General features: G+C 66.1%; 57 protein-coding genes (1 of these 57 cut by a window edge). 25 read left to right on the plus strand and 32 right to left on the minus strand.

The genetic code is table 11. The features are described 5' to 3' along the window. The coding region (locus tag ACFQU0_RS09335; RefSeq protein ID WP_382200063.1) for a hypothetical protein at positions 1–286 on the plus strand (286 nt) is incomplete at its 5' end. Next, entirely contained in the window at positions 283–1,146 is an 864-nt protein-coding gene (locus ACFQU0_RS09340; protein ID WP_382200065.1) for a hypothetical protein, read from the plus strand. The genes ACFQU0_RS09335 and ACFQU0_RS09340, both read left to right, overlap by 4 nt. Positions 1,147–1,246: 100 nt before the next feature. Here ACFQU0_RS09340 and ACFQU0_RS09345 read toward each other — a convergent pair whose 3' ends face one another. From ACFQU0_RS09345 to hemC, 4 genes are read right to left on the minus strand one after another with little or no spacing between them, the layout of a single operon-like run. Next, complete coding sequence (locus ACFQU0_RS09345) at positions 1,247–2,545, minus strand: heme biosynthesis HemY N-terminal domain-containing protein (RefSeq protein ID WP_382200067.1); 1,299 nt, start codon at positions 2,543–2,545, stop codon at positions 1,247–1,249. Between the two features lie 13 nt (positions 2,546–2,558). After that, positions 2,559–3,671: a uroporphyrinogen-III C-methyltransferase gene (locus tag ACFQU0_RS09350; RefSeq protein WP_382200069.1), complete on the minus strand. Its 1,113-nt coding sequence runs from the start codon at positions 3,669–3,671 to the stop codon at positions 2,559–2,561. Between the two features lie 33 nt (positions 3,672–3,704). Beyond that, positions 3,705–4,469: a uroporphyrinogen-III synthase gene (locus ACFQU0_RS09355; RefSeq protein ID WP_382200071.1), complete on the minus strand. Its 765-nt coding sequence runs from the start codon at positions 4,467–4,469 to the stop codon at positions 3,705–3,707. Between the two features lie 15 nt (positions 4,470–4,484). Next, positions 4,485–5,435, minus strand: a complete 951-nt coding sequence (gene hemC / locus ACFQU0_RS09360) for a hydroxymethylbilane synthase (protein WP_382200073.1) — start codon at positions 5,433–5,435, stop codon at positions 4,485–4,487. Positions 5,436–5,537: 102 nt separating this feature from the next. Between hemC and ppc the strand changes: the two genes are divergently transcribed. After that, the gene (ppc, locus tag ACFQU0_RS09365; protein ID WP_382200075.1) at positions 5,538–8,327 is read left to right on the plus strand and encodes a phosphoenolpyruvate carboxylase; all 2,790 of its coding nucleotides are present in this window, start codon (positions 5,538–5,540) and stop codon (positions 8,325–8,327) included. Between the two features lie 16 nt (positions 8,328–8,343). Here ppc and ACFQU0_RS09370 read toward each other — a convergent pair whose 3' ends face one another. Together ACFQU0_RS09370 and ACFQU0_RS09375 are read right to left on the minus strand one after the other, a co-directional pair. Beyond that, entirely contained in the window at positions 8,344–9,093 is a 750-nt protein-coding gene (locus ACFQU0_RS09370) for a LytR/AlgR family response regulator transcription factor (RefSeq protein WP_382200077.1), read from the minus strand. 45 nt (positions 9,094–9,138) lie between these two features. Further along, the gene (locus ACFQU0_RS09375; protein ID WP_382200079.1) at positions 9,139–10,194 is read right to left on the minus strand and encodes a sensor histidine kinase; all 1,056 of its coding nucleotides are present in this window, start codon (positions 10,192–10,194) and stop codon (positions 9,139–9,141) included. Positions 10,195–10,263: 69 nt separating this feature from the next. On the opposite strand from ACFQU0_RS09375, the gene argH reads away from it, so the two are divergent. The 3 genes from argH (at position 10,264) to ACFQU0_RS09390 (ending at position 13,539) form a co-directional block, all read left to right on the plus strand. After that, positions 10,264–11,715, plus strand: a complete 1,452-nt coding sequence (gene argH / locus ACFQU0_RS09380) for an argininosuccinate lyase (protein WP_382200081.1) — start codon at positions 10,264–10,266, stop codon at positions 11,713–11,715. 54 nt (positions 11,716–11,769) lie between these two features. After that, the gene (locus tag ACFQU0_RS09385; protein WP_382200083.1) at positions 11,770–12,258 is read left to right on the plus strand and encodes a hemerythrin domain-containing protein; all 489 of its coding nucleotides are present in this window, start codon (positions 11,770–11,772) and stop codon (positions 12,256–12,258) included. Positions 12,259–12,381: 123 nt separating this feature from the next. Continuing rightward, on the plus strand, positions 12,382–13,539 hold the full coding sequence (locus tag ACFQU0_RS09390; RefSeq protein WP_382200085.1) for an alpha-hydroxy acid oxidase: 1,158 nt from the start codon (positions 12,382–12,384) through the stop codon (positions 13,537–13,539). Between the two features lie 72 nt (positions 13,540–13,611). On the opposite strand, the gene ACFQU0_RS09395 is transcribed toward ACFQU0_RS09390, so the two are convergent. The 3 genes from ACFQU0_RS09395 to xseA form a co-directional block, all read right to left on the minus strand. Continuing rightward, positions 13,612–15,849 (minus strand): NADP-dependent isocitrate dehydrogenase, encoded by a 2,238-nt coding sequence (locus tag ACFQU0_RS09395; RefSeq protein ID WP_382200087.1) that lies wholly within the window; start codon positions 15,847–15,849, stop codon positions 13,612–13,614. Between the two features lie 253 nt (positions 15,850–16,102). After that, positions 16,103–16,684: a Fe-Mn family superoxide dismutase gene (locus ACFQU0_RS09400; RefSeq protein WP_382200089.1), complete on the minus strand. Its 582-nt coding sequence runs from the start codon at positions 16,682–16,684 to the stop codon at positions 16,103–16,105. A 61-nt stretch (positions 16,685–16,745) separates the two neighbouring features. Continuing rightward, positions 16,746–18,053 (minus strand): exodeoxyribonuclease VII large subunit, encoded by a 1,308-nt coding sequence (gene xseA, locus ACFQU0_RS09405; protein WP_382200091.1) that lies wholly within the window; start codon positions 18,051–18,053, stop codon positions 16,746–16,748. Between the two features lie 341 nt (positions 18,054–18,394). On the opposite strand from xseA, the gene ACFQU0_RS09410 reads away from it, so the two are divergent. The 6 genes from ACFQU0_RS09410 to adk all read left to right on the plus strand — a co-directional run bounded on the left by ACFQU0_RS09410 (position 18,395) and on the right by adk (position 22,263). After that, positions 18,395–19,036 (plus strand): MotA/TolQ/ExbB proton channel family protein, encoded by a 642-nt coding sequence (locus tag ACFQU0_RS09410; RefSeq protein WP_382200093.1) that lies wholly within the window; start codon positions 18,395–18,397, stop codon positions 19,034–19,036. Further along, positions 19,033–19,464: an ExbD/TolR family protein gene (locus tag ACFQU0_RS09415; protein WP_382200095.1), complete on the plus strand. Its 432-nt coding sequence runs from the start codon at positions 19,033–19,035 to the stop codon at positions 19,462–19,464. The genes ACFQU0_RS09410 and ACFQU0_RS09415 overlap by 4 nt, the downstream gene beginning before the upstream one ends. A 13-nt stretch (positions 19,465–19,477) precedes the next feature. After that, on the plus strand, positions 19,478–20,524 hold the full coding sequence (lpxK, locus tag ACFQU0_RS09420; RefSeq protein ID WP_382200097.1) for a tetraacyldisaccharide 4'-kinase: 1,047 nt from the start codon (positions 19,478–19,480) through the stop codon (positions 20,522–20,524). Beyond that, positions 20,505–20,687 carry a Trm112 family protein gene (locus tag ACFQU0_RS09425; RefSeq protein WP_382200099.1) on the plus strand — a complete coding sequence of 61 codons (183 nt, stop codon included), beginning with the start codon at positions 20,505–20,507 and terminating at the stop codon, positions 20,685–20,687. The genes lpxK and ACFQU0_RS09425 overlap by 20 nt, the downstream gene beginning before the upstream one ends. After that, positions 20,684–21,457, plus strand: coding sequence for a 3-deoxy-manno-octulosonate cytidylyltransferase (gene kdsB, locus ACFQU0_RS09430; RefSeq protein ID WP_382200101.1), 774 nt, complete (start codon positions 20,684–20,686; stop codon positions 21,455–21,457). Before ACFQU0_RS09425 ends, kdsB begins: the two co-directional genes overlap by 4 nt. Before the next feature lie 149 nt (positions 21,458–21,606). After that, on the plus strand, positions 21,607–22,263 hold the full coding sequence (adk, locus tag ACFQU0_RS09435; RefSeq protein WP_382200103.1) for an adenylate kinase: 657 nt from the start codon (positions 21,607–21,609) through the stop codon (positions 22,261–22,263). A 42-nt stretch (positions 22,264–22,305) separates the two neighbouring features. Here the strand turns inward: adk and ACFQU0_RS09440 are convergent, their stop codons facing one another. The 4 genes from ACFQU0_RS09440 to ACFQU0_RS09455 form a co-directional block, all read right to left on the minus strand. Next, positions 22,306–22,785, minus strand: a complete 480-nt coding sequence (locus ACFQU0_RS09440) for a DUF6152 family protein (RefSeq protein ID WP_382200105.1) — start codon at positions 22,783–22,785, stop codon at positions 22,306–22,308. Between the two features lie 14 nt (positions 22,786–22,799). After that, positions 22,800–23,219: a hypothetical protein gene (locus ACFQU0_RS09445; RefSeq protein ID WP_382200107.1), complete on the minus strand. Its 420-nt coding sequence runs from the start codon at positions 23,217–23,219 to the stop codon at positions 22,800–22,802. 3 nt (positions 23,220–23,222) lie between these two features. Next, positions 23,223–24,239 carry an asparaginase gene (locus ACFQU0_RS09450; protein ID WP_382200109.1) on the minus strand — a complete coding sequence of 339 codons (1,017 nt, stop codon included), beginning with the start codon at positions 24,237–24,239 and terminating at the stop codon, positions 23,223–23,225. A 77-nt stretch (positions 24,240–24,316) separates the two neighbouring features. Then, complete coding sequence (locus ACFQU0_RS09455; protein WP_382200111.1) at positions 24,317–25,120, minus strand: substrate-binding periplasmic protein; 804 nt, start codon at positions 25,118–25,120, stop codon at positions 24,317–24,319. 128 nt (positions 25,121–25,248) lie between these two features. Between ACFQU0_RS09455 and ACFQU0_RS09460 the strand changes: the two genes are divergently transcribed. The 3 genes from ACFQU0_RS09460 (at position 25,249) to ACFQU0_RS09470 (ending at position 26,782) form a co-directional block, all read left to right on the plus strand. Further along, positions 25,249–25,842: an IMPACT family protein gene (locus tag ACFQU0_RS09460; RefSeq protein ID WP_382200113.1), complete on the plus strand. Its 594-nt coding sequence runs from the start codon at positions 25,249–25,251 to the stop codon at positions 25,840–25,842. 109 nt (positions 25,843–25,951) lie between these two features. Then, on the plus strand, positions 25,952–26,488 hold the full coding sequence (locus tag ACFQU0_RS09465; RefSeq protein ID WP_382200115.1) for a bactofilin family protein: 537 nt from the start codon (positions 25,952–25,954) through the stop codon (positions 26,486–26,488). Positions 26,489–26,590: 102 nt separating this feature from the next. Then, complete coding sequence (locus ACFQU0_RS09470) at positions 26,591–26,782, plus strand: hypothetical protein (RefSeq protein ID WP_382200117.1); 192 nt, start codon at positions 26,591–26,593, stop codon at positions 26,780–26,782. Here the strand turns inward: ACFQU0_RS09470 and ACFQU0_RS09475 are convergent. Next, positions 26,759–27,922, minus strand: coding sequence for an acyl-CoA dehydrogenase family protein (locus ACFQU0_RS09475; protein WP_382200119.1), 1,164 nt, complete (start codon positions 27,920–27,922; stop codon positions 26,759–26,761). The two genes, ACFQU0_RS09470 and ACFQU0_RS09475, sit on opposite strands and share 24 nt — an antisense overlap. 103 nt (positions 27,923–28,025) lie before the next feature. On the opposite strand from ACFQU0_RS09475, the gene ACFQU0_RS09480 reads away from it, so the two are divergent. Beyond that, a complete protein-coding gene (locus ACFQU0_RS09480; RefSeq protein ID WP_382200121.1) occupies positions 28,026–28,412 on the plus strand; it encodes a DUF488 domain-containing protein in 387 nt (128 codons plus the stop codon). A gap of 16 nt (positions 28,413–28,428) precedes the next feature. Here ACFQU0_RS09480 and ACFQU0_RS09485 read toward each other — a convergent pair whose 3' ends face one another. Continuing rightward, positions 28,429–30,438, minus strand: coding sequence for a S9 family peptidase (locus ACFQU0_RS09485; RefSeq protein ID WP_382200123.1), 2,010 nt, complete (start codon positions 30,436–30,438; stop codon positions 28,429–28,431). 125 nt (positions 30,439–30,563) lie between these two features. On the opposite strand from ACFQU0_RS09485, the gene ACFQU0_RS09490 reads away from it, so the two are divergent. From ACFQU0_RS09490 to ACFQU0_RS09515, 6 genes are read left to right on the plus strand one after another with little or no spacing between them, the layout of a single operon-like run. Then, positions 30,564–31,769: an acetyl-CoA C-acetyltransferase gene (locus tag ACFQU0_RS09490; RefSeq protein ID WP_382200125.1), complete on the plus strand. Its 1,206-nt coding sequence runs from the start codon at positions 30,564–30,566 to the stop codon at positions 31,767–31,769. Between the two features lie 20 nt (positions 31,770–31,789). Further along, on the plus strand, positions 31,790–33,937 hold the full coding sequence (locus tag ACFQU0_RS09495; RefSeq protein ID WP_382200127.1) for a 3-hydroxyacyl-CoA dehydrogenase NAD-binding domain-containing protein: 2,148 nt from the start codon (positions 31,790–31,792) through the stop codon (positions 33,935–33,937). A 2-nt stretch (positions 33,938–33,939) separates the two neighbouring features. Further along, positions 33,940–34,683, plus strand: a complete 744-nt coding sequence (fabG, locus tag ACFQU0_RS09500; protein WP_382200129.1) for a 3-oxoacyl-ACP reductase FabG — start codon at positions 33,940–33,942, stop codon at positions 34,681–34,683. A gap of 51 nt (positions 34,684–34,734) precedes the next feature. Continuing rightward, positions 34,735–36,063 (plus strand): HD-GYP domain-containing protein, encoded by a 1,329-nt coding sequence (locus ACFQU0_RS09505; protein WP_382200131.1) that lies wholly within the window; start codon positions 34,735–34,737, stop codon positions 36,061–36,063. Then, complete coding sequence (locus ACFQU0_RS09510) at positions 36,056–36,664, plus strand: chromate transporter (protein WP_382200133.1); 609 nt, start codon at positions 36,056–36,058, stop codon at positions 36,662–36,664. The genes ACFQU0_RS09505 and ACFQU0_RS09510 overlap by 8 nt, the downstream gene beginning before the upstream one ends. Then, positions 36,661–37,257, plus strand: a complete 597-nt coding sequence (locus ACFQU0_RS09515) for a chromate transporter (protein ID WP_382200135.1) — start codon at positions 36,661–36,663, stop codon at positions 37,255–37,257. The genes ACFQU0_RS09510 and ACFQU0_RS09515 overlap by 4 nt, the downstream gene beginning before the upstream one ends. 35 nt (positions 37,258–37,292) lie before the next feature. On the opposite strand, the gene rlmB is transcribed toward ACFQU0_RS09515, so the two are convergent. Then, positions 37,293–38,036, minus strand: coding sequence for a 23S rRNA (guanosine(2251)-2'-O)-methyltransferase RlmB (gene rlmB, locus ACFQU0_RS09520; protein ID WP_382200137.1), 744 nt, complete (start codon positions 38,034–38,036; stop codon positions 37,293–37,295). 178 nt (positions 38,037–38,214) lie between these two features. Here rlmB and ACFQU0_RS09525 point away from each other — a divergent pair, with 178 nt between their 5' ends. Then, positions 38,215–39,273 (plus strand): GGDEF domain-containing protein, encoded by a 1,059-nt coding sequence (locus ACFQU0_RS09525; RefSeq protein ID WP_382200139.1) that lies wholly within the window; start codon positions 38,215–38,217, stop codon positions 39,271–39,273. 96 nt (positions 39,274–39,369) lie between these two features. Here ACFQU0_RS09525 and ACFQU0_RS09530 read toward each other — a convergent pair whose 3' ends face one another. Then, on the minus strand, positions 39,370–40,050 hold the full coding sequence (locus tag ACFQU0_RS09530) for an ABC transporter ATP-binding protein (protein WP_382200432.1): 681 nt from the start codon (positions 40,048–40,050) through the stop codon (positions 39,370–39,372). Between the two features lie 76 nt (positions 40,051–40,126). Here ACFQU0_RS09530 and ACFQU0_RS09535 point away from each other — a divergent pair, with 76 nt between their 5' ends. Together ACFQU0_RS09535 and mnmH are read left to right on the plus strand one after the other, a co-directional pair. Then, positions 40,127–40,768 (plus strand): arylesterase, encoded by a 642-nt coding sequence (locus ACFQU0_RS09535; RefSeq protein ID WP_382200141.1) that lies wholly within the window; start codon positions 40,127–40,129, stop codon positions 40,766–40,768. Next, a complete protein-coding gene (mnmH, locus tag ACFQU0_RS09540; protein WP_382200143.1) occupies positions 40,769–41,830 on the plus strand; it encodes a tRNA 2-selenouridine(34) synthase MnmH in 1,062 nt (353 codons plus the stop codon). 6 nt (positions 41,831–41,836) lie between these two features. Here mnmH and ACFQU0_RS09545 read toward each other — a convergent pair whose 3' ends face one another. The 15 genes from ACFQU0_RS09545 to ispG all read right to left on the minus strand — a co-directional run. Further along, entirely contained in the window at positions 41,837–42,022 is a 186-nt protein-coding gene (locus ACFQU0_RS09545) for a hypothetical protein (RefSeq protein ID WP_382200145.1), read from the minus strand. A 38-nt stretch (positions 42,023–42,060) separates the two neighbouring features. Beyond that, positions 42,061–43,254, minus strand: coding sequence for a PLP-dependent transferase (locus ACFQU0_RS09550; RefSeq protein WP_382200147.1), 1,194 nt, complete (start codon positions 43,252–43,254; stop codon positions 42,061–42,063). 7 nt (positions 43,255–43,261) lie between these two features. Then, positions 43,262–43,786 (minus strand): phosphoribosyltransferase, encoded by a 525-nt coding sequence (locus ACFQU0_RS09555; protein ID WP_382200149.1) that lies wholly within the window; start codon positions 43,784–43,786, stop codon positions 43,262–43,264. 31 nt (positions 43,787–43,817) lie between these two features. Continuing rightward, positions 43,818–45,146, minus strand: a complete 1,329-nt coding sequence (locus ACFQU0_RS09560; protein WP_382200434.1) for an adenylosuccinate synthase — start codon at positions 45,144–45,146, stop codon at positions 43,818–43,820. Positions 45,147–45,183: 37 nt separating this feature from the next. Beyond that, positions 45,184–46,353, minus strand: coding sequence for an ATP phosphoribosyltransferase regulatory subunit (locus tag ACFQU0_RS09565; protein WP_382200151.1), 1,170 nt, complete (start codon positions 46,351–46,353; stop codon positions 45,184–45,186). 61 nt (positions 46,354–46,414) lie between these two features. After that, positions 46,415–46,606: a DUF2065 domain-containing protein gene (locus ACFQU0_RS09570; RefSeq protein ID WP_382200153.1), complete on the minus strand. Its 192-nt coding sequence runs from the start codon at positions 46,604–46,606 to the stop codon at positions 46,415–46,417. Positions 46,607–46,613: 7 nt separating this feature from the next. After that, positions 46,614–47,510 carry a protease modulator HflC gene (hflC, locus tag ACFQU0_RS09575; protein ID WP_382200155.1) on the minus strand — a complete coding sequence of 299 codons (897 nt, stop codon included), beginning with the start codon at positions 47,508–47,510 and terminating at the stop codon, positions 46,614–46,616. A gap of 36 nt (positions 47,511–47,546) precedes the next feature. Then, positions 47,547–48,905 carry an FtsH protease activity modulator HflK gene (gene hflK, locus ACFQU0_RS09580; protein ID WP_382200157.1) on the minus strand — a complete coding sequence of 453 codons (1,359 nt, stop codon included), beginning with the start codon at positions 48,903–48,905 and terminating at the stop codon, positions 47,547–47,549. A 99-nt stretch (positions 48,906–49,004) separates the two neighbouring features. Continuing rightward, positions 49,005–50,156, minus strand: coding sequence for a GTPase HflX (gene hflX / locus ACFQU0_RS09585; RefSeq protein ID WP_382200436.1), 1,152 nt, complete (start codon positions 50,154–50,156; stop codon positions 49,005–49,007). 94 nt (positions 50,157–50,250) lie between these two features. Further along, on the minus strand, positions 50,251–50,502 hold the full coding sequence (gene hfq, locus ACFQU0_RS09590; protein ID WP_417451843.1) for an RNA chaperone Hfq: 252 nt from the start codon (positions 50,500–50,502) through the stop codon (positions 50,251–50,253). Positions 50,503–50,581: 79 nt separating this feature from the next. Further along, a complete protein-coding gene (gene der, locus ACFQU0_RS09595) occupies positions 50,582–51,919 on the minus strand; it encodes a ribosome biogenesis GTPase Der (RefSeq protein WP_382200161.1) in 1,338 nt (445 codons plus the stop codon). A 47-nt stretch (positions 51,920–51,966) separates the two neighbouring features. After that, a complete protein-coding gene (gene bamB, locus ACFQU0_RS09600; protein WP_382200437.1) occupies positions 51,967–53,115 on the minus strand; it encodes an outer membrane protein assembly factor BamB in 1,149 nt (382 codons plus the stop codon). After that, complete coding sequence (locus ACFQU0_RS09605) at positions 53,115–53,789, minus strand: YfgM family protein (protein WP_382200163.1); 675 nt, start codon at positions 53,787–53,789, stop codon at positions 53,115–53,117. Before ACFQU0_RS09605 ends, bamB begins: the two co-directional genes overlap by 1 nt. 51 nt (positions 53,790–53,840) lie before the next feature. Beyond that, positions 53,841–55,130 carry a histidine--tRNA ligase gene (hisS, locus tag ACFQU0_RS09610; protein ID WP_382200165.1) on the minus strand — a complete coding sequence of 430 codons (1,290 nt, stop codon included), beginning with the start codon at positions 55,128–55,130 and terminating at the stop codon, positions 53,841–53,843. An 8-nt stretch (positions 55,131–55,138) separates the two neighbouring features. Continuing rightward, on the minus strand, positions 55,139–55,837 hold the 3' portion of the coding sequence (gene ispG / locus ACFQU0_RS09615) for a flavodoxin-dependent (E)-4-hydroxy-3-methylbut-2-enyl-diphosphate synthase (protein ID WP_382200167.1). It continues 558 nt past the right edge of the window; 699 of the gene's 1,257 nt are visible here — the last part of the coding sequence; the start codon falls outside the window, past its right edge — the gene reads right to left on this strand; its stop codon occupies positions 55,139–55,141.

Below are 55,837 nucleotides of genomic sequence, written 5' to 3' on the forward strand. Positions count from 1 at the left end.
GGCCGCCGTGACGGTGGCCGTGGTGGCCGTGGCGGTCAGCGCGATGCGGGACGAGACGGCGGCCGCGAAGGTGGCCGTGACGGTGCACGAGAAGGTGGTCGAGGCGGCCGTGGCCCGCGCCCCGAAGGCAGCGAGCGCGGCAACGCCGAAGGCCGTCGCAGCGAAGGCCGCGGTGAAGAACGTGGGGCACGCGGCAACCGAGGTGGCCGTGGCGGCCAACGTGACGGCCAGCGCGAAGGTGCCCGCGAACAACAGGAACTGGGCGCTGTGGCCCAGGCGACCGTGAACGACAACGTCGCGATCGAAGCAGCGGTGGACAGCACCAGCGATGCACCGCGCCGCGAGCGCAGCGAACGTGGTGGTGAACGTGGCGAAGGCGCCCGCCGCGAGCGTGGTGGCCGCCGCAACGAACGCCGCCCCGCCGACGACACCGCCGAAGGCAATGCACAAGTGGCCAGCGACAACAGCGCCGCCACCGATGGCGCCGCTGCCGATGCCCCACAAGACGGCCAGGAACCGGCTCGCAATGGTGGTCAGCGCCGCAGCCGCGACCGCTACGGCCGCGAACGCCGTGGCCGAGGTGACAGCGCCGACGCAAGCCAGGGCGACAGCCCGGTTGCCTCCACCGAGGTGGCCAGCGAAGGCGCCGACACTGCATCGCCGGCTGCCCCGGCTGTGGACATCGACGCACCGGTGCGGAGCTACTTCACCCGGACCCAGGCGGCCGAACCGGTGTCGGTCGCGTCGGATGAGGTGGCGGCTGAACAGCCCACCGACACCGCGCCCCAGACCGAAGCCCCCGCGCACCAACCGCGACCCGCGCCTGTCGAGAAAACCGTCGCAACGCCTGCCGTGGCGCCAGTGGCCGAAGCGGGCCTGCCCAAGGTGCAGCCGTTCACACTCGAAATCGACGCACTGGCCAGCATCGCCCAAGCTTCTGGGCTGGTGTGGGTGCATTCCGATGGCAACAAGGTGCAGCAAGCACAGGCCGCCATCGCTGCCGAGCCCAAGCCCATCCACGTGCCGCGCGAGCCCAAGTCCGTGGTGGCCATGGACGACGGCCCGCTGGTTCTGGTAGAAACCCGCCGCGACCTGCGCAACATGGTGTTGCCGTTTGAACAGCAGCCAACGCAGAGCGCACACTGACGCAAGCCCTGAGCCTGAAGACAGGCTTGGCCCATAAAAAAACCCGCCAATACGGCGGGTTTTTTTATGGGCGGTTCCGGGTGTTGATGTCGAGAGACGATTAAACGGTTTGAGCGGCTTTTCTCCAGGCCACCTGCGCTGCCGTGGCGTCGCCCCGCTCCTCGGCCAACAGCGCCAGGCCACACCACGTCTGGCGCAACAGCTCGGCGTCGACCAAGCCGGTGCTGGCCTGAGACAACAGCTGTGCCGCTTTGCCCCACAGCTGACGCTGCAGGCAGACGTGCCCGCCCAGGTACTGCAGGAACGGATCGTTGGGCAGTTGGCGCTGCATCTGCTCGATGCGTGCGAGCCAGCCGGTGTCGTTCACATCCATGCGACGTGCGAGCACCTTGACCAAGCGGGCGCGCCAGTGGGCATCCAGCGCCGCGTATTGAGACCACACGCCCAGCACCATGTCCCGCGCCACGAGAGCCGCTTCATCGGCCCCGCCGTCAGGTGAGCCCCCATCCCGCCCCTGGGAGGCAGCAAGGGCATGCAGGCGTTCTGCCGCCGCGATCGCGAGTTCCGGCATGGCCTGTTCGGTCGGGTCCAGCTGACGCCAGATGGCCTGCAGCTGCGGCAGGTCGCGCGCGCCTTTGAACGCATCGAGCACCAACCCCCGCAACACGGCGGGTGCGGCGTCGCTGGAGAAGGCCCGGTGTTTGGCCAGCACACGGGCCATCTCAAGCGCGGCCGTCGCATCACGCTGCATGCGCGCCACACGCAAGCGCAGGCGCAGCGCCACAATGCGGCGCGCCGCGCCTTGTGGCAGTTCGCCCAGCCACGCGGCAGCGGCGTTGGCATCGCGGTCTTCCACCGCCCAGCGGGCCGCGCGCAACAGCGCACCTTCGCGGGTTTCGTTGCCCTGGCGCACCAGACCCGGCGCGATCGCCAAACGCTGGTGGTGGTCGCGGGTGTCGCGGTTCTGCAAAGCGTGGGCACTTTCAGCCACCAGCAGGTGCGCCAGCGCCGTCAACTGGCCGTGCCGGGGCAGGTCGTGGTCGGGCAACTGTTTCAGGTGATCCAAGGCCTCTTGGGCAGCGGTCTGGGCGCGCACAAAACGCCCGGCAAGCTGGTTGGACAAGGCGTCCATGACGCCCGACATCGCGGCGCGCTCAAGCTGCCGCGCGCGCCAGCGCCGGGCCCGCCCGGGCATGGCGGCCAGGCTGCTGGCGCCGCGCCAGCTCAGGTGCAGCAACACAAACACGGCCGCCACGCCAAACAGCACCAGGTTGAAGGACAGGTCGATGCGGTAGGGGGGCCAGAACACCGTCACACTGGCGTGGTTCTGCCCCACCAGCAAGGCCAGCGCCACGGCCACCGCCGCCCATGCCAGGAACCAGAACACATGACGGAACATCGGCGTGCCTCTCTCAGCGGCCGCCGGCCGCCGTGGCCAGAGCGGCCAGCGTCTCGGTCGGTCGAGGCAGGTCGGTCGAAGTCATCTCCGACTGCACCTGCGCCAGGGCCTTGAGCACGTGGCGCGTGGGCGCCGCCTCTTCGTCAAAGTAGCGTCGCACGGCGGCGGAAGCGGTCAGCACATCGGCCTGGGCCTGCGGAATCTGACGCGCCAGCAGCGCCAGACGGGCATTGAGCAGCTGCATTTTGAGGTTTTGCCGCAGCATGAAGGCTTGTTCGGGCGCCAGCAACAGGGCCTCTGGCTGATCGATGCGGGTGACCCGCAGCAGGTCGCTGGCTTCTTCTCGCACATCGGCCCACACACGGGTCCACAGCACTTCAGCGGTATGGCGCACGCGCGCCCACCAACCTGGGTCCATGGCAGGTTCCGCCGGCAGATCTGCCACCTCGCGCCGCGCCGCGCCAGCCGGTGGCACAGGCCGCCCGAGCGCACCCACCGCGTTTGCCATGGGCAATTCGTCCACCACCTTGATCAACTCATCCAGGCGGTTGGCCAAGGCCGGAATGTCGGTCAAGGCCGCGCCCTTGATGCGCTCGATGTCACGTGCAATGGCCCGCTGCACCGGGTTGAGGCGGGGTTGCACGGCCCGCGAAATGCGGTTGTCGGCCGACTGCAATGCCGAGATGAGCAGTTGCGCGCTGCCGGTGAGCTGGGCCTGCTGCTGGGCCAGTTTGAGGGTGGATTCCAGCTCCTGCACCAGGTGGTCGTCGCGCGATCGGGACACGCTGACCATCAGCTCTTCCAGCTGGCTGCGCTGCAGACTCACTTCGGAGAGCCGCACTTCGGCCACGCTCAGGCGCGCCTGCAATTCCTGGAACTGTGATTCGGTTTCGGTGGCCACCGAGCGGGCGTCCTTGGCGTCGCTGGCACTTTCCGCACTCTGGCGGGCCAGTTCCTTCTGGGTCTGCTCCAGCTTTTGCCACAGGATGCCGGACATCAACAAGGCCACCAGTGCCACCACCAGGGTCAGCATGAGCAAGGCGCCGCCTGCACCGGCACTGGCGCGTGGCGCAGGAGGTCGCTCGTCGGCAACCTGGGGGCTTGAAGTGGGCGATTCGGCACTCATGTCAGGCCGATTCTAGGCGCCCTGCGGACCCGATCAGGCAGGGGACAGCGCCTCAACAACGCTTTGCACCGTGGGGCGAACGGTACACACCCGAACAAAGCCCGCTTTTTCCAGCGCCAGCGCGATGCGCGGGTGGGTGGCCATGGCCGGCGTGTGGCGCCAATCCTGCGCAGGCAGCAGCGTTTGCAGGTGCCCGACCGCTTCGCCGCTGCTGAACAGCCAGACGCTGCCATCCTCTGCCGCCAACGCCGCTTCGGCAGCCTCTTCGGCACGCCAGACGGGGCAGCGCCGTTCGTAGACCGGCAGGGCCACCACCTCGGCGCCGGCCGCCGCACATTGCTGCAACAACCACTCTCTGCCGGAAGATGCGGCCGCCACACCCTGGCTGCGCCCGCGCACCAGCAGCACACGTTTGCCCGGCCCCATTTGGGGTGCGACCACAGCCCACAGGGCCTCGGAATCGAATTGGGGCGCATCAACCGCCGGCTCGTCGATGAGATGGGCCGGCACGCCGCCGGCACGCAGCGCCTGCGCGGTGCCCGGCCCGGGGGCCCAGCAGCGCAAGTCGGTTGGCCAGCGGGCCACCACCGCCGGCAGAAAAAATCGCACCGCGTTGCCACTGACCCACATCACGGCATCAAAGCCTGCCAGCGGCGGCATCGCCACGTCAGGCATACCCGCCACATCGATCAAGGGCAGCATCAAGGTCATGAACCCGTGCTGCTCCAAAGCAGTCTGCCAAGGCCCAGCTTCATCGGCCGGGCGTGTGACGACGACGCGTTGGGCTGGCGGCTTCACCGGGCGGCGCCCGTTTCAGCCCGCGCCACCGGCGCGCAAGGCCGCAGCCACCCGGGTGCCCAATGCCTCGGCCGCAGCCAGATCAGCCAGGTCGCTCAGCACCAGGCTGTCCTGCGCACGCACCAGCGGTCCGCCTTGCGCCACGTCGCCCCAGGCGGCACGCAAGAACAAGTTGCCATCGGTCAGCACCGCGTGGGCGGCCAGTGGCATGGAGCAACTGCCGCCCATGGCACGCGACACCGCACGTTCGGCCGCCACCGCAGCCCAACTGCGGGCGTGGCACAGCGGCGCCAGCGCGGCGCGCAGCTCGGGGCGGCCCGAACGGATTTCGATGCCCAGCGCACCCTGCCCGGCCGCAGGCAACATGGTTTCGGGTTCGAACACGTGGCGGATGCGATCGCCCAGGCCCAGGCGCTTCAAGCCAGCGGCGGCCAACACGATGGCGTGGTACTGGCCTTCGTCGAGCTTGCGCAGCCGGGTGTCGAGGTTGCCACGCAGGGGTTCGATGCGCACGTCGCTGCGGCCCAGCGCGCGCAAGGCGTCCTGCAGCAGCACCTGGCGGCGCAGGCTGGAGGTGCCCACCACCGCACCCGGTGGCAAATCGGCCAGGCCGGCGCAGTGGGGCGACACCCAGGCGTCGCGTGGGTCTTCGCGCTCCATCACGGCCGCCAGCTCAAAACCAGGCGGCAACTCCATGGGCACGTCCTTGAGCGAATGCACGGCCAGGTCGGCGCGGCCATCTTCCAAAGCGGTTTCCAGTTCTTTGACGAACAAGCCCTTGCCACCCACTTTGCTTAGCGTGCGGTCCAGAATTTGATCGCCCAGCGTGGTCATGCCCAGCAAGGTCACGCTGTGGCCCTGGGCTTGCAGGCAGGCTTTGACGTGTTCGGCCTGCCACAACGCCAACCGGCTTTCGCGGGTGGCAATGGTCAGGGACAGGGGGGTGGAGGCGGGGAAGGAAGCCATGCAGAACGCCAACTTGGCGGTAACTCGGTGGTAACGGACGGGGTCGCGCGGATGCTAGCATGGCGCCCGCCCGAGCCCCCTGCCCCAACGCCCTGCGACACCATGAAGCCCACCGCCTCGACCGCCCGCCGCCCCGACAAGGACCAACCCCTGCTCGACGACATCCGCCTGCTGGGCCGCATGTTGGGCGATGTGATCCGCGAACAGGAGGGCAAGGCCGCTTTTGAACTCATCGAGAGCATCCGGCAAATGTCGGTGGCCTTCCACCGCGACGCCGACGCGGCCGCCCAGCAAGCCCTCAAACGCCTGCTCAAAAGCTTGAGCGGCGACCAGGCGGTCAGCGTGATCCGCGCCTTCACCTATTTCAGCCACCTGGTCAACCTGGCCGAAGACCGCCACCACGTGCGCCGCCGCGCCGTGCACGAACGCGCCGGCAGCCACCAGGAAGGCAGCCTGGCCATGACGCTGCAGCGCCTGGCCGCCGCCGGCATCGCCAACCACACCATCGCGGCCGAGTTGGCGCAGTGCCATGTGTCGCCCGTGCTCACGGCCCACCCCACCGAGGTGCAGCGCAAAAGCATCCTCGACGCCGAGCGTGGCATTGCGCAGTTGCTGGCTCAGCGCGAAGAGGCCGCACCGCTGGCGCGCGCCGACATCGAACTGCAAATGCGCGCCCGCGTGGCCCAGCTCTGGCAGACGCGGCTGCTGCGTTTCACCAAGCTCACGGTGAGCGACGAAATCGAGAACGCGCTGAGTTACTACGAAAGCACCTTCTTGCGCCAGATCCCGCGCCTGTACCGCGAGCTGGAGCAGCGCCTGGACGTGTCCACGCCGCTGGCCCCGTTCCTGCGCATGGGCCAGTGGATTGGCGGCGACCGCGATGGCAACCCCTTCGTGACGGCCAGCACGCTGCGCCTGGCCTTGTCGCGCCAGGCCGAGATGGTGCTGCGCCACCACCTCACCGAGGTGCACCTGCTGGGCGGCGAGCTGTCCATGTCGGCCATGCTCACCAGCGTGACGCCCGCGATGGCGGCCTTGGCCGAGCGCTCGCCCGACACCAACGAGCACCGGCAGGACGAGCCCTACCGGCGCGCGCTCACCGGCATCTACGCCCGCCTGGCCGCCACCTTGCGCGAGCTTTCTGGCGGCGAAGCGGCACGCCACGCCGTTGCCCCCCAAAACCCCTACACCAGTGCCGACGAGTTTCTGGCCGACCTGCGCACCATCGACGACTCGCTGTGTGCCCACCACGGCAGCGCGTTGGCCCAGCACCGCCTGCGCCCCTTGATCCGCACGGTCGAGGTGTTTGGCTTTCACCTCGCCACGGTGGACCTGCGCCAAAGTTCGGACCAGCACGAAATGGTGGTGACCGAGCTGCTCCAACACGCCCGCCTCTGCGCCGACTACAGCGCGCTGGATGAAAACGAACGCCAGGCCCTGCTGTTGCAATGCCTGCAAGACGCCCGTCCACTGCGTGTGCCCGGTGCCAACTACAGCGCCCATGCGCAAAGCGAGCTGGCCATCTTCGAGGCCGCGCGCGAGGGCCGTGCCCGGTACGGCGCGCAGGCGCTGCGCCACTACATCATCAGCCACACCGAAACCGTGAGCGACCTGCTGGAGGTGTTGCTGCTACAAAAAGAATGTGGGCTGATGCATGGCCTGCTGGGCGAGGACGCACGCGCCGACCTCATCGTCGTGCCCCTGTTCGAGACCATCCCCGACCTGGGGCAGAGCGATCACATCATGCGCGACTTCTACGCCCTGCCCGGCGTGTTGGCCATGGTGCAGAACGGCGGGGCACACCAATACCACGAACAGGACGTGATGCTGGGCTACTCCGACAGCAACAAGGACGGTGGCATCTTCACCAGCAACTGGTCGTTGTACCGCGCCGAAGTCGCGCTGGTCGCCCTGTTTGACCAACTCGGCAAGGCCGACAAACCGATCCGGCTTCGGATGTTCCACGGCCGTGGCGGCACGGTGGGGCGTGGTGGTGGCCCCAGCTACCAGGCCATCCTGGCGCAGCCCCCTGGCACCGTGCGTGGGCAAATTCGCCTGACCGAACAGGGCGAGGTGATCGCCTCCAAATACGCCAACCCCGACATCGGCCGGCGCAACCTGGAAACCCTGGTGGCCGCCACGCTGGAAGCCACGCTGTTGCCGCCCGCCCAGACCGCGCCCAAGACCTTTCTGGAAGCTGCCGCGCAACTGTCAGACACCAGCATGGGTGCCTACCGCGCGCTGGTCTATGGCACGCCCGGGTTCGCCGACTATTTCTTCAGCGCCACGCCCATCCGTGAGATCGCGGAGCTGCAGATTGGCTCGCGTCCGGCCTCACGCAAGGCCACACAGCGCATCGAAGACCTGCGGGCGATTCCGTGGGGCTTCAGCTGGGGCCAGTGCCGCCTGACACTGCCGGGCTGGTACGGTTTTGGTTCGGCGGTGGAGGCCTTTGTGAAGGCCGGCGGCGCGGGCGATGTGAAAAAGCGCGAGGCCTTGCTGCAGCGCATGTGCCGGCAGTGGCCGTTTTTCCGCACCCTGCTGTCCAACATGGACATGGTGTTGGCCAAGAGCGACCTGGCCCTGGCCTCGCGCTACGCCGAGCTGGTGGACAACACGCGACTGCGCAAAAAGGTGTTCAGCGCCATCGAGGCCGAGTGGCAGCGCACCGCAAAAGCGCTGGCACTCATCACCGGCGAGAAGCAGCGCCTGTCCAACAACGCCGCGCTGCAGCGCTCCATGCGCCACCGCTTCCCCTACATCGATCCGCTGCACCACCTGCAGGTGGAGCTGATCCGCCGGCACCGCCAGGGCGAAGGGGACGAACGCGTCAAGCGCGGCATCCACCTGTCCATCAACGGCATCGCGGCCGGGTTGCGCAACACGGGCTGAGCCGCGCGCGAGTGAGTCAGTGTGCGGTCTGCTGCAGCACTTCGCGCAGCGACGCGAGCTGGCGTCGCGACACGCGCAGACGCTCGTCCACACCGTGTAACGCCACCTCCCAGCCGTCGGCCTCGGCGCCGCCGCCGTGGTGGCGCTCCAGCGCACGCAGGCAGGGCCGTGCCACCAGGGCGTTGCGGTGCACGCGCACAAAACGCTCGGGGTAACGCGTTTCCAGGTCGCTGAGTGAGCCGTCGTAGATGTGGCTGCGCTCGCGCGTGCGCACGGTCACGTACTTGAGTTCGGCCTTGAGATAGACGACGTCGGTCACCGGCACACGCTCCACGCGGCCCCTGTCCTGGATCAGCAGGTGGTCCGCCGCCTCGCTGCCAGTGGCCAGGCGGGTGGCGTGCCAGCGTTGCGCTTTGTCGAGGGCCTGCTGGAGCCGGTCGCGGCGCACCGGCTTGGTGAGGTAGTCCAGCGCTTCCAGATCGAAGGCCTCCAGTGCGTGCTCGGCATGCGCGGTGACGAACACAATGGCCGGAGGCAGGGGCAAGGCCTTGATCGCCTGCGCCAGACGCAAGCCGTCCATGCCGGGCATGTGGATGTCGAGCAGAACCACATCGCACCGGGTGGTGCCCAGCGTGTCCAGCGCCTGCTGCGCATGCGCCGCCTCGCCCACCCACTCGGTGACCGGCTCGTCGCAGTCAGACAGCAGATCGCGCAGGCGCATGCGGGCCAGCGGCTCGTCGTCCACCACCAATACCTTCAGCGACATGAGTAGCTCCTTTGCATGCCCTTCCTCCCCTTCCTACTTTTCATCTCAGGCCGGCAGCTCCAGCCGCACCCGGAAGACCCCATCACGCAGGCTGTGACGAAACTGCCCCTCGACATCATGCAGCAAAGCCAGGCGTTCGCGCACATTGGCCAGCGCCAAACCATGACCGGGTGCACCACTGCCCGCCGGCACGGTGTTGGACACTTTGATCACCACCACCGCGCCACGGCGTTGTGTGCTGATGTGCAATTGGGCCCCCTCCGGGCTCGGCTCCACACCGTGTTTGACCGCATTCTCCACCAGCGGCTGCAGGATCAGCGGCGGCAACCGGGCGGCATCGGCCAGGGGATCAATGTCCCACACCACCCTCAGTCGCTCACCAAAACGCACCTGCTCGATGGCCAAATAACGCCGCGCCAAGTCAATTTCCTGAGCCAGTGGCACCGCTTGCCCCTGGTCGGTGAGGGCGTGGCGGAACAGTTCACTCAGGTCTTCCAGCAAAGCTTCAGCCTGTTTGGGTTCTGCACGCACCAGGGCGATGGCGCTGTTGAGCGTGTTGAACAAAAAGTGGGGCCGTATGCGCGACTGCAACTCGACCAGCCGCGCCTGCGTACCGGCCGGCATCGTGGCCTTGGCCCGCCAAACCAGGCCAGCCAGCAGCACCAACGCCATCAAACCACCGCCTGCGGCACTGCCCACCCAAGGCACCACCAGCAGCAGCCCGGACCACGCCAACAAGCCACATCCGGCCAAACCCGCCAGGGCGCCCAGGACGCCAGCCACCAGCCACTGGGCGGTCATGGGCCAGCTTGAAAACAGCCGCCGCCCCCCACAAGCCATCAACAACCACAACAAGGTGGCAGGCAGGGTGCCCGCCGTCAACAGCGCGGTGGACATCAACCAGGCTTGCGGCGCAGGCGCCACAAACATCACGCCCACGGCTGTGACCGCCTGCACAAACAGCACCGCGCGCAGCACCACACCGAGTTGGCAGACGTCCCATGCCAGTGGGCGTGCCGGTGCACCGTGGTCTGGAACCGCCGCTGCCACCCCCGGTCGTGGCAGGTCGGCGAAGGTCGATAAAATTTGCGAATCGTTCATCCGGGCCCAAACAGGTCATTTCAGAGGACGCGCGCCGCCCGCAGCTTGCGCGCAACCCCAGCACACACCATGTCTTCCAACCAACTCGACACCAAATCCCAAGCCTGGTCGGCCCTATTCTCCGAGCCGATGAGCGACTTGGTCAAGCGCTACACCGCCAGCGTGTTCTTTGACAAACGCCTGTGGCTGGCCGACATCACGGGCAGCCTGGCGCACGCCGAAATGCTGGCCGCTCAGGGCATCATCGCTGCAGCCGACCGCGAGGCCATCGAGCGTGGCATGGCGCAGATCCGCCAGGAAATCGAGTCGGGCAGCTTTGAATGGAAGCTGGACCTCGAGGACGTGCACCTCAACATTGAAGCCCGCCTGACCCAGCTGGTGGGTGATGCCGGCAAACGCCTGCACACCGGCCGCAGCCGCAACGACCAGGTGGCCACCGATGTGCGCCTGTGGCTGCGCGGCGAGATCGACCTCATCACCACACTGCTGGACGACCTGCAAAAAGCCTTGGTGGATGTGGCGGAACAGAACGTGGACGTCATCCTGCCCGGTTTCACCCACCTGCAGGTGGCGCAACCAGTGAGTTTTGCCCACCACCTGCTGGCCTATGTGGAGATGTTTGCGCGCGACGCCGAGCGCCTGGGCGACGTGCGCCGCCGCACCAACCGCCTGCCCCTGGGCAGCGCCGCGCTGGCCGGCACCACCTACCCGCTGGACCGCGAAAGGGTGGCGCGCACCCTGGGCATGGTCGACGAGCAAGGCGTGGCACAGGTGTGCCAGAACAGCCTGGACGCGGTGAGCGACCGCGACTTCGCCATCGAGTTCAGTGCCGCCGCCTCGCTGATCATGGTGCACATCAGCCGCTTCAGCGAAGAGCTGATTGTCTGGATGAGCCAGAACTTCGGCTTCATCAAAATCGCCGACCGCTTCACTACCGGCTCGTCGATCATGCCGCAGAAGAAAAACCCCGATGTGCCCGAACTCGCACGCGGCAAGACCGGCCGGGTGGTGGGCCACCTGATGGGCCTGATCACGCTCATGAAGGGCCAGCCCCTGGCCTACAACAAGGACAACCAGGAAGACAAGGAGCCGCTGTTCGACACGGTGGACACCTTGAAGGACACGCTGCGCATTTTTGCCGAGATGGTGGGTGGCCAGGTGAACCCGGCCACCGGCGCCAAGGAAGGTGGCATCACCGTGAACGCCGTCGCCATGGAAGAAGCCGCCAAACGTGGCTACGCCACCGCCACCGATCTGGCCGACTACCTGGTGAAAAAGGGCCTGCCCTTCCGCGATGCCCACGAAACCGTGGCGCACGCTGTCAAGGCCGCCACCAGCCATGCCTGCGATCTGTCGGAACTGCCCCTGGCGGTGCTGCAGGGTTTCCATCCCAGCATCGAAAAAGACGTGTACGACTGCCTGAGCCTGCAAGGCTCGCTGCACGCACGCAACACCCTGGGTGGCACGGCGCCCACGCAGGTGCGCCAACAGCTGGCACGGCACCGGGCGCGCCTGGGCTGAGTTTTTGACCTGCATCAACGCCAGGCGCCGTGTCTGGCACTACCCTCCAGCGCCATGAGCACCGCTACCGCATCACCCTCACTCACCTGGTCCACCGAACTGCACACCGGTGACGGCCGCATGGACGACACCCATGCCGAGTTCGTCGAGCAGCTCAATACCCTGCTCGCCACCCCGGCCGACCAGCAACTGCCGCTGTACCGCGCCTTTCTGGCGCACACACAAGACCACTTCGACCAGGAAGACCGCTGGATGGTGGCCACCGGCTTCACCGCCGACAACTGCCACGCGGGCCAACACGCGAGCATCCTGGAAACCATGCGCGCCGTGGAGGAGCACTTCCTCAAAGGCGACCAAGAGATCATCACCCGCCTTGCAGAAGCATTGGCCGAGTGGTTCCCTCAGCACGCCGCCAGCATGGACGCCGGCCTGGCCATGCACCTGCGCAACGTGCAGTTCGACAGCCGCACCGAAACCCTGGCCGACCCCAGCGCCATCCGCCCCGCCACCATGAGCGGATGTGGCAGCGTGAGCTGCAGTTAAGCCACTTGCCATCGGGCAGGCGGACCCGAGCCAATTTTTTTCACGGCCCGGTTGCCGGCTTTCACACCCGGCCCAGGGCGCGCTCCGCTACCATTCGCGCCACACCCAAGAGGAGACCCGCGAATGACCGTCATCACCAACATCGAAGACCTGCGCGTGCTGGCCGAGAAGCGCGTGCCGCGCATGTTCTACGACTACGCCGACTCGGGCAGCTGGACCGAGGGCACCTACCGTGCCAACGAAGGTGACTTCCAGCCCATCAAGCTGCGCCAGCGGGTGGCGGTGAACATGGAGAACCGCAGCACGGCGGTGAAGATGGTGGGTGTGGACGCCAAGATGCCCGTGTCCATCGCACCTGTGGGCCTCACGGGCATGCAGCACGCCGACGGTGAAATCCACGCAGCGCGAGCGGCCGAGAAGTTTGGCATCCCGTTCACCCTGTCCACCATGAGCATCTGCTCCATCGAGGACATCGCCAGCCACACGTCGTCGCCCTTCTGGTTCCAGCTCTACATGATGCGCGACCGCGACGCGATGGCGCGCATGATCCAGCGCTGCAAGGACGTCAAGTGCTCGGCCCTGGTGCTGACGCTCGACTTGCAGGTGATTGGCCAGCGCCACAAAGATTTGAAGAACGGCCTCACCGCCCCACCCCGCCCCACCATCGCCAACATCATCAACCTGATGACCAAGCCCCGCTGGTGCTTAGGGATGGCCGGCACGCGCCGCCACACCTTCGGCAACCTGGTCGGCCATGTGAAGGGCGTGAGCGACATGAACTCGCTGGCTTCGTGGACCAACGAGCAGTTCGACCCGCGCCTGAGCTGGGCCGATGTGGAATGGGTGAAGCAGCAGTGGGGCGGCAAGCTCATCCTCAAGGGCATCATGGAGGTGGAGGACGCGGTGCTGGCGGCCCAGCACGGTGCCGATGCCATCGTGGTGAGCAACCACGGCGGGCGCCAGTTGGACGGTGCGCCCAGCAGCATCCACGCCCTGCCCGCCATCGTGGACGCCGTGGGCGACAAGCTCGAAGTGTGGATGGATGGCGGCATCCGCAGCGGACAGGACGTGCTCAAGGCCTGGGCCCTGGGCGCACGCGGCACCATGATCGGTCGTGCCATGGTCTATGGCCTCGGCGCCATGGGCGAAGCCGGCGTGACCAAGGCGCTGCAGATCATCCACAAGGAGTTAGACGTGAGCATGGCCTTCTGTGGCCACACGCAGCTGCAGAACGTGGACAAGTCCATCCTGGTGCCCGGCACCTACCCTGTGCCACGCTGACCTCCAACGGCCCATAAAAAAACCCGCAGGTCCTGAAGACCTGCGGGTTTTTTGTTGTCATCCTGAAAAGGTTCAGGCCTTCACGCTGGCCAGTGCGGCGTTGAAGGTGGCGCTGGGGCGCATCACCGCGTCCAGCTTGCTGAAGTCGGGCTTGTAGTAGCCGCCAATGTCCACCGGTTTGCCCTGCACAGCCGCCAGTTCGGCCACGATGGTCTGCTCGTTGTCGGTCAGGGCCTTGGCCAGGGGCGCAAACTGGGCGGCCAGGGCCGCGTCTTCGGTCTGCTCGGCCAGGGCCTGGGCCCAATACATGGCCAGGTAGAACTGGCTGCCCCGGTTGTCGAGCTGGCCGGTCTTGGGGCTGGGGTTTTTGTTGTTGTCCAGCAGTTTGCCGGTGGCGGCGTCCAGCGTCTTGGCCAGGATTTTGGCCTTGTTGTTGCCAGTCTTGAGACCCAGGTCTTCCAGGCTCACGGCCAGGGCCAGGAACTCGCCCAGCGAGTCCCAGCGCAGGTGGTTTTCTTCCACCAGCTGCTGCACGTGTTTGGGCGCCGAGCCGCCGGCACCGGTTTCGTACATGCCACCGCCGGCCATCAGGGGCACGATGGACAACATCTTGGCCGAGGTGCCCAGCTCCATGATGGGGAACAGGTCGGTCAGGTAGTCGCGCAGGATGTTGCCGGTGGCGCTGATGGTGTCCAAGCCGCGAATGACACGCTCCAGCGTGTAGCGCATGGCACGCACCTGGCTCATGATCTGGATGTCCAGCCCAGCCGTGTTGTGCTCGTGCAGGTACATCTTGACCTTGGTGATGAGCTGCGCCTCGTGGGGGCGGTACTGGTCGAGCCAGAACACCACCGGCATGCCGGAGTTGCGGGCGCGGTTGACGGCCAGCTTGACCCAGTCGCGGATGGCGGCGTCCTTGACCTGGCACATGCGCCAGATGTCGCCGGTCTCCACCTCCTGGCTCAGCAGCACCTCACCGGTGTTGATGTCGGTGATGTTGGCCACGCCGTCTTCGGGGATCTCGAAGGTCTTGTCGTGCGAACCGTATTCCTCGGCCTGCTGGGCCATCAAGCCGACGTTGGGCACCGTGCCCATGGTCTTGGGGTCGAAGGCGCCGTGCCACTTGCAGAAGTTGATCATCTCCTGGTAGATGCGGGCGAAGGTCGATTCGGGCATCACGGCCTTGACGTCCTTGAGGCGGCCATCGGCGCCCCACATCTTGCCGCCGTTGCGGATCATGGCAGGCATCGAAGCGTCCACGATCACGTCGTTGGGCGAGTGGAAGTTGGTGATGCCCTTGGCCGAATCGACCATGGCCAGCTCGGGACGGCCTTCGTGGCAAGCGTGCAGGTCGCGTTTGATTTCGTCCTGTTTGCTTTGTGGCAGCGTGGCGATCTTGTTGTACAGATCGACCATGCCGTTGTTGACGTTGACGCCCAGCTCTTTGAACAACTCGCCGTGTTTCTCGAACGCGGCCTTGTAGAAGATGCGCACGCAGTGACCAAACACGATGGGGTGCGAGACCTTCATCATGGTGGCCTTGACGTGCAGCGAGAACATCACGCCCGTCTTGTGCGCGTCTTCGATTTCCTTTTCATAGAAGTCCAGCAAGGCCTTCTTGCTCATGAACATCGAGTCGATGACCTCGCGGTCCAGCAGCGACACCTTTGGCTTGAGCACGATGCTCTTGCCACTTTTGGTGATCAACTCCATCTTCACGTCGCGCGCGCGGTCCAGGGTCATGGACTTTTCGCCGTGGTAAAAGTCGCCGGCGTGCATGTGAGACACGTGCGAACGCGACGCCTGGCTCCACTCGGCCATGCTGTGCGGGTTCTTGCGCGCGTATTCCTTCACCGCCTTGGGTGCGCGGCGATCGGAGTTGCCTTCGCGCAGCACCGGGTTGACCGCCGAGCCGATGCACTTGTTGTAGCGCGCCCGGATGTCTTTTTCCTTGTCGTCCTTCGGGTTCTCGGGGTAATCGGGAATGGCGTAGCCCTTGGCCTGCAACTCCTTGATGGCGGCCAACAGCTGCGACACCGACGCGCTGATGTTGGGCAGCTTGATGATGTTGGCGTGGGGCTTGAGTGTGAGCTTGCCCAGCTCGGCCAGGTTGTCGGGCGCACGCTGCTCTTCGCTCAGGAACTCAGGGAACTGACCGAGCACGCGGCCGGCCACCGAGATGTCGCTGGTCTCCACGTTCACGCCGGCGGGCGCGGCAAAGGTGCGGATGACCGGGAGGAAGGCGCTGGTCGCCAGCAGCGGCGCTTCGTCGGTCAGGGTGTAGATGATGGTGGATTGCTGGGAACTCATCTCGGTTGTCCTGATGTGGTTGTGAGAAAAAAACCACCGGCCCAGGGGGCGGCCGGTCCAAACGTCTGACAGTGCACGATTTTGCTTTCTGCGCTCTGACCTGCCACCGGTTTTTCCCCTGATTTTCCCGCCATGCAAAATTCCTTCTCAAAATTTGGCGGATTTTTGACCCAGCGCAGGACCGGCCGCCCGCGCCAGGCACAAAAAAGCCCGGTGCTGGGCCGGGCTCTTGGGTTGTCACGGTGGACAGTGGTCAGGCGAAATTGGCCTCGGCAAACGACCAGTTGACCAGCTTGTCGAGGAAGGTCTCGACAAACTTCGGACGCATGTTGCGGTAGTCGATGTAGTAGGCGTGTTCCCACACGTCCACGGTCAACAGGGCCTTGTCGGCGGTGGTCAGCGGGGTGCCAGCGGCGCCGGTGTTGACGATGTCCACCGAGCCATCGGCCTTCTTGACCAGCCAGGTCCAGCCCGAACCGAAGTTGCCCACGGCGCTCTTGACGAAGGCTTCCTTGAAGGCGGCGTAGCTGCCCCACTTGGCGTTGATGGCAGCGGCCAGCGCGCCGGTGGGTTCACCACCGCCAGCGGGCTTCATGCAGTTCCAGAAGAAGGTGTGGTTCCAGATCTGGGCGGCGTTGTTGTAGATGCCACCGCTGGACGTCTTGACAATCTCTTCCAGGGTCTTGCTCTCGAACTCGGTGCCCTTTTGCAGGTTGTTCAGGTTGACCACATAGGCGTTGTGGTGCTTGCCGTGGTGGAACTCCAGGGTTTCCTGGGAGTAGTGCGGGGCCAGAGCGTCAATCGCGTAGGGCAGCGCGGGCAGGGTGTGTTCCATCAGGTGATCCTCTCGTGTTGTGGTGGTCAGAAAAACCGCATTGTAGGCAGAGCTGATGACCTCAGTGCCTTGCGGTCAATCGCTCGACCTTCAGACCAAGCTCACCGTCTGCCAGCACCGCACGCACCGCCTGCCCGGGTTGCGCCTGGGCCACCTGGGTGATGGCGTGGCCGGCCTCATCGGTCAGCCAGGCGTAGCCCCGCTGCAAGACCAGGGCGGGGTCGAGCAGCGCCAGGGACTGGCCTGCGTGGTCCAGGCGCTGCCGGCTGCCCTGCAGGTGCCTGGTCACGCTCGGGGGCAGTCGTTCGGCCAGACGCTGGAGGCCCAGGCGCCGGCGCTCCAGCCCCAATTGCACCGCGTGCCCCAAGCTGGCTTGCAAGGCCTGCAGCTGGCGTTGGCCCTGCGTCAGGCGGCCGGAAGGGCGGCCCAGGCGCGCGCCCAGGCGGTCGAGCTGTTGCGCCCGCAGGTCCAGTCCGTCGTGCGCGGCGCGCTGCAGGCGCTCGTCCAGCCAGTCGAGTGTGGCCAGCAAATCGGCTCGCGCCGGTGCACACAACTCGGCGGCAGCGGTGGGCGTGGGCGCCCGCAGATCGGCCGCGAAGTCGCACAGGGTGAAATCGGTTTCGTGGCCGACACCACACACCACCGGCATGGGCGCACGGGTCAGGGTGCGCACCACGGCCGGGTCGTTGAAGGCCCACAGGTCTTCCAGCGAACCACCACCGCGCACCAGCAACAGCACGGCCGGCGCGCCGGTGGCGCGGTGCTGCGCAAACGCCGCATCAAGCGCCGCACACAACTCGCCCGGTGCCTGAACACCCTGCACCGAAGCAGGGAACAGCGTCACCGGCAGGTGGGGCACCCGCCGGGCCAAGGCCGTGGCCACATCGCGCAGTGCCGCCGCCCCCAGCGAGGTGACCACGCCGATGGACGTGGGCAGCGGTGGCAAGGGGCGTTTGCGGGCCGGATCAAAACAACCTTCGGCCTCCAGCTGGGCCTTGAGCCTCAGGAACTGCTCGAACAAGGCGCCCTGGCCGGCCCGACGCAAGCTCTCGACGATGAACTGCAGGTCGCCACGTGGGCCGTACACGTCCAGCCGGCCCTGCACCTCCACCAGATCGCCCTCCACGGGGCTGAAGTCCAAGCCTTGGGCCGCGCGGCGGAACATGGCGCAGCGGATCTGCCCCTGGGCGTCTTTCAGCGAAAAGTAGCAATGGCCGCTGGCCGCGCGCGCGAAGCCGGAAATTTCTCCCCGCACGGCGGCCGGGTTGAAGCGGGCCTGCAAGGTGTCCGCAATGGCACGCACAAGCGCGCCAACCGCCCAGACACGTGCGGCTGCAGCGGTGTTTTCCGCGCGAAAGCCTTCAACCATGCGGCCTCCGGGGCCAAAGCTGTCCACACATGGCGCAGTTGCTGCGATGCGGACTGCCGCACCACAGCGGCGCAGGGCATGCATCCCAAGATGTTGATTTCAAAGCGTTTTCCACTGCCAACAAAACGTTCAATGTGATTGAGACCGCACAAAATCAGGGCTGGCGGGCGGCCGGGGCTCAGTTCTTCACAAAGTTATCCACAGAAACAGTGGATGAAGGGAAGGGGTGGCAAAGGCCAGAAGGGCTTCACCGCAGCGGAGCCGGCATCCCTTCGGCGAGGGGCATGGGGTGGGCCATAATCGCTGACATTCCTGCTTGCCCGCACTCTCTGGAGCCCGCATTGCTGAACATCATACAAGCCGCCGGCTGGCCCATCTGGCCCCTGATCGCCTGCTCCGTGTTGGGCCTGGCACTGGTCATTGAACGGTTCCTCTCGCTCAAAACCGCCAAGATTGCACCCGCCAAATTGCTGGACGAAGCCATCATGGTGTCGCGCAACGGCCTGCCGGGCGCTGAGGTGGTGAACCAGCTGGAACAGAACTCGCTGTTGGGCGAGGTGTTGGCCAGCGGCTTTCGCGCCATGCAGGGCAACCCGCGCCTGAGCGAGGACGACCTGCGCGCCTTCGTGGAAAGCGCCGGTCGCCAGGCCGCTGCCAAGTTGCAGCGCTATCTCGGGGCATTGGCCACCATCGCGTCGGCCGCGCCGCTGCTGGGTTTGCTGGGCACGGTGATCGGCATGATCGAGATTTTCGGCTCGCAGGGGGCAGATGGTGGCCTGGTGCCCGGCGGTGGCAACCCCGCGCAATTGGCGCACGGCATCTCGATCGCGCTCTACAACACCGCCTTCGGCCTCATCGTGGCCATCCCGGCGCTGATCTTCTGGCGTTACTTCCGCGCCCGGGTGGACGCCTACCTGCTGCAGTTCGAACTGTCGGCCGAAGCCCTGGTGAGGCACCTGCTGGGGCTGCGGAGGTCGGCATGAACTTCCGGAACCAGAACCGCCACGGCAGCGATGAGCCCGAGATCAACCTGATCCCTTTCATCGACGTGCTGCTGGTGGTGCTGATTTTTCTGATGCTGACCACCACCTACAGCAAGTTCACCGAGTTGCAGGTGCGCTTGCCGGTGGCCGACACCGAAACACCACGCCAGCAACCGCGCGAGATTGTGGTGGCCGTGGGGCGCGACGGCCGCTACGCGGTGGACCGCCAAGGGCTGGAGAACGGCAGCGTCGAATCCCTGGCCGCGGCCCTGGCCACGGCGGCCAATGGGCGCAACGACACCGTGGTCATCGTCAGCGCCGACGCGGCCGCCAGCCACCAGTCGGTCATCAATGTGATGGATGCCGCGCGGCGCAGCGGCCTGGCGCAAATCACCTTCGCCACCCAGGGCACGGCCGCCGGCCGCTGAAGCCCCCGGTCACGTGAGCGCCGCCACCGAAAGCGCGTTGCGCCAAGCCTGGCTGGCGCGTGGCCCATTGGCCCGGTGGCTGTATCTGCCCAGCCTGCTCTACCGCAGCTTGGTGGCCGTTCGCCGGTGGCTGTACGCCACGGGCTGGAAGCAGGCCACCCGCCTGCCGGTGTCCGTGGTGGTGGTGGGCAACGTGGTGGTGGGGGGCGCGGGCAAAACGCCCACCACCATCGCCACCGTGCGCCATCTGATCGCCCAAGGTTGGCACCCCGGCGTGGTGTCGCGTGGCCATGGGCGGCACGGCACCCAGGCCATGGCCGTGCGCCCGGACAGCCAGGCCAGCGCCTGTGGCGACGAGCCGCTGCTGATCCAGCGCGCGACCGGCGTGCCGGTGTTCGTGGACCGGCACCGGGACAAAGCCGCCCAGGCCTTGCTGCTGGCACACCCCACCGTCGATGTGATCGTCTGCGACGACGGTTTGCAGCACCTCGCCCTGGCACGCGACCTGGAGATCGTGGTGTTTGACGACCGAGGCGTGGGCAACGGCTGGTGCCTGCCGGCCGGCCTGTTGCGTGAGCCTTGGCCGCGCCATAGCGGCGTGCCATGCCTCGTGCTGCACCAGCAGCGGCGCCCCGCCCAGCCTTTTTGCCCCGGCTTCGTGGCCCACCGCGCGCTGTCGAACGACGCAGTGGACGCATCGGGCGCCAGCACACCGCTGGCAGATATCGCCGCCAACCAGGCACCGGTGATCGCGCTCGCCGGCATCGCACGGCCGGAGGTGTTTTTCGACATGCTCGCCGAGGCGGGCTTGCAACTGGCCGATACATGGCCCCTGCCTGACCACGCCGACCTCGCCACCCTGTGGCCAGCCCTGCAAGCGCAGTGCCCAACGGGTGCCACCGTGTTGTGCACGGAAAAGGACGCCGTCAAACTGTGGCCCCTGCTGGACAAGACAGCACCGCGCGTGTTGGCCGTGCCGCTGGTGCTGACCCCGGAGCCGGCGTTTTTTGACGCTTTGGACGCCCAGCTATCATCCCGCCATGGACCCCAAACTCCTTGAACTGCTGGTGTGCCCCGTGACCAAGGGCCCACTCACCTTCGACCGCGACCAACAGGAGCTGGTCTCGCGCAGCGCACGCCTGGCCTACCCGGTGCGCGACGGCACCCCTATCCTGCTGGAAAACGAAGCCCGCCCCCTGAGCGACGAGGAGCTGGCGGCGTGAGTTTCACGGTGCTGATCCCGGCCCGCCTGGCCTCCACCCGCCTGCCCAACAAACCGCTGGCCGATATCGCCGGCCTGCCCATGGTGGTGCACGTGGCGCGCCGCGCGGCGCGCTCGCAGGCCAGCCAGGTGGTGGTGGCCACCGACAGCCCCGCCGTGCTCGATGCCTGCACCCAACACGGCGTGCGCGCACTGTTGACCCGCGCCGACCACCCCAGCGGCAGCGACCGCCTGGCCGAGGCGTGCGATCTACTGGGCCTGCCGGACGACGCCACCGTGGTCAATGTGCAGGGTGACGAGCCGCTGATGGACCCGGCCTTGATCGACGCCGTGGCCGCCGCCCTGGCCCAGCGCGCCGACTGTGTGATGTCCACCGCCGCCCATGCCCTGCACAGCACGGCCGACTTCACCAACCCCAACGTGGTGAAGGTGGTGCTCGACCGCCTGGGCACCGCCTTGTACTTCAGCCGCGCACCCCTGCCCTGGTGGCGCGACGGCATGACCAGCGCCTGGACGGACGGCGTGGCTGCCCTGCCCTCGCCAGCCCCCTTGCGCCACGTGGGCATCTACGGCTACCGCGCGGGTTTTCTGCGCCAGTTTCCCCGGCTGGAGCCGGCCCCCATCGAACAGCTGGAGTCGCTGGAACAGTTGCGCGTGTTGTGGCATGGCCACCGCATCGCCGTGCATGTGAGCGACACCGTGCCCGGCCCCGGCGTGGACACGCCCGAGGATCTGGAACGTGTGCGCCAGCTGATCGGCCCCCGCGCCTGAAGCCGGCCTACCCCACCTGGGCGCTGTAAGCGGCCCGCAGGCAAGCCCATGCTATCCTCGAAAAGTTGACCTTTCGGAAGCTTTTCCGAGGGATTCAGGCCGGCTGGAGACGCCTGCCGCGATTTTTGAAACTTGCACAAAGGAACGCGATGAGACTGATACTGCTGGGAGCACCGGGCGCGGGCAAAGGCACACAAGCCACTTTCATCTGCCAGAAGTACGGCATCCCCCAGATTTCCACCGGCGACATGCTGCGCGCCGCCGTCAAGGCTGGCACGCCACTGGGCCTGCAAGCCAAAGCCGTGATGGACTCGGGCGCCCTGGTGAGCGACGACATCATCATCGGCCTGGTCAAGGAACGCATCGCCCAGCCCGACTGCGCCCAGGGTTTCCTTTTCGACGGTTTCCCCCGCACCATTCCCCAGGCCGACGCCATGAAGGACGCCGGCGTCAAGCTCGACTACGTGCTCGAAATCGATGTGCCTTTCGACGCCATCATCGAGCGCATGAGCGGCCGCCGTTCACACCCCGCATCGGGCCGCACCTACCACGTCAAGTTCAATCCGCCCAAGGTGGCTGGCCAGGACGACGTGACCGGCGAGCCACTGATCCAGCGCGACGACGACAAGGAAGAAACGGTCAAGAAGCGTCTGGAAGTCTATGACGCCCAGACCCGCCCCTTGGTGGATTACTACAGCCAGTGGGCCGCCAAGGATGGGGCGAGCGCGCCGAAGTACCGCAAGATCAGCGGCACCGGCTCGGTGGAAGACATCACGGCGCGCGCCTTCGAGGCCCTGGCACGCTGAGGCTGTCGCACCGCCAAACAAACCGGCCCCGCGCCGGTTTTTTTACGCCGGACTGGAGCGCATGCCGTAGGTCTTGCCGTTCAAGAACAGGTACTCGACGCGCAACACCGGATCGCCTTTTTCGCCCGTGAAGGTGAAGCCGACCAACGCCAGCTCGGTGCCCACCCCCATTTCAGGCACCTGCCACTGCCCCACGCGGGACAGGGGCGCCAGCTCGATTTCCCACCGGCGGTCACGGCGGGTGGGCAACACCGTCTTGGCCAGCAGGCCCCGGCCATCCACCTGGGCCGACTGCGCGGGCACCGGGCGCTGCGCCAGGTCGGCGGGCAGCGCCAGCGGGGTTTGGAGTTCCAGCATCAGTTCCACATGGGGGTTGCGCCACTTGACTTCGACCGCGCGCCCGGCCAGGTAAATCGGGCGCTCCTGATCGAAGCTGCTCCAGCCGTGGTGCGCCCACGCCATGGGCACGCTGCCCACCAACCCCAGCGCACCGGTGGTGCGCAACACGTCGCGTCTGAGCATGAGGTTCTCCTTCGTCATGTGTAGCCAATCCAGCGGCCGCAGGTGAGCACCAGCAGCCAGATGATTGTGGACAGCGCCATCAGCGCGCGGGCCGTGCCGTCCAGCTTCTGCAGCGATCCGCGACCGTGGAACCAGGCGGCGTTGCAAGCGGCCAGCGTGATCAACAGCATCTTGGCTGTGAACACGCGGTTGGCCAACAGTTCCCCGGGCATGGTGCCAAACATGGTCAGGCCCGATGCGGCCGCCAGCACAAAGCCCACACCGGCCAAGGTCAAACTCAGGCGCGCCAGTGGCTCGGCGGGCAAAGTCGCGCCCAGACCGAACACGCGCAACTCCAGCAGCACGAGGTTGCCCAGCAACAGGGCAATACCCACGATATGGACCACTTCCAGCATCGGGTAGGCCCAGGGGTGGGCGGCAAGGCTGGCCAACATGCCTCAGCCCATCAGGTCGAGCACGAGGCTCAGGCGGGCCTTGACCGGCGACAAGCCCCCGGTGTCGGGCCAGGCGTCATGGGGGCCGGGCACCACCTGCCCGTAGGCACAGCGGGTGCCTCGCCGCACCACCACACCGGCGGCCTGCGCCTGCACCAGCGCGTCCTGCAGGTCGGTGTGCAGTGTGCCGTTGCCGGTGCCGGCCACCACCAGTCCCCGCAAGGGGGCGCCGGTGTCCGACGCGGCCAGCAGAGCGCGTATCAACGCGCCGTCGGCCCCGGCATGGCTGGTGACCAACTCGACGCGGGGCCAGGCGCCGTTGGCGAGCAATGGCACCAGCGCACGGCTGGGCGCGGCGGGCTCGGGCCAGGCTTGCCACACGCGCAGGCGCCCTTCCTCCACACAGCCCAGCGGGCCGGCGTCGCCCGAGTCGAAGGCGTTCAGCCGGTAGGTGTGCACCTTTTGCACGTGGCGGGCCTGGTGCACCTGACCGGCACACACCGCCACCACGCCACGCGCGCCGGGTGCCACGGCCACACACAGGGCGTCCATCAGGTTCTGCGGGCCGTCGGCCACCAGCGCCGTGGCGGGGCGCATGGCGCAGGCCAGCACCACCGGTTTGGCGGGCGACAACACGGCCTGCAGCAGCCACGCAGTTTCCTCCAGCGTGTCGGTGCCGTGGGTGACCACCACCCCGGCCACGTCCGGCCGAGCCAGGTGGTGGGCCACGCGTTCAAGCAAGGCACGCCATACCGCCGGCCCCATGTCTTTGCTGTCGATCTGGGCCACCTGCTCGGCCTCCAAGGCCCATCCGGCCAGTGCGGGCAAGCGACCCGCCATGTCGGACACGCCCGCCAACAAATCGGCCACGCTCACCTCACCGGCGGTGTAGCCCACGTTGTCACCCGCCGCCCGGGCGCGCCCGGCGATGGTGCCGCCGGTGCCCAACACCACCAGCCGCTGCGCGGGCACATGGCGGGCCGTCGGTTCGAGGGAGGCAGATGGGGTTGGGATGGGCATGTTGTCTCCGGCAATTGGCGGCGCCACCGTGGCCCGCCCGAGGCCGCACTGTAAAACACACGCACCGTGTGTTGCCGTCAACGCCCGCCACACCCCCGTGCGAAGGTGATGCCGTGGGTGATGGCTTGGTAGCGGCCGCTGGCCTTGAGCTGGCGCAGGGCGTCCGAGGTGCGTTCGGCCAGTTCGCGCCCACGTTCGGTGGGGGCAAAGGCAACGTAAACGTCCTGACGCGACACCGGGGCCATGCCGTCGTATTGCACAGCAGCGCCCAAACCCAGCGCCTGCGCGACCTTGATGCCGGTCTTCTCGTCGAGCACAAACGCATCAATGCGGCCGGCCGCCAACTTGCGCAGGTTGAGTTCGTCGGAAGCGGCGACCTCCAGCGTGAATCCGGTGGCGGCCATGACCTCGCGCGAATACGGGTAGCCGTGGGTAATGCCCACCACCTTGCCACGCAAATCGGCCAGGCTGCGCAACATAGGCGTTCCCCGGGCAGTGAACACAAAGTCCTCTTTGCAGTCGATGGATTCGGAGGTCCGCACCATGGCTTGGTGGGTCTCAAACAAGCTGTCGAGGGCCGGGAACACCGCATCGTGCTTCGAAGTCATCAGACCGCGCAGCGCACGCGGCGGCGGCATGACCTCGATGTGAAAGTGCTGGAAACCCGCGGTGGCAGCCACCTCGCGCATCAGCTCGACAAACAAACCCTCTCGGGCATTTTCCACATGGACGGGGATCGGGTAGGTGGCGAATTCGATGCGCGGTCCCCTCACCGGTGACACACCTTCCACTGGCGAGCCCGCCCAACCGCTGCCGGCCAGCAGCCAGGCCAGCAACCCAACGCCCACACGTCCCACCTTGGTGGGTGTTGGAACTCTCATGGCACTCCCTGAACAACGTGGCGAGGCGGCCCGCAATGTCCGCCCCGCACCTGCCTGCACAATACCAAGCCGCCACAGGCTTGGCAACGGCGCAGGGTGATTCAACCAGGTCGTACACTCGGCGCCCCATGGCACAGACATTGGCCTCCGCCGTTCACCACGAGCTTGTCATCAAGAAGAGCCGGTTCATTGCCTGCGTGCAGCCGATGGATGACCGCACGGGCGCGCAGGCCGCTGTGGCAGCGCTGCGTTCGCAACACCCAGGCGCGGCCCACGTGTGCTGGGCCCTGCTGGCGGGCGGCCAGTCGGCGGCGGTGGACGACGGCGAGCCCAGCGGCACGGCCGGGCGCCCCATGCTGGAGGTGTTGCGTCACCAGGATTTGGAAGGTGTGCTGGCCACGGTGGTGCGCTACTTTGGTGGCGTCAAGCTGGGTGCCGGGGGTTTGGTGCGCGCTTACACCGACGCCGTGGCGCAGGCCCTGCTGGGCGCCCACAAGCTGCCGCTGCAACGCACGCGAACCCTGGCCTGTTGTGTGCCCTACGCGCTCGAAGGCCTGGTGCGGCGCGAGCTGGACGCGGCCGGCGCGGGCCTGCTGGCCGTCGAACATGCGGCGGTCGTGACGCTGCACTTCAAACTGCCTGAAGTCGCTGCGGCGGCGCTGCAACACCGCCTCAACGAGGCAGGGCAAGGGCACCTGGCCTGGCTGCGCACACCCGAGTGACCACACCCGCGAGACCATTGCTTACGCGTCTTGCCGCCGTGCATCACATGTAAGTGAGTGGCACGCCTAGCATGAAGGCCTCCCTATTCCGACACAGGATCCCTTCCCCATGGCATTGCAATCCCCTTTCTTCGGCAAACGCGAAACGGAGACGCCTGCGGCTCGCACCATCCCCCCGACACAGGCCGGACGCATCGGCCCCCTGACCGCAACACCACCCACGCCCGCAGCCACTGTGGCGCCGCCTGAGACACCCGCGGCTGTACCCACCAAAGACAAAGACGCACGGCCCGGCGCCGACAGTCTGCTCAAGGTCGGCCCGCTGATCCACCTCAAAGGGGTGGAAATCACCGATTGCGACACCTTGTTTGTGGAAGGCACGGTGGAAGCCACCATGGACTCGCGTGTGATGGAGATCGCACCGCCCGGGCGCTTCAAAGGCGCGGCCGAGATCGACATCGCCGAAATTCACGGCCATTTCGAAGGCACGCTCACGGTGCGCGATCGGCTTGTGATCCACCCCACTGGCCGCGTCACCGGCACGGTGCGTTACGGCAAGATCAGCATCGCCGAAGGGGGGCAGCTCAGTGGTGACGTGGGCTTGCTCGCAACACCCAGCAGCCGCGCAGGCAGCACCGCAACTTGAAACGATTGCTTACCCGGTTTGCGCAAGCGCCGCGCACGTAACAGGGCCACCGCCCTAGCATGAAACCCTCGCAACCACACTGCCCCACCAGGCAGAAACGCCATGCAACACCCGTCCACCTACGCTGGCCCACGCTTCACGACACAACGCGCGCGACGCGCCATTTCGCCGATCAACGCGGCCCAGCGTGCAGGCTATGGACTCGATGCTGTGCCGGCGGCTCCGCCCACGGCACCCACCGCCAAAACGGTTGGGGCACAACCCGAGGGCTCAACGACCACCCAGGCCCATTGAGCGGGTGATCACCTCTTTCATGATCTCGTTGGTGCCGCCGTAAATGCGCTGCACGCGCGCGTCGGCATAGGCCCGCGTGATGGGGTATTCCCACATGTAGCCGTAGCCGCCGTGCAGCTGCACGCATTCGTCCATGACCTTGCACTGCAGGTCCGAGCACCAGTACTTGGCCATGCTGGCGGTGGCGGTATCGAGCTGATCGACCGCCACCAGCTCGCAGCACTTGTCCACAAACACCCGCGCCACCTGCACCTCGGTCTGCAACTCGGCCAGGGTGTAGCGGGTGTTCTGGTACGCGGCCACCGGCTGGCCAAACACCTTGCGGTCCTTCACATAGGTCACGGTCCAGTCGATGGCGGCCTGCGCGGCGGCCACCGCACCAATCGCAATTTGCAGGCGCTCCCAGGGCAATTGCTCCATCAGGCAGATGAAACCCTTGCCTTCAAAGGCCGCGCCGCCCAACAGGTTCTCGGCCGGCACCTTCACGTTGTCGAAAAACAGTTCCGAGGTGTCCTGCGCCTTCATGCCCAGCTTCTTGAGGCGCTTTCCCTTCTCAAAGCCCGGCATGCCGCGCTCAATGAGGAACAGGCTGGTGCCCTTGGCGCCGGCTGCCGGATCGGTCTTGGCGACCACGATCACCAGATCGGCGTGCCAGCCGTTGGTGATGAAGGTCTTGCTGCCGTTAAGCAAGTAGCTGCCATCGGGCTGCTTGATGGCAGTGGTTTTCACACCCTGCAGGTCGCTGCCGGCGGCCGGCTCACTCATGGCGATGGCGCCCACCATCTCGCCACTGGCGAGTTGTGGCAGGTACTTCTGCTTCTGAGCTTCGGTGCCGTAGTGCAGGATGTAGGGTGCCACGATCTCGCTGTGCAACCCAAAGCCAATGCCGCTGAAGCCACCGGCACTCAACACCTCCATCTGTACCACCGAGTACAGCTTGTCGGCATCGGCACCGCCGTAGGCTTCGGGCAGGGTCATGCACAAGAAGCCGTTCTGACCCGCCTTGCGCCACACCTCGCGGTCCACGTAGCCCTGCTCCTCCCAAGCCTCGTGGTGCGGAGCAACCTCCTTGTCGCAAAAGCGCTGGAAGCTGTCGCGGAAAGCCTGGTGGTCGGCGGTGAACAAGGTGCGTTCGATCATGTGGAATCTCCAGAAATCATTTTGGCAAGCAGATGCTCGGCAAAACTATAACCGGCCCGACCCGGTTTGCGGCACACTGCAACACAAACCCCAGGAGGAGCCCATGGCTTTGCGCATCGTTCAATTGGGCAGCCCACGCCTGCCTGACGAGGGCACCCGCATCGGCACGGTGCGCCGCCCGCCGCGCGGCGTGCCCAAGTCGGAATTCGCCAGCGGCAACTGGTACGACGTGTGGTACCCCAACCTCGCGCCCAGCGTGGACACCATGAAACTGGGTCAGACGGCCGACACCGAAGCGCAATGGACGGCCTTTGCCAAACGCTACCGCGCCGAGATGAAGACACCCGAGAACGCGCACAGCATTGCGCTGCTGGCCCGCTTGTCTCAAGACACCGACCTCTCGGTGGGCTGCTACTGCGACAACGCGTCGCGCTGCCACCGCTCGGTGTTGCGCGAGCTGTTGCGCGAGGCCGGGGCGGACCTCGCCTAAGTGCCCCTGAGCGGCCTCACTGCCCGCGCGGCATCAGCTCGTAAAAATCAAAACCCGCGCTGCGCCCGCCCAGGCAGGTGGCCAGGGTGTCTTCCACCTTGCGCCACAGGGCCAGGCGGTTGCGCCACTTGCTGATGCTGTGGCCCTCGTCGGGGAACAGCAGGTACTCGACCGGGTGGCCCCGCTGGCGCAGCGACGCGACCACGTCGTCCGAGTCCTGGCGCAACACGCGGATGTCATTGGCACCGTGCACCACCAGCAGCGGCGCACTGATCTGGTCGAGGTAGGACACCGGCGAGTTGCGCTGCATCTCGGCGCGTTGCGCGGGGTCGGCCGGGTCGCCAAAGAAGCGGCTCGAAAGGTGGCGGTTGCGCCAGAACGGGGGCCAATTCTCGATCGTGCGCGGCCAGTCGGCCACGCCCACCACGTTGATGCCACAGCGGTAGTCGTGCCGCTTTTGCGCGAGCTGGGCCAGCACAGAGAAGCCGCCGAAGCTGCCCCCCATCACCGCCAGCCGTTTCGGATCGGCCACGCCTTGGTCGATGGCCCATTGCACGCCTTCTGCAATGTCCTGTTGCAGGCGGCCGTTGTATTCCATGGCGCCGGCCCACATGTGATCGCGCCCGTAACCGGCCGAACCACGGTAGTTGAGTTGCAAGACCGCGTAGCCTCGGTTGGCCAACATCTGACGCCCGTTGAAGATGGCGGGCGCCCAGGTGTCGCGCGCCCAGGGGCCACCATGGATGTCCACCACCAGCGGCACCGGCCCGCTCACGCCACGCGGGCGCGTGAGGTAGCCGTGGATGCGGCGGCCATCGGAGGCGGTGAAGGCCATGGGCGTGACCGCCGAAAGCACCTGTGCTTCTTCCGGAAAGTGGGTGTCGAGGCGGCTGACCAGACCCGTCTCGCGGTCCCACAGCAGCTCGGCGGCATCGAACTCGCCCAGGCTGCGCAGCAGCACACGGCGCGCCGCATCGTCGCGCCCTTGAAGGCGGGTGAAGACAGGTGCCGCAGGCAAGGCGCCTTGGGCCACGGCACGCGCCACCACGGCGTCCATCTGGGCCTTCCAGCCGGCATCGAAAAAGTGCATCTGCGGGTGGTCAGGCTCGACCGCATAGCCCACGGGCGCACCGGATGCACTGGCAAACGAAGCAGACGCCACGTCCACCACCGGGTGCTCGGCCAGCACCCGCTCGGCGCCGCTGGCCATGTCCACCTCCACCAGCGCGGCCTTGTCGCGGCCCAGGTTGGACAAAGCCCACAGCTTGCCTGTTGCCGGGTCCACGCGCAGCACCCGAAACGAATCAAAACCACCCCAGGTCTTGAGCGATTGCCAGCCGCCGGCCCCATTGCGCAACTCCAGCGCTGCACCCGAGCCGTCGTCTTTGCCCAGCTGGCGAATGCGTCCCACCGTGCGTGCATCGGTGCCCACCAGCCAGTCCAGCACAGCGCCATCGCTGCGGGCCACCTCGGTCACCTGACGTGTGGCCGCATCGGCTTCGTAGAGGTCAAAGGTGCTGCGGTCGCGCTCGTTGCTGGCGAAGAAGAAACGTGCGCTGCCGGCCGGGCCACGCGACACCACCCAGGCGCGCACGCCTCGGGCGGGCGTGAGTTGCCATTCACGCCCCTCCGCTGCCTGGGCGTCGAGCACGCGCAGCTGCGTGTTCTCGTCGCCCCGTTCGTCCTTGCTGAACACCACATGCCGGCTGTCGGGCAGCCAGTTGTAGTAACCACCGCGTCGGCCTTGGTTGCCAATGGCAAAGGTGCGCACCGCGCGCGCATCGTCCACCGGTCGCACCGCCAGGCCGTTGTCGGTGCCCACGGTTTGCGACCACAAAAGGCGCTGGCCATCGGGCGACAGCACAAACCCACCGGTGCGCTCGATGTTGGCCACAAAACGCCGCATGGGCAGCAGCGGCGCCAGCGACTGCGTGGTCTGGGCGGACACCAGCGTTGACTGCGTGGGAGCGGTGGCGCACCCGGCCAACAGTGTGACCAACATGGCCCCCAACAAAATCCCCTTCATGCCCGCCTCCTGTGTGATGTTTTTGACACCACAGCATAGCCGCACAGGTTGTCACAATTTATACAGAGCAATCGCTCGGCAAAACTATACTGTTGGCTTCACATCCCACACCGCCGGAGACCCCCATGACCGAAGCCTATGTGTTCGACGCCATCCGCACCCCACGCGGCAAGGGCAAAAAGGACGGCAGCCTGCACGAAGTCAAGCCCATCAACCTGCTGACCGGCGTGCTCACCGAGCTGCAACGCCGCAACGGCTTTGACACCGCACGGGTGGACGATGTGGTGATGGGCGTGGTGTCGCCGGTGGGTGAGCAGGGCTCGGTGATTGCCAAAACCGCCGCGCTCAAGGCGGGCTGGGACTGGACCTGCTCGGGTGTGCAGCTCAACCGCTTCTGCGCCTCCGGCCTGGAGGCCGTGAACATGGCGGCACAAAAGGTGCGCAGCGGCTGGGAAGACCTGGTGGTGGCGGGCGGCGTGGAGAGCATGAGCCGCGTGCCGATTGGCTCGGACGGTGGTGCCTGGGCGCAAGACCCCGAAACCAACAGCCAGACCGACTTTGTGCCGCAGGGCATTGGCGCCGACCTCATCGCCACGCTCGAGGGCTTCACGCGCGCCGACGTGGACGCTTACGCCGCCGAATCACAACGCCGCGCGGCAGCGGCGCGCGAGGCGGGCTACTTTGCGCGCTCGGTGGTGCCGGTGAAAGACTTTCTGGGCCAGACCATTCTGGACCACGACGAGTTCATCAAACCGCGCACCACAGTCGAATCGCTGGCCGGCCTCAAGCCCGCGTTTGAACAACTCGGCGCCATGGGCTTCGATGCGGTGGCCATTGGCCGCTACCCACAGGTGGAGCGCATCCACCACGTGCACCACGCCGGCAATTCGTCGGGCATTGTGGATGGTGCGACCGCCATGCTGATCGGCTCGGACGCCGCCGCCAAGGCCCACGGCCTGACGCCGCGTGCGCGTATCGTGGCCGCCGCCGTTTCGGGCGCCGACCCCACCATCATGCTGACCGGCCCCACGCCAGCCGCACGCAAGGCGCTGGCCAAGGCCGGGCTCACAGTCGACCAGATCGACCTGTTCGAAGTGAATGAAGCCTTCGCCGCCGTGCCCATGAAGTTCATGAAGGACATGGGCGTGCCACACGACAAGGTCAACGTCAACGGCGGTGCCATCGCCATGGGCCACCCGCTGGGCGCCACCGGCGCCATGATTTTGGGCACGCTGATCGACGAGTTGCAACGCAGAAACCTGCGCTACGGCCTCGCCACCTTGTGTGTGGGCGGCGGCATGGGCATCGCCACCATCGTTGAACGCATCTGAACGAAAGCGGATACCTCACCATGATCACAAACACCATCCGCTACGAGCTGCAAGACGGCATTGCAACGATCACCTTCGACGAGCAGGGCTCGCCGGTCAACACCATGTGCCGGCAGTGGCAGCAAGACCTGCAGGCGGTCACCGCACAGGTGCTGCAAGACAAAGACCAGATCTCGGGCATCGTGCTCGCATCGGTCAAGAGCAGCTTTTTTGCCGGTGCCGACCTCAAGGCCACGATGCGCCTGACGGCTGCCGATGCACCCGCCGTGTTCAATGAAATCGAGACCATGAAACGCGCCTTCCGCGCGATCGAAACCCTGGGCAAACCGGTGGTGAGCTGCATCAACGGCGCGGCCCTGGGCGGTGGCTGGGAGGTGGCACTCATCGGCCACCACCGCATTGCCGTCAACGACAACAAAGTCCAACTCGGCCTGCCCGAGATCACCCTGGGCCTGATGCCTGGCGCCACTGGTATCACCAAGATGGTTCGGCTGCTGGGGCTGATGGGCGCGCAGCCCTACATTTTGGAAAGCCAGTTGTTCAACCCGGCCCAAGCCCACGCACTGGGCTTGGTGCACGAACTGGTGGACAGCCCAGCCGCCCTGCGCCCCGCCGCCCTGGCCTGGATCGCCGCCCACCCCAGCGCGCAGCACCCCTGGGACGACAAAGCCTACAAGCTGCCGGGCGGCACACCGGCCAACCCCAAGATCGCGGGCGCATTGACCGTGGCGCCGGCCATGCTCAAACAAAAAACGCGTGGCCTGTACCCGGCGCCCGAATACGCGTTGGCCGCCATGGCCGAAGGGGCGTCGGTCGATTACGACACCGCCCTGCGCGTCGAAAGCCGCTACCTCGCCAAGCTCATGACAACGCCGGTGGCGCGCAACATGATCAACACCTTCTTCTTCAACATGAACGCCATAAAGAGCGGTCAGTCGAGGCCGAAGGACGTGCCGCGCTACAAGCCGCAGAAGGTGGGCCTGCTGGGCGCGGGCATGATGGGCGCCGGCATTGCCTACGCCCAGGCCAGCCGGGGCATCACCACGGTGCTCAAAGATGTGTCGCTTGAGAAGGCCGAGGCGGGCAAGACCTACAGCGTCAAGGTGACACAACCGCGCGTGGACAAAGGCCGCATGAACCCGCACGACCAGGCTGCGCTGCTGGCCCGCATCACGCCCACAGCCAACGCGACCGACCTGGCCGGCTGCGACCTCATCATCGAAGCCGTGTTCGAAGACCGCGCGCTCAAGGCCCGGGTGACACAGGAGGCCGAGCCACAACTGGCCGCTAGCGGCTTCTTCGCCAGCAACACCTCCACCCTGCCCATCAGCGGTCTGGCCACGGCCAGCGCGCGGCCGGAGAAGTTCATCGGCATCCACTTCTTCAGCCCGGTGGACAAGATGAAGCTGGTCGAGATCATCCGCGGTGCCAAAACCGACGACGAGACCGTGGCGCGTGCGTTTGACTACGTGCAGGCGCTGGGCAAGATCCCCATCGTTGTGAACGACGCGCGCGGCTTTTACACCAGCCGCACCTTCGGCACTTTCGTGATGGAAGGCGCGGCCATGCTGGGCGAAGGCATCCCTGCCGCCGTCATCGAAAACGCGGGTGTCCAGGCGGGCATGCCGGTGGGCCCGCTGGCGGTGCTCGACGAAACCGCGCTGTCCTTGAGCGTGCACGTGCTGGACCAGACCCGCGCCGACCTGGCCGCCGAAGGCAAGACCTACACGGCCACGCCGGGCGAGCTGCTGGTGGAAACCATGGTGAAGGAGCTGCACCGCAAGGGCCGCGCGGCCGGTGGCGGCTTTTACGACTACCCGGCCGGGCAGAAAAAAACGCTGTGGCCGGAACTGAAAACCCGGTTCGAAAAGCCCGGCGCCACCTGGGACATGTTGACCCTGAAAGACCGCTTGCTCTACCGGCAAGCGGTGGAAACCGCGCGCTGCCTCGCCGAAGGCGTGCTCACCACCGTGCACGACGCCAACATCGGCTCCATCTTCGGCATCGGCTTCCCGGCTTGGACGGGCGGCGCCATGCAGTTCATCTACGGCACCGGCATCGACGCGTTTGAAAAACGCTGCGCCGAGCTGGCCGCACAATGCGGCCCGGGCTTTGTCCTGACCGATGCCGTCAAAGCCACCCTCCGACAACACCAACCCCGTTACTGAACATGCCCCGTCTGCAAGGAAAAGTCTCCCTCATCACCGGCGCCGCCCAAGGCATTGGCCTGGCCACCGCGCTCAAATTTGCCCAGGAAGGCGCCACTGTTGTCGTCTGCGACATCAAACAGGCCGGCGTGGATGCGGCCGTGGCCCAGTGCCAGGCAGTGGGGGCCACCGCCGTGGGCTTTGTGCTGGACGTGACCCAGCGCGAGATGGTGGACGCCGTGGTGGCACAGGTGAAGGACCGCTTTGGCCGCATCGACGTGCTGGTCAACAACGCCGGCATCACACAGGATGCGCGGCTGCAGAAGATGACGCTGGAGCAGTTTGACCGCGTGATCGACGTCAACCTGCGCGGCGTTTTCCACTGCACGCAGGCCGTTGCAGACACCATGGTGGCCCACGGCAGTGGCGTCATCCTCAACGCCAGCTCGGTGGTGGGCATCTACGGCAACTTTGGCCAGACCAACTACGCGGCCACCAAGTTCGGTGTCATTGGCTTCACCAAAACCTGGAGCCGCGAGCTGGGCCCCAAGGGCGTGCGTGTCAATGCCGTGGCGCCCGGTTTTGTGGAGACACCCATCCTGTCCACCATCCCCGACAAAGTGCTCGACGAGATGCGCGCCCACGTGCCCCTCAAGCGCCTGGGCAAGCCCGAAGAAATCGCCAACGTCTACGCCTTTCTGGCCAGCGACGAGGCCAGCTACGTCAACGGTGCGGTGTTGGAGGTGTCGGGCGGCATGACGGTGTAATGCAAATGTAAACTTGCGGAAACATATTGCTGCACCCCCCGCAGCCACACGATGACCGCAAACGACAACCCCGCCGCACCACAGGTCGATGCCGAACACTTCACCCGCGCGGTCACAGCGCTGGGGGAGAAACGCGCCGTGGTGGCCAAACAGGCCATCTTCAACGCCCAGGGCATCAAAATCGTCGAAAAAGGCACGGCCATCAACGCCAGCCTCTACGAACGGTTGAACGCCCACAAGTTGCCCGAACCGCTGGAAGACGCGTTGTCCACCGAAGGGATCGTCACCGGGCGGTCGCTGCGGCTGGACATGGAACTGGTGCTCGAAAACGAGCCGTTCTACGCGCGCATGACCACCACGCCCACCGAGCGCGCCAAGCGGCTGGACGTGATCGAAAAACTGCCCCTGCCGGACGCGATGGCGTTTCAGCTGACGCTGGCGCGGGACCTGCAGCCCAGCGTCTACCGGCACAGCCTGCGCGCCATGTGGACCATGGCCTGGCTGGCCAGCCACCCCTTGGGCAAACGGTTTGAGCTGTCGGAGGCGGCGGCCGTGGGGCTGCTGCACGACATCGGCATGTTGCACCTGGACCCGGCCTTGCTGGACCCGACGGCGGAACTGACCCGTGGCCAGCGCCGCCAGCTCTACAGCCACCCTATCATCAGCATGATGCTGATCGAGCGCCACCACGCCTACCCGAAAGAGGTGGTGCAGGCGGTGCTGGAACACCACGAATGCCTGAACGCATCGGGTTATCCGCGCAACCTCAGTGGCAACCAGATCAGCCCCTTGGGGCGCTGCATGTCGGTGGTCGAGGTGGTCACCGCCATGATTGGCAGCAAACGCGATGGCGGGGAGTTGCGGCTGGCGGTGTTGCTGCGCATGAACATGCACCGCTACGACCCGGCGCTGATCGCACGCATCATGGGTCTGCTGCACCCCGAGCTCGATCCCGGCAGCGAAGCGGTGGAGCTGATCGACGCGCCCGCACAACGCCTGATCGAGGTGGACGAGGTGGTGGCGGCCTGGCCACGCGACTTCTCGGTGTTTGGCGAACTGACGCCAGAACGCCAGGCGGGCCTGACCGTCGTCAGCGAACAGATGTCGCAACTGCGCCGCACCCTGGCCGAGGCCGGCCTGGCCCCCGCCCAACTGGAACAGTTGGGTGACGGTGCCAACGATCCGATGCTGGCGCGCGAACTGTCCCTGCTGGCCAAAGAAGCCGCTTGGCAGTTGCGCACCTTGGCCCGCCAAGCTCGCAGGCGCTGGCGCGCAGGCGCCCAAGGCAGCTACCCGACCGAATTGCAAGCCTGGATGGACCGTTGCGACAGCCTGGCCCAGAGCCTGTTGGGCGCGGCGACCGCCGAAAACGATGACTGAAGCCACCGCCCCATCCACAGCACCTGCGCTCAACGCACCCACCTCCCGCACCGACCTGTTCGTCTCTTTCACCTGGCTGGCGCTGCAAGGTTTTGGCGGCGTGTTGGCGGTGGTGCAACGTGAGCTGGTGGAGAAAAAACGCTGGATGACCCGCGACCAGTTCGTGGAGGAATGGGCCGTCGCCCAGATCATGCCTGGCCCCAACGTGGTCAACCTGTCGATGATGATTGGCGGACGCTACTTTGGCCTGTCGGGCGCGCTCGCGGCGCTGGCCGGCATGTTGGCCGCGCCGCTGGTGGTTGTGCTGCTGCTGGCCGTGCTTTACGGCACCGTGGCCGAGCAGCCGGTGGCCCAGGGTGCGCTGCGTGGCATGGGTGCGGTCGCCGCCGGGCTGATCACGGCCACCGGCATCAAGCTGATCGCGGCACTCGACAACAACGCCATGGGCCGCCTGGCCTGCTCGCTGCTGGCCGCCCTCACCTTCGTGGCCATCGCATTGCTGCGCTGGCCCCTGCTGTGGGTGCTGCTGGGCGTTGGCGGCGGCGCCTGCCTGTGGGCCTACCACGTGCTGGGTCGCATCACACCCACGGCACGACCATGAACATGGCCCCCACCTTCGCCAACTGGCTGGAGTTGTTCACCCACTTCGCCACGCTGTCCTTGTTGGGTGTCGGTGGCGCCATCACCACCGCGCCCGACATGCACCGCTACCTGGTGCACCAGCAAGGCTGGCTGAGCGATGCCCAGTTCACATCGTCCATCGCGCTGTCACAGGCAGCGCCCGGCCCCAACGTGTTGTTCGTGGCCTTGCTGGGCTGGAACCTCGGGTTGAATGCGGCCGGTGGACCGGCGGCCGGTGCCATCGCCTGGTGGACGGCGCTGCTCGGTGTGGTCGTCACCTTGACAGCCATCATGCTGCCCTCGTCGGTGTTGACCTACACCGCCACCCGCTGGGCCCACCACAACCGCGAATTGCGCGCGGTGCGAGCCTTCAAGACCGGTATGGCGCCCATCGTCATCGCGCTGTTGGTCGCCACGGGCTGGCTGCTCACCGCCGCCCACGACCAGCCCGCGCGCGACTGGCCGCTGTGGCTGTTGACGGCCGGCGCCACCCTGGTCGTGTGGCGCACCAAAGTGCACCTGCTGTGGCTGCTGGGCACCGGCGCGCTGCTGGGGGCGGCCGGCCTGGTCTAGGCTCTGTTGCGGCGCGCGGTGGCGCCATCACGTTGTCACGAGCGCTGGCGCAGCGCCTCGTACAGGCACACGCCGCTGGCCACCGACACGTTCAGGCTCTCCACCGCACCCGCCATGGGGATGCTGACGAGTTCGTCGCAGGTTTTGCGGGTGAGCTGGCGCATGCCGTCACCCTCGGCGCCCAACACCAGGGCGGTGGGGCCTTTGAAATCCATCTGGTACAAGGACTTGGGCGCATCGCCGCTGGTGCCGATGACCCAGATGTTGCGTTCTTTCAGCTCACCCAGGGTGCGCGCCAGGTTGGTCACCATGAAATAAGGCATGGTTTCGGCCGCACCGCTGGCCACCTTGGCCACGGTGGCGTTCAAGCCCACGGCGTGGTCCTTGGGCGCAATGACGGCGTGTGCACCGGCCCCGTCGGCCACCCGCAGGCACGCACCCAGGTTGTGCGGGTCGGTCACGCCATCGAGCACCAGCAGCAAAGGCACCTGTCCGGCCGCTTCCAACTGGTCGAGCAAATCGTCCAGCGAACGCGCCAGATCGATGGCCTGGACGCGGGCCACCACACCTTGGTGACCATGGCTACCGCAGAGCTTGGCCAAGCGCATGCCATCGGCGTCCAAGAGGCGCAGGCCGGCCTCTTTGGCGCGTTCGACAAACTGCCGCATGCGGGCGTCGCGGCGCGACGGATCGACGTAGAGCTCCAGGATGGAGGTGGGGGCGGTTTTCAGGCGAACGCCCACCGCATGGAAACCGAACAGGACTTTGGGCGCAGACATGACCCGATTATCCCCGCACCGGGTTGTTGCCCTCGCGGCTCGGCCACGCGAGGCGCAACGCACCTCAATTGTTAACGATATTCAAACCACACGAAAGAATCTCCAAAGCCATCCACAATCCGTCAACACATCGCCAAGCCCTCTCGGCTGGCGACGTTTTTTTCACGAAGTTGTCAAGATGAGCAACAACATCATCAAGTTACCTCCCCTGCTGGAGCGCCTGGGCTCCATGACCGCGATTCGCGACACCGAGTTGCTGGAACAAAGCCTGCTGAAGACTTTGGGGGCCGTTCTGGGCGTGAACGATGTATCGCTGTACAAGACGGACGAGTACCAGCGCTGTGTGGGCGTGCTCAACCACCACCGCTCGGTGGTGCTGGACCGCGAGGGTGTCGAACGCGTGACCGAGCGCATCGAAACCGTCTACCAGAACGTGGAGGTGCCTGCGCCCGAACTGGCCCTGATGGAAAACGTGCGCCTGACCCACAAGCCCAGTACCTGGCAGATCGACGGCAGCACCCTGGTGATGCTGCCGCTGATGAATGCCCGTCGCTTGTGTGGCCACATCGCGTTTCGCAAGGCCAACGGCCTGAGCGACACCGAACACGCCATCGTCCATGGCGTCCTGGAGGTGTATGCCAACTACTACAGCCTGCTCGACGACAGCCAACGCGATCAACTGACCGGCTTGTACAACCGCCATGCGCTGGACACCGGCATCGAGCGCATGTGGCCGCTGCTGGCACAACACGGCAAGTCGCAGGCGCCGTCACGACGCCGCACCGCCGAGTACGACTACTGGCTGGCCATGCTGGACATTGACTATTTCAAGGTTGTCAACGACACCCACGGTCATGTGGTGGGCGACGAAATCCTGCTGCTGGTCTCCCGCATGGTGGCCGATTGTTTCCGCAAAAGCGACCTGATCTACCGCTACGGCGGCGAAGAGTTCCTGGCCATCACCAGCGCGGCCTCCGAGGCCGATGTGCTGGATGTCATGGAGCGTGTGCGCCTGCGCATCGAAGGCCACCGGTTCCCGCAGGTCGGCCAGGTCACCGTCAGCATTGGTGTGGCGCGCATCGACGCGCAGTATTCCGCCCAGGAAATCATCGCCCGCGCCGACCGCACGCTCTACCAAGCCAAACGGGATGGCCGCAACCGCACCTATTGCTACGACCTGCTGCAGTCCGAGGGCGCCCTGCCCAGCCTGCACTTCGGTTCGGCCGAGCTGTTCTGAGGCTCCAGGGCCAGTTCATACGGCTTTGAATTCAAGCGTAGAACGAGGCGGGAAGCCGAAGACAGTGCCACAGCACGGCGAGGCGAACCAACGAAGTTATACGTTTGAAGGCGAAGTCGTATCGGCCATGCGGCCCGCCTCGATGGTGATGCGGCGCTCGCAGCGTGCCGCAATGGCGCGGTCGTGCGTCACCAACACCAGGGTGGTGCCCAGTTCACGGTTCAACTCAAACATCAGCTCCATCACCCGCTCGCCGGTGGCGAAGTCCAGGCTGCCCGTGGGTTCGTCGGCCAACAACACCGCCGGGTGCACCACAAAGGCCCGCGCCAACGCCACACGTTGTTGCTCGCCACCCGAGAGCAGCTTGGGGTAGTGCCCGAGGCGCTCGCCCAAGCCCACGCGTTTGAGCATGTCGGTGGCAGCGCTGCGTGCGTCGCTCCGCCCGGCCAGCTCCAGCGGCAGCATCACGTTTTCGAGCGCGGTCAGGTTGCCCAGCAGCTGAAAGCTCTGGAACACAAAACCCACCTTCTGCGCGCGCAACGCAGCGCGTTGGTCTTCGTCCAGCGCAAACAAATCGACACCGGCCAGGTGGACCGTGCCCGTGCTGGGGGTATCGAGGCCCGCGATAATCGACAACAAGGTGCTTTTGCCCGAGCCCGATGCCCCAACGATGGCCACCGTCTGCCCAGCCGCGAGGGAAAAATCGACATCGCGCAGAATGGTCAGCGTGCCGGTGGAATCGGTGACCGACTTGCCCACGCCACGCGCCACCACCATGGCAGGCGCATCCGCCGCGCTGACCTGACCCGAACCCTGAACCTGATGCTCTTGAAACATGCGTGACCCAATCTGGATGAGGCGACACTTTAACGTGGCCTGCGCTGCGCTGGCGCTGTGGGGGATTGCGGGCAGCGCCACCGCGCAGTCGCCCGCGCCCGCCAAAACGGTGTTGGTGGTGGGCGATTCGTTGAGCGCCGAGTACGGCCTGCGCCGAGGCAGTGGCTGGGTTGCGCTGCTGGAGCAACGCCTGGTCGAACAAAAGCGGCCCTGGCGTGTGGTCAACGCCAGCATCAGCGGCGACACCACCTCGGGCGGTCGTTCGCGCCTGCCGGCGCTGCTGAACCAGCACAAGCCGGCCGTGGTGGTGATCGAGCTGGGCGGCAACGACGCGTTGCGTGGCCTGCCGCTGGAGATGACGGAACAGAACCTCCGGGCCATGGCACAGGCTGCCCGCGCCGCCGGCGCGCGCGTGCTGGTGGTGGGCATGCAGGTACCGCCCAATTACGGCGCCGCCTACACCCAGCGGTTTGCCGACACCTTTGCCCAGGTTGCGCGCACGGAAAAAGCGGAACTGGTGCCCTTCCTGCTCAAGGGCGTGGCCGATGCCGCCGACCCCCTCGCCCTTTTCCAGAACGACCGCATCCACCCCAACGAGCAGGCCCAACCCACCCTGCTGGCCAATGTGTGGCCCAACCTGCAGAAGTTGCTGAAATAAATGAGCGTCCACAAGATCAGCGCGACCGAAGCGCTGCAACACCTCGCCGCGTTCGATGCCGTCATTGATGCCCGCAGCGAGGCCGAGTTTGCCGAGGACCACCTGCCTGGCGCCGTCAATTGGCCCACGCTGAACAACGAGGAGCGGCGGGTGATTGGCACGCTGTACAAGCAGGTCAACCCGTTTGAAGCCAAGAAGCGCGGCGCGGCGATCTCGGCTCGCAACATCGCGGCCCACATCGAACGCGAACTGCTGGACACACCCAAAAGCTGGCAGCCGCTGGTGTACTGCTGGCGCGGTGGCAACCGCAGCGGTGCGCTGGCCACCATCCTGGGGGCCATTGGCTTCAAGGTGACGCTGGTTGAGGGGGGTTACAAAGCCTACCGCACCGCCGTGCTGGCAGACTTGCCCGCGATGGCACAGCGGCTGCGCTACCGTGTGGTGTGTGGCCGCACCGGCACCGGCAAGACACATTTGTTGCAAGCCCTGGCGGCCCAGGGCGCACAAATCCTCGACCTGGAGGCCTTGGCGCAGCACCGCAGCTCGGTACTGGGGCTGATCCCGGGGCAACCCCAGCCCAGCCAAAAACTGTTCGATTCACGTCTGTGGGCGGCGCTGCGTGCGCTCGACCCGGCACGCGAGGTGTACGTGGAGGCTGAAAGCAAACGGGTGGGCAATGTGACGGTGCCAGAAGCGCTGATCCACGCCATGCGCGCCAGCCCCTGCCTGACGCTGGAGATGGACTTGCCCGACCGCGTGGCCCTGCTGCTGCACGACTACGCGTTTTTTGCCCAGGATGCCGAGTTCTTTTGTGATCGGCTCGCCACCCTCACCGAATTGCGCGGACGCGAAACCGTGGGGCGCTGGCAGGCACAGGCGCGCTCAGGCCAGATGGCCGAAGTGGTGGAGGACCTGCTGGCCAACCACTACGACCCGCGCTACGAGGAATCGATGGCACGCAACTTTGTGGCCTACCCCACGTCCACGCGCTGGCCCGTGACCTACCAGGGCGCGGGCAGCTTCGAGGTGCTGGCCAGGCAATTGCTCGCCGCCAGCAACTGACACAGGTCAGTCTGCCGCTGCGTCGCCAGCGCCACTCTCGGGGGCAGCCTCATCGGCCCCCGGCTGAGGCTGCTCGCCATCCTGCCCGGGCTCGTGTTGGCGTTGCGCTTTGGCGCGAGCCTTCTCTTCTTTCTTCTGCTTCTTGGCCAGCTCACGCTGGCGTTTTTCGTATCCGTAGTTGGGAGTGGCCAAGGCGTGGGTTCTTTCTGTGTGCCAGGGTTGGAGGAGATTCAGCCGCGCAGGGCCCGGAGCGCTTGCTCGATGTCCTGGCGCAAGTCATCGACCGCTTCCAGACCCACCGCAAAACGCACCAGCCCCCCGGCATGGGGCCAAGGCAGGCGGCGAATCGAGGGCACATCATACGGCGCGCACAGGCTGATCGGCCCGGCCCAGCTCCAGCCCAGATGAAAGAGCTGCAGGCTGTCGCAGAAACGGTCGATCTGCGCCTGGCTGAATTCGGGCTTGAAAACGGCACTGAACAGGCAGGCTGCGCCCGTGGCGTCGCGCTTCCAGGTCAGGTGCCCTGGCGAGCCAGGCAAGGCCGGGTGCAGCACGCAGGCCACCTCGGGGCGCTCGCTCATCCACTGCGCCAGCACACGCGTGCTGCGGTCCTGTGCCTCGTAGCGCAACGCCGTGGTGGGCAGGCCACGCAGCACCAGTTCGGCGTCGTTGGCGCCCACCCCGATGCCAAAACGCATGTGGGTGTCGACCAGCATGTGGTGCAAAGCCGGGTCGCGTGTGACCACCGAACCCATCAACACGTCGGCGCCGCCGCTGGGGTATTTGGTCAAGGCATGCATCAGCACGTCGGCCCCCAACTCGAAGCCATTGAACGCAATACCGGCGCACCAAGTGTTGTCGAGCGCACTGACGATGGGCCGCGCACCCACGCCCCGCGCGGCATTGGCGTCGCGGATCACCGCCGTCAGGGCCGGCAGATCGGGGAACTCCAGCGTGATGGAGCCAGCGGCCTCCAGCCACACCAGGCGGGTGGCCGGCGTGATCTTGGCGGCCAGGTCGGCCGGGTCCATCGGGTCGTAAAAACGGTGGGTGATGCCCCAGCCCACCAGTTCACCGTCCGCCAGGGTCTGGTTGGGGCCGTAAACGTTGTCGGGCAGAAGCATCTCGTCGCCCTGCTGCAGGAAGGCGGTGTCCACCAGGGCCACGGCCGCCAGGCCACTGGGCGCCAGCAGGCAATACCTGCCCCCTTCGAGTGTGGCCAGCCGCTCCTCCAGCGTGAAGGTGGTGGGCGTGCCATGCAGGCCGTAGGTGTAGCCGCTTTTGTCTTTCCAACGGCGGCTGCGCAAATCGGCCACGTTGTTGAAAAAAACGGTCGAGGCCTTGTGGACCGCGACCGGCACCGCGTCGAACTCCGGCGGTGCGCGGTAGGGGTGGTGGATGAGCTGGGTGCGGATGTCGGTCATGACCCGATCAGACTTTCCATTTTTCCAGCAGTTGAGCGGGACGCAGGGCGTCATAGCCCTCGAACGGCTGGTGGATCCACGGGTTGGTGGGCAGGTACTCCACCGAATAGTCGGGCGTGAACGTGGACAGCTGTTTGGTCCAGATCACCGCGCTGCGCAGCTCGGTGATGGGCGGGTAGTTGTTGCGCAGTTGCTCGATGACGGCCTTGAGCGTGTGGCCGGAATCGGCCAGGTCGTCGACCAACAACACCTTGCCGGCGATCTCGCCCTTGGGCGTGGTGATGTAGCGCGCGATGTCCAGCTTGCCCTGCACCGTGCCGGCACTGGCGCGGTAGGAGCTGGTGGACATGATGGCCAGGGGCACGTCGAAGATGCGCGAAAGGATGTCACCCGGGCGCATGCCACCCCGGGCCAGGCACAGGATGGTGTCGAACTCCCAGCCCGACTGGTACACCTTGATCGCCAGTTTTTCGATCAGGTTGTGGTACTCGTCGTAAGACACATACAGGTGTTTGCCGTCTTCGGTCAGCATGGATGCGCTCCTCATCGTGGTGGTGTGGAAATCAGGCGGCGTAGGGGTGGTGCAGCAGGATGGTGTGATCGCGGTCCGGGCTGGTCGAGATCACGTGCACAGGCACACCGGTGGTTTCTTCAATGCGCTTGAGGTACTTCTGCGCATTGGCGGGCAGCTTGTCGTACTGGGTCACACCCACCGACGACTCGCTCCAGCCGGGCAGCGTTTCGTACACGGGCACACAACGCGCAATTTCATCGGCGCCCATGGGCAGGATGTCGGTGAACTGGCCATCGAGCTGGTAGCCCACGCACAGCTTCAACTCTGTCAGGCCGTCCAGCACGTCGAGCTTGGTGATACACAGGCCGCTCAAACCGTTCACCTGCGCACTGCGCTTGAGCAGCGCGGCATCGAACCAGCCACAACGGCGGCTGCGCCCGGTGGTCACGCCCTTTTCGGCGCCCACGGTGCTCATGTGGTAACCCGGCGTGCCCTCTTTTTCCCATTCGAGTTCGGTCGGGAATGGGCCACCGCCCACACGGGTGCAGTAGGCCTTGGTGATGCCCAGGATGTAGTGCAGCAGGCCCGGGCCCACACCGGCACCGGCGGCGGCGTTGCCAGCCACACAGTTGCTGGACGTGACAAACGGGTAGGTGCCGTGGTCCACGTCGAGCAGCGTGCCCTGCGCACCTTCGAACAGCAGGTTGACACCGGCCTTGCTGGCTTCGTTCAGCTCACGCGACACATCCGCCATCATCGGCTTGATCAACTCGGCCTGGGCCATGGCCTGGGCAAAGGTGGTGTCGAAATCGATGGCCGGGGCGTGCAGGTAGGTGGTCAGCACGTGGTTGTGCAGGTCCAGCAGCTCGCGCAGCTTGGCGGCAAACCGCTCGGGGAACTTCAGATCCTGCACACGCAGGGCGCGGCGGGCGATCTTGTCCTCATAGGCCGGGCCAATGCCCCGGCCGGTGGTGCCGATCTTCTCGGTGCCGCCCTTTTCGCGGTAGGCCTCGCGCGCGATGTCCAGCGCGGCGTGGAAGGGCAGGATCAGCGGGCAGGCCTCGCTGATGCGCAGGCGCGAGCGCACCTCGACACCGGCCTTTTCCAGGCCTTCGATCTCTTCGAGCAGCTTGGTGACGGACAGCACCACACCGTTGCCGATGTAGCACTTGACGCCCGGGCGCATGATGCCGCTGGGGATGAGGTGCAGCGCGGTCTTGACGCCGTTGATGACCAGCGTGTGGCCGGCGTTGTGACCGCCCTGGAAACGCACCACGCCGCGCGCGGTTTCGGTCAACCAGTCGACCAGTTTGCCCTTGCCTTCGTCACCCCATTGGGTACCGACCACCACCACGTTGCGCCCGGGTTGGGCGCGCATATCGGAATTGCTCATGTCGTCGCTTTGAAAGAAAGAGTCACACCGGCTGGACCGACCAACCACCACCGTGCAGCGTCAGCACACGGTCGCAGTGGAATTCGTCCACCTCGTGGTCGTGCCCTGGCAAGGCACACACCACTGTTTCGCCCGCCGCGCGCAAAGCCGCAATGGCGTCACGCAGGCCGGGTTGATTGCCCCAGGGTGCCCGCACCGCCGCCTTGAGCGCGCGCCGTGGACTGACCTGCACCAACTCCTTGAGGTCGAGGCTGAAGCCCACCGCCGGTCGCTTGCGGCCAAAAATGGCGCCCACCTCGTCGTAGCGGCCACCCCGAACCAGTTCGGCGTGGGTGGCCGCGCCACCCTGGCGCTCGCTGCGGGCAAACAGGGAAAAGCGCATGCCCGTGTAATAGGCGTAACCGCGCAGGTCGGCCAGATCAAAACTCACGTCCAGGCCGCTCAGGTGGTCGGCCAACCATTGAAGGCCATCCAGCGCCTCGTTCAGCAGGGGCGAGGGGCGCAGCGTGCGGCGCGCCTCGGCCAGCACCGCCACGTCGCCGTACAGGCGCGGCAGGGCCAGCAGGCTGCCGCGCACGTCGGCCGGTAGGTCTTTGGAGAGGGTGTTCAGTTCCGCCGCGTCCTTGCGGGCCAGGGCCGCGTGGATGAGGTGGGTTTGTTCGGCGCTCAGCGGCACACCGGCCAGTACCGAATCGATCACGCGCACATCGGCCATGTCCAGTGTGAGGTGCCGCAGCCCCGCCGCCAGCACACAGGCCTGGGCCAGTTCCATGGCTTCAAGATCGGCTTCCAGGCCGGCGTGACCGTAAATTTCGGCGCCCAACTGCAGCGGCTCGCGCGTGGCCAGCGGGCGATCGGCGCGGGTGTGCAGCACCGGACCGCAGTAACACAGACGGGCCACACCTTGGCGGTTGAGCAGGTGGGCATCGATGCGTGCCACCTGTGGCGTGCTGTCGGCGCGAAGACCCAGACTGCGCCCAGACAGTTGATCGACAAGTTTGAAGGTCTGCAGATCCAGCGCCTCGCCGGTGCCAGTCAGCAGCGACTCCAGGTGCTCGAGCATGGGCGGCATGACCAGCTCGTAGCCATAACCGGATGCGGTGTCCAGCAGGCTGCGGCGCAGTTCCTCAATGTGCCGGGCCTCGGAAGGCAAAACATCGGCGATCTGATCCGGCAGGACCCAGGCGGACATGGTCATCGGTGGGGGCTGTTAAAAACGTGATTCTACCGGCCCTCGCGGGACCGCTCGCCGATCAGGCGGGTGACAGCCACCACCAGAGCAGCAGTCCGGCCACCACACAGCACAGGCCGAAGAAGCGGATCTGGCCATCGTGCAGCTTCAGGATTTCGCAGAACATCTGGCGCCAGCGGGTGGGCGCCAGCATGGGCAGCAGGCCTTCGAGCACCAGCATCAGGGCCAGTGCCAGCCAGAACACCTCGCTCACGCGGGCATCACTTGCCGCCGCCCTGAACGGTGCTGCTGCGCATGGCCTTGAAGAAGTCGGACGAGGGATCAACCACCATCACGTCGGACTTGCCGGCAAAACTGGCCTTGTAGGCTTCCAGGCTGCGGTAGAACTGGGCAAAGGCGGGGTCGCGGCCAAAGGCTTCGGCGTAGGCACGCGCGGCTTCGGCGTCGCCCTGGCCCTTGACCTCCTGCGCCTTGCGGTAGGCCTCGGCCACAATCACTTCGCGTTGGCGGTCGGCATCGGCTCGGATCTTTTCGCCTTCGGCCGCACCGGTGGAGCGCAGCTCGTTGGCCACCCGTTTGCGCTCCGCCTCCATGCGGTCGTACACCGACTTGGTGATGGTTTCGGCGTAGTCCACACGGGTGATGCGCACATCCACCACGTCCATGCCCCAAGGCTTTTCGGCACCGCGCACGGCCGCCAGCACCTCGCGCTTGACGTCGTTCATCAGGTCTTCGCGGCGGGTCGAAAGCAACTCGCTCACGGTGCGCTTGTTGACCTCTTGCTGGAAGGAGTTGCGCACCACGCGGTTGAGTTGCAGCGCGCCGGCACGCTCGTCCAGGCCGACGTTGCGGATGTAGGCCGACGGATCGGAAATGCGCCAGCGCACATACCAGTCGATCACCACCCGTTGCTTTTCAGCGGTGAGTGTCGGCTCGGTGTCGGTGCTCTCCAGCGTCAAGAGGCGCTTGTCGATGTAGGACACGTTCTGGAACGGCGGCGGCAACTTGAAGTTGAGGCCTGGCTCGGTAATCACGGTTTTGATCTGCCCCAGGGCAAACACCACACCAAACTGGCGTTGATCAACCACAAACAACATGGAACTGGCCAGCGCAAGCGCGACCAGCAAGGACGAAAGAATGAAACCGATTCTGTTCATGACAAGGCTTTCAGATCGTGCACGGCAGTCGGCGCATCAACGGGTTTCACGGCTGCGCGAGCGCTCGGCGTCGCGGCTGCGGCTGTCGCTCAGGTTGGCAGCCCCGGCAGGCGAGGGTGTGCTGGCGGTGCCGGTGGCGGCAGGTGCTGCGGCCGCAGCGCCCTGCGCCACCGCCTGTGTCAGCTTGTCCAACGGCAGGTACAGCAGGTTGGAGCCCTGTTTGCTGTCGATCAGCACCTTGGTCACGTTGCTGTAGACCTCTTGCATGGTGTCCACATACATGCGCTCACGCGTGACCTGCGGCGCCTTGGCGTATTCGGTCTGAATGGAGCGGAAGCGCTGCGCATCACCCTGTGCCTGTGCCACGATGCGGGCCTTGTAACCTTCCGCCTCCTCCATCAGACGCGAGGCCGTACCACGGGCACGGGGCACCACGTCGTTGGCGTAGGCCTGGGCTTCATTTTTGGCGCGCTCACGCTCCTGGCCGGCCTTGAGCACATCGTCGAACGAGGCCTGCACCTGCTCGGGCGGGCGCACACCGCCTTGCTGCATGTTGATGCCGACCACCTCGATGCCCACGTTGTAGCGGTCCAGGATGGTCTGCATCAGGGTGCGCACACGCGGCGCAATCTGATCGCGCTCTTCGGCCAGCGCGGCGTCCATCTTCATCTTGCCCACCACCTCGCGCACGGCGGTCTCGGCGGCCTTGACCACGGCGGCATCCGGGTCGCGGCTTTCAAACAGGTACATGCGCGCATCGCTCAGGCGGTACTGCACCGCAAACTTGATCTCGACGATGTTCTCGTCTTCGGTCAGCATCGCCGATTCGCGCAGGCCGGTGGCCCGCACGATGGCGTCGCGACCCACATCCACCGAGCGGATCTGGGTGGCAAACACGGTTTCGTGGCGCTGGATGGGATATGGCAAGCGCCAGTTGAAACCCGCGCCCACGGTGCTGTGGTACTTGCCAAACTGCGTGATGACCGCGCGCTGGCCTTCCTGAACGATGAAAAATCCGGTACCCATCCAGATCAGGGCGGCCACACCGAGAATCAGGCCGGCACCAATGCCGGTGCTTTTGGGATCGGGTTTGAACGGGGGCATGCCACCCTGGCGGCCGCCACCGTTGTTGTCACCTCGACCACCACCCAGCAAGCCACCCAGTTTGCGGTTGAAATCGCGCCACAGCTCGTCCAGATCGGGCGGGCCCTGGTTGGGGCCTTGCGGCCGCTGGCTGCGCGGCTCTTCGCGCCCCGGCGGTGGCGGTGGCGGGGGAGGTGCACCCTCGTCCTTGCCATCGTCGCCGCGCCCCCAGCGCGGATCGTTGAGGTTGAACATGCCCGCGGCACGCGTCCAGGCGGCCGGCAGTCGAAGTCGCGGGAAATGGAGACTCATGGATGGCAGAGGTTATGAATGGAAAAACACCAACACGCGCTATTGTGCCGAATCGGGCCATCAGGCCCGCGCGAAAAGGGCATCAGCGCCATGGGCAGCTCAGTTGAACTCACCCAAGGGGGGCTCTTGAGACGGATCGCCGGCATCCGAGAAAGTTTCCGCCGGTCGGTCTTGCGCCACCACGTCGGCCAGGGCCTGCCGCAACTCAGGCAAGCCCTGCCCGGTCAGTGCGCTCACAAACACCCGCGTCACGCTCAGCCCTTCGACATCCATGTGGTCACGCAAGCGCTGCGGCTGGCGCTCGGGATCGATGGCATCCAGCTTGTTGAACACCAGCAACTGAGGCACCTGCGCCGCGCCAATGTCGTGCAGCACCCGCATCACTTCGGCAATCTGCTCCGGGTGGCCGGGGTTGGATGCGTCCACCACATGCAGGAGCAAATCGGCGTCGGCCGCCTCTTGCAAGGTGGCGGCAAACGCATCGACCAGGCCGTGCGGCAGGTCGCGGATGAAGCCCACCGTGTCCGACAGCGACACACTGCGCCCCGCTTCACCCAGGTACAGCTGGCGGGTGGTGGTGTCGAGCGTGGCAAACAGCTGATCGGCCGCGTAGGCGCGCGCCTTGACCAGGGCATTGAAGAGAGATGACTTGCCCGCGTTGGTGTAGCCCACCAAGGAGATGTTGAAGGCGTCACGCCGCTCGCGCTGGCGGCGCTGCGTCGCACGTTGTTTCTTCACCTTCTCCAACCGCTCTTTGGTGCGCTTGATGGCGTCGCCGATCATGCGGCGGTCGAGCTCGATCTGCGTCTCCCCCGGGCCACCGCGCATGCCGATACCACCACTTTGGCGCTCCAAGTGGCTCCAGCGGCGCACCAGGCGCGTGGACAGGTATTGCAGCCGCGCCAGCTCCACCTGCAACTTGCCTTCGTGGCTGCGCGCACGTTGGGCAAAAATCTGCAGGATGAGCAGGGTGCGGTCGTTGACCGCCAAGCCCAGGTGACGCTCCAAGTTGCGTTGCTGGGCTGGGCTCAGGGCTTGGTCGAACAACACCTCGGTTGCGCCCGTGCCCAAGGCCAGGGCCTTGATTTCATCGGCCTTGCCCGAACCCACAAACAAGGCGGGATCGGGCGCTCGGCGTTTGCAGGTGACACGCTCGGTGACACGGAAACCAGCGGTCTCAGCCAGCAGGCCAAGCTCCTCCAGCCCATGGTCGAAGTGGGGGTGGCCGAAATCCACGCCCACCAGCACCACAGCGGGCCGGTCGGCGGATGGGGAGTCAGGAGAATTCAAATGTGGGGGCGGCGATGACACGCCGCGCGGCGCTCAGGCGCCAGGCGGCACGGGATCAGGAAGATGCGCCATCGGCGGCTTGCACGGCCGCAAATTGCACCGGACGGCCGGGCACAATGGTGGAAATGGCGTGTTTGTAGACCATCTGGGTCACCGTGTTGCGCAGCAGCACCACGTACTGGTCAAACGATTCGATCTGGCCTTGCAGCTTGATCCCGTTCACCAAGTAGATGGAAACCGGCACGTGCTCGCGACGCAGCTGGTTCAGGAACGGGTCTTGCAAAAGTTGGCCTTTGTTGTTGCTCACGATATGCTCCGTGTTCAAGAAAAGTTGATGAGGTGGCGACCATACCACAGCGGGAAGGGCAAACCCGGAGACGGGGTTGTCAATCTTGGTCCTTGTAGGGATTGTCGGACGTCTTGAACTCGATGCGCAAAGGCGTGCCCACCAGATCGAACGCCTTGCGGAACCGCCCTTCCAGGAAGCGCTTGTAGCTGTCGTTCACGTGTTCCAGCGAGTTGCCGTGGATCACGATCACCGGCGGGTTCATGCCACCTTGGTGGGCGTAGCGCATTTTGGGGCGGTACATGCCGCTGCGCTGCGGCTGCTGGAAAGCCACCGCCTCCTGCAGCAAACGGGTGAGCACAGGTGTGGGCATTTTGCGGTTGGCCGCCGCGTGGGCCTGTGCAATTGACTTCCACAGCGGCCCCAGACCCTGGCGTTTTTTGGCCGAAATCAGGTGCATCTGTGCAAACTTGAGGAAAGCCAGGCGCTGCTCAACCGAGCGCTCCACGGTCTGGCGCTGGTAGGCGTCCACCGCGTCCCATTTGTTGATGGCCAACACCACCGAACGGCCACTCTCCAGGATGAAGCCAGCGATGTGGGCATCCTGGTCGGTCACGCCCTGCTCCGCGTCCAGCAGCAACAGCACGACGTGGGCCTTCTCGATGGCCTGCAGGGTTTTGACGACCGAGAACTTTTCGATCGCCTCAAACACCTTGCCCTTGCGCCGCAGGCCTGCCGTGTCGATCAGTTCAAACTTCTGGCCGTTGCGCTCGAAGGGCACGGAAATGGCGTCGCGTGTGGTGCCTGGCATGTCAAAGGCCACCAGGCGCTCCTCACCCAGCCAGGCGTTGATCAGTGTGGACTTGCCCACATTGGGGCGCCCGGCCACGGCCAGGCGGATCACGCTTTTGTCTTCGTCGTCGGCGTCTTCGTCGGGCTCGGGAATGCCCAGCTTGTCCAAAGCCTCTTCCACCATGGAGCGCACGCCCTGACCGTGTGCCGCCGACACCGGCAGCACCTCGCCCAGACCGAGCTCAAAAAACTCGACCAGCTGCAAGCCCTGCTGCATGCCTTCGGCCTTGTTGGCGATCAGCAGCGTGGGCTTGCCCAGCTTGCGCAGGTAGTTGGCGATGTCGTGGTCCTGGGCGCTGATGCCGCCGCGCGCATCGACCACAAAAATGACCACATCCGACTCGGCCACCGCCTGCCGGGTCTGTTTGGCCATTTCCTTGTAGATGCCAGACTCGGCCGTCGGCTCAAAGCCGCCGGTGTCGATGACGATGAACTCGCGCCGGCCAAGGTGGCCGTTGCCGTAGTGGCGATCGCGGGTGAGCCCGGCAAAATCGGCCACGATGGCGTCGCGCGACTGGGTCAGCCGGTTGAACAGCGTGGACTTACCGACATTGGGGCGGCCCACCAGGGCCAATACGGGTTTCAAGACAGACTGCTTTCAAAAAGAAAAGGAAACGGGGGCGTCGGACGGCCTCATTCAGGTCGCCAGCCAAACACCCCGCCCTTGCGGGTCACGGCCACCAGGGTATCGCCAGCCAGCACGGGCGCAGCGGCCAGCCCGGAACCGTCGGTGCTCAGGCGGTTCAACACCGCGCCATCCTGGCGCGACAGCATGTGCACAAAACCCGCTGCGTCGCCAAACACAAGCGACCGGCCGACCACCACGGGCGCCGTCAGGCCACGGTGCAGGAAGCGGTCGCTGTGCCATGCCGGTTCGCCGGAGGCGCGTTGCCAGGCCTGCACACGGCCTGTGGACTCGGTCCCGAACAGCAGGCTCTCGTCGCCGGCCAGCCCTTCCGAGCCGGCCGCTGCACGCGTCCAGATGGTGGTGCCCCGCGTGGTGTCCACACAGCCCACGGCCACCTGGAAAGCGCGGGCACACATCTGATTGCCCTGGCGACTGACGCCCGCGACCAGTTCAACCAGGCGTTCGATTTCGTTGGTGCCACGGGGCGATGCGATCACGCTGTCCCAGCGCAGCGCGCCGGTGTTCGGGTCGAGGCCGGCCAGCCGGCCTTGTTGCCCAGCCACCAGCGTGTCGCCCAGGGCCATCAGCAGACCGGCCTGACGCAAGGACAGCGCGTCGCCCGGGCGATTTTGTTGCCACAGACGTGCGCCTGTGGCGGCATCAAACGCGCTCAGGCTGCGATCTGCGCCCAAGACAAACACGCGGCGCCCGGCCACCAAGGGCGGCGTGAACACACCCACGCCCAGGCGAGTGCGCCAGACCACGCGACCCGACTCAATGGCCACCAGCTCATTGGCGACCGTGACCGCTGCCACCGTGCTGCCATCGCTGCCCACGCCCGCCGCCAAGGGCGCACCCACCTGGGCGCGCCACAGTTCGCGTCCGGCGGCGGCGTCCAGCGCCACCACGCTGCCGTCGCTGCTGCCCAACCACACCTGGCTGCCGATCACAGCGGGTTTGAGCGGCGCCGCACTGGCGCTGATGGACAATGTCCAGGCTTGGCGCACGCCCAGCAGCGCATTCACCGGTGCCAAAGGTGTGGGCTCAGGCTTTTTGCTGCCAGAGCTGCCACAGGCAGCGAGCACGCTCAGCAGGCAGGCACCGGCCACCAGGCGCCAGGTGCGGCCAGCACCGCGAGGCAATACGACAGACATCACGGTGTTTTCTCCTTTGTTGCGGCATCTTCGCCCACCACAACGCCCAACGCGGCCAGTTTGGCCTCGACCAGCCGGCGGTAGCCCGCATCGGCATCCATGTCGCGGTAGGCGGCCAGGTAGGCGGCCTTCGCGCCGTCTCGCTGCCCCTGCGCCAGCAGGATGTCGCCCCGGCGATCGGCGGCCAGCGGTGCCATGGCGGCAGGCAACTTCGCGTCCAGCACCTTCAAGGCTTCGTCGTACGCCTTTTGATCCATCAGCAGGCCAGCCAGCCGCACACGGGCGATGGCCTGGTAGGCATCGTCGCTGCCTTTGTCCACCACCCACTGCAGCGCAGCACGGGCGTCGTCCACCTTCTGAGCGTCATGCAGGGTGCGTGCCGCCAGCAGGCTGGCCTGGGCCGCCTGCAGCGTGCGGCCATGCTGGGCCTGCAGGTCGGCGGTGACACGCACAACACGTTCACTGTCACCCGCCTGCGCGGCGCGCTCCAGCTCGTCCAAAAGCACGGTGGCTTGTTCGGCCCCGCGGTATTGCCAGTACTGCCAGCCGTTCCAGGCAGCCACACCGCCCAACGCCAGCACCAGGGTGAGGGTGATCAGGTTGCCGTACTTCGACCAGAAGTGCTTGAGCTGGTCGAGTTGTTCCTGTTCTTCGAGGTCGAGATGCGTGGCCATGGATGGGATCAGAAAAGTTCGGTCGATTGTAGGGGGCCGCCCGGCGGCAACTCAGCGCAGACTGGCGGCCCAGTGGGCCGCGTCGGCCAGGGCCTGGGCGCGTTGTGCCACCACCTGGCCGTCCACCGCGCGCAGCGGCTTGACCGACACCTGGCCCTGGGCCACTTCGTCGGGGCCAAAAATCAGCGCAAAGCGGGCGCCGCTGGCGTCGGCTTTTTTGAATTGGGACTTCATGCTGCCCATGCCTTCGGCACCGGCCGTGTGCATGAGCACCGCCACGCCGGCCCGGCGCAGGGCGCGCAGCACCGGCAGCACCTGGGGCAACACCGCCGCGTCGGGCACGATGGCGTAGGCGTCCGCCACAGGGGCGGTTGGCAAGCGGTTCTGCGACTTGAGCAGCTCCAGAATGCGCTCCACCCCCAGGGCCCAGCCAACGGCGGGCGATGGCTTGCCCCCGATCTGCTCAAACAGGCCATCGTAACGGCCACCCGCACACACCGTGCCCTGCGAACCCAACTCGGTGGTCACGAACTCGAACACGCTGAGGTTGTAGTAGTCCATGCCGCGAACCAGACGCGGGTTGATGCGGTAGGTCACGCCCTGGGCATCGAGCAGCGCGCGCCAAGTGTCGAAGTGTTTGAGGGATTCGGCGCCAAGAAAGTCCATCAGCTTGGGCGCGGCTTCCACCAGCGCCTGCATGGCGGGGTTTTTGGTGTCGAGGATGCGCAACGGGTTGGTGTAGAGCCGGCGCTGGGCGTCGGCATCCAGTTGGTCTTTGTGGGCTTCCAGGTGGCGAATGAGCGCCTCGCGGTGCGCCTTGCGCTCGGCTGGCTGGCCCAGGCTGTTGATTTCCAGCGTGATGCCGGTCAGGCCCAATTCGTCCCACAGGTCGCACGCCAACAGGATGAGTTCCACATCCACATCAGGACCAACAAAACCCAGGGCCTCGGCGCCCACCTGGTGGAACTGGCGGTAGCGGCCACGCTGCGGGCGCTCGTGCCGGAACATGGGGCCCATGTAGTACAGGCGCTTGCCGCCGTCGTACAACATGTTGTGTTCGATGGCCGCGCGCACCACACCGGCCGTGCCTTCGGGGCGCAGGGTCAGGTGTTCGCCGTTGAGCTTGTCCTCGAAGGCGTACATCTCTTTTTCGACGATGTCCGTCACCTCGCCCAAGCCACGCACGAACAGGGCCGTCGGCTCCACGATGGGCGCGCGGAAATTGCGGTAGCCATACCGCGCCATGAGCTGGCGGATTTTGTCTTCCAGCCACTCCCAGTGCGCCGATTCCGGCGCAGCGATGTCGTTCATGCCTTTGACGGCACTGAGTTTTTCTGCCATGTGCAAGCTCAGGCGCCGAAGCGCTTTTCAATGTAGTTTTCGACGATGGTCTGGAACTCGGCAGCGATGCCTTCGCCCCGCAGCGTCAGCGCCTTTTCGCCATCAATGAACACCGGCGCGGCCGGTGCCTCGCCCGTGCCGGGCAGGCTGATGCCGATATCCGCATGTTTGCTCTCGCCGGGGCCGTTGACGATGCAGCCCATGACCGCCACCTTGAGGTGCTCGACGCCCGGGTACTTGGCGCGCCACACCGGCATGGAGGAGCGCAGGTGGTCGTCGATCTGTTTGGCCAGGTCCTGGAACACGGTGCTGGTGGTGCGGCCACAGCCGGGGCACGCGGTAACGCTGGGCACAAACGCGCGCAAACCCAGCGACTGCAGGATTTCAGACGCCACCACCACTTCCTGGGTGCGGGCCTCGCCGGGCTGCGGCGTGAGCGACACCCGGATGGTGTCGCCGATACCCTGTTGCAGCAGCACCGACAAGGCGGCCGCAGATGCCACCGTGCCTTTGGTGCCCATGCCGGCCTCGGTCAGACCCAGGTGCAGCGGGTAATCGCAGCGTTGGGCCAAGGCCTGGTACACAGCGATCAAATCCTGCACGCCGCTGACCTTGCACGACAACATGATCTGCTCGGGTGCCATGCCCAACGACTGCGCCTGGGCGGCCGAATCGAGGGCCGAGGTGATCAAGGCCTCGTACATCAC

It is taken from the genome of Hydrogenophaga defluvii (assembly GCF_042665235.1).
Lineage (GTDB): Bacteria > Pseudomonadota > Gammaproteobacteria > Burkholderiales > Burkholderiaceae_C > Hydrogenophaga > Hydrogenophaga defluvii_A.

Bases quoted from the DNA above. Each gene is read 5' to 3' on its own strand.
- ACFQU0_RS09345 (WP_382200067.1), bottom strand. From the start codon at position 2,545: ATGTTCCGTCATGTGTTCTGGTTCCTGGCATGGGCGGCGGTGGCCGTG.
- ACFQU0_RS09350 (WP_382200069.1), bottom strand. From the start codon at position 3,671: ATGAGTGCCGAATCGCCCACTTCAAGCCCCCAGGTTGCCGACGAGCGA.
- hemC (WP_382200073.1), bottom strand. From the start codon at position 5,435: ATGGCTTCCTTCCCCGCCTCCACCCCCCTGTCCCTGACCATTGCCACC.
- ppc (WP_382200075.1), top strand. From the start codon at position 5,538: ATGAAGCCCACCGCCTCGACCGCCCGCCGCCCCGACAAGGACCAACCC.
- ACFQU0_RS09370 (WP_382200077.1), bottom strand. From the start codon at position 9,093: ATGTCGCTGAAGGTATTGGTGGTGGACGACGAGCCGCTGGCCCGCATG.
- ACFQU0_RS09375 (WP_382200079.1), bottom strand. From the start codon at position 10,194: ATGAACGATTCGCAAATTTTATCGACCTTCGCCGACCTGCCACGACCG.
- argH (WP_382200081.1), top strand. From the start codon at position 10,264: ATGTCTTCCAACCAACTCGACACCAAATCCCAAGCCTGGTCGGCCCTA.
- ACFQU0_RS09385 (WP_382200083.1), top strand. From the start codon at position 11,770: ATGAGCACCGCTACCGCATCACCCTCACTCACCTGGTCCACCGAACTG.
- ACFQU0_RS09390 (WP_382200085.1), top strand. From the start codon at position 12,382: ATGACCGTCATCACCAACATCGAAGACCTGCGCGTGCTGGCCGAGAAG.
- ACFQU0_RS09395 (WP_382200087.1), bottom strand. From the start codon at position 15,849: ATGAGTTCCCAGCAATCCACCATCATCTACACCCTGACCGACGAAGCG.
- ACFQU0_RS09400 (WP_382200089.1), bottom strand. From the start codon at position 16,684: ATGGAACACACCCTGCCCGCGCTGCCCTACGCGATTGACGCTCTGGCC.
- xseA (WP_382200091.1), bottom strand. From the start codon at position 18,053: ATGGTTGAAGGCTTTCGCGCGGAAAACACCGCTGCAGCCGCACGTGTC.
- ACFQU0_RS09415 (WP_382200095.1), top strand. From the start codon at position 19,033: ATGAACTTCCGGAACCAGAACCGCCACGGCAGCGATGAGCCCGAGATC.
- ACFQU0_RS09425 (WP_382200099.1), top strand. From the start codon at position 20,505: ATGGACCCCAAACTCCTTGAACTGCTGGTGTGCCCCGTGACCAAGGGC.
- adk (WP_382200103.1), top strand. From the start codon at position 21,607: ATGAGACTGATACTGCTGGGAGCACCGGGCGCGGGCAAAGGCACACAA.
- ACFQU0_RS09440 (WP_382200105.1), bottom strand. From the start codon at position 22,785: ATGCTCAGACGCGACGTGTTGCGCACCACCGGTGCGCTGGGGTTGGTG.
- ACFQU0_RS09445 (WP_382200107.1), bottom strand. From the start codon at position 23,219: ATGTTGGCCAGCCTTGCCGCCCACCCCTGGGCCTACCCGATGCTGGAA.
- ACFQU0_RS09450 (WP_382200109.1), bottom strand. From the start codon at position 24,239: ATGCCCATCCCAACCCCATCTGCCTCCCTCGAACCGACGGCCCGCCAT.
- ACFQU0_RS09455 (WP_382200111.1), bottom strand. From the start codon at position 25,120: ATGAGAGTTCCAACACCCACCAAGGTGGGACGTGTGGGCGTTGGGTTG.
- ACFQU0_RS09460 (WP_382200113.1), top strand. From the start codon at position 25,249: ATGGCACAGACATTGGCCTCCGCCGTTCACCACGAGCTTGTCATCAAG.
- ACFQU0_RS09465 (WP_382200115.1), top strand. From the start codon at position 25,952: ATGGCATTGCAATCCCCTTTCTTCGGCAAACGCGAAACGGAGACGCCT.
- ACFQU0_RS09470 (WP_382200117.1), top strand. From the start codon at position 26,591: ATGCAACACCCGTCCACCTACGCTGGCCCACGCTTCACGACACAACGC.
- ACFQU0_RS09475 (WP_382200119.1), bottom strand. From the start codon at position 27,922: ATGATCGAACGCACCTTGTTCACCGCCGACCACCAGGCTTTCCGCGAC.
- ACFQU0_RS09480 (WP_382200121.1), top strand. From the start codon at position 28,026: ATGGCTTTGCGCATCGTTCAATTGGGCAGCCCACGCCTGCCTGACGAG.
- ACFQU0_RS09485 (WP_382200123.1), bottom strand. From the start codon at position 30,438: ATGAAGGGGATTTTGTTGGGGGCCATGTTGGTCACACTGTTGGCCGGG.
- ACFQU0_RS09490 (WP_382200125.1), top strand. From the start codon at position 30,564: ATGACCGAAGCCTATGTGTTCGACGCCATCCGCACCCCACGCGGCAAG.
- ACFQU0_RS09495 (WP_382200127.1), top strand. From the start codon at position 31,790: ATGATCACAAACACCATCCGCTACGAGCTGCAAGACGGCATTGCAACG.
- fabG (WP_382200129.1), top strand. From the start codon at position 33,940: ATGCCCCGTCTGCAAGGAAAAGTCTCCCTCATCACCGGCGCCGCCCAA.
- ACFQU0_RS09505 (WP_382200131.1), top strand. From the start codon at position 34,735: ATGACCGCAAACGACAACCCCGCCGCACCACAGGTCGATGCCGAACAC.
- ACFQU0_RS09510 (WP_382200133.1), top strand. From the start codon at position 36,056: ATGACTGAAGCCACCGCCCCATCCACAGCACCTGCGCTCAACGCACCC.
- ACFQU0_RS09515 (WP_382200135.1), top strand. From the start codon at position 36,661: ATGAACATGGCCCCCACCTTCGCCAACTGGCTGGAGTTGTTCACCCAC.
- rlmB (WP_382200137.1), bottom strand. From the start codon at position 38,036: ATGTCTGCGCCCAAAGTCCTGTTCGGTTTCCATGCGGTGGGCGTTCGC.
- ACFQU0_RS09525 (WP_382200139.1), top strand. From the start codon at position 38,215: ATGAGCAACAACATCATCAAGTTACCTCCCCTGCTGGAGCGCCTGGGC.
- ACFQU0_RS09530 (WP_382200432.1), bottom strand. From the start codon at position 40,050: ATGGTGGTGGCGCGTGGCGTGGGCAAGTCGGTCACCGATTCCACCGGC.
- ACFQU0_RS09535 (WP_382200141.1), top strand. From the start codon at position 40,127: ATGAGGCGACACTTTAACGTGGCCTGCGCTGCGCTGGCGCTGTGGGGG.
- mnmH (WP_382200143.1), top strand. From the start codon at position 40,769: ATGAGCGTCCACAAGATCAGCGCGACCGAAGCGCTGCAACACCTCGCC.
- ACFQU0_RS09550 (WP_382200147.1), bottom strand. From the start codon at position 43,254: ATGACCGACATCCGCACCCAGCTCATCCACCACCCCTACCGCGCACCG.
- ACFQU0_RS09555 (WP_382200149.1), bottom strand. From the start codon at position 43,786: ATGCTGACCGAAGACGGCAAACACCTGTATGTGTCTTACGACGAGTAC.
- ACFQU0_RS09560 (WP_382200434.1), bottom strand. From the start codon at position 45,146: ATGCGCGCCCAACCCGGGCGCAACGTGGTGGTGGTCGGTACCCAATGG.
- ACFQU0_RS09565 (WP_382200151.1), bottom strand. From the start codon at position 46,353: ATGTCCGCCTGGGTCCTGCCGGATCAGATCGCCGATGTTTTGCCTTCC.
- hflC (WP_382200155.1), bottom strand. From the start codon at position 47,510: ATGAACAGAATCGGTTTCATTCTTTCGTCCTTGCTGGTCGCGCTTGCG.
- hflK (WP_382200157.1), bottom strand. From the start codon at position 48,905: ATGAGTCTCCATTTCCCGCGACTTCGACTGCCGGCCGCCTGGACGCGT.
- bamB (WP_382200437.1), bottom strand. From the start codon at position 53,115: ATGTCTGTCGTATTGCCTCGCGGTGCTGGCCGCACCTGGCGCCTGGTG.
- ACFQU0_RS09605 (WP_382200163.1), bottom strand. From the start codon at position 53,789: ATGGCCACGCATCTCGACCTCGAAGAACAGGAACAACTCGACCAGCTC.
- hisS (WP_382200165.1), bottom strand. From the start codon at position 55,130: ATGGCAGAAAAACTCAGTGCCGTCAAAGGCATGAACGACATCGCTGCG.